Raw genomic sequence first — 52,242 nt, 5'->3', positions numbered from 1 at the left:
GCCGCCGCCACCGCCGCCACCACTGCCGTAGTTGGTGCCGTTGGTCCGGAACTCGCCCTCACCGCCCTGCCCGGCACTGCCGAAGGCCAGGGAGTCGTTGTTGGTCCACGTCGCTCCGGCGTTCGGGCCCTTGCTCGTGTGCGTCGGCCCTCCGAGCCCTCCGACGCCGTCCTGGCCGTCGGTTCCGCGGACGCTGTCCACCCCGCCACCGGCGCGGCCGCCCGATCCGCCCACCCCGTTCAGCCCGCCGCCGCCACCCTGGGCGGTCCGGACCGTGCCCGTCGTGCTGCGCCCGGACTGGCCGCCGGCCCCCGCACTGATGATCTGGCCCGAGACCGCGGTGCCGCCGTTGCCGCCCATGCCTCCGTCTCCGTCGGCATTCGCCTCGCCGCCACCGCCTCCTCCGCCGGCATCCAGGAGCAGGTTCGCGGTGGTGCAGCTGCCGTAACCGGCGATGCAGGGGGTCTGCTGCGCCAGGTCCACTCCGGAGACCAGGGTCGACGCACCCCCGCGGCCGCCCGAGGACGTGGCCCCCAGCTTGCCGTCGTAGTAGTAGAGGTTCCCGCCGAAAGTGCTTTGGAAGTCGGCGATCGTGCTGACCGTCTGGGCCTTGCCGCCGTAACCGCCGTTACCGCCGCGGTAGAGGCCGCCGCCGTTGCTCCCGTACCTTCCGGCTCCACCGAATGCCGTGACGACCATCGGCGTCGACGTGGTCAGCGAGACGGTGGTCTGCGCCTGGGCGTCGGCCAACAGCTGGGACAGGGAGTACTGCGAGGCGCCGTCGGGCAGGAGGCAGGAGACGGTCCCGCTCTCGATCTCGGCGCAGGACACGGTGGTGGTGGTCGCCGATGCGCCCGGAGCAGCGAGAGCCAGAATCGAGGTCAGGCATGCGCCCACACCCAGCATTCTCGCCCGGCCACGTGGATAGGACATGAAGCTTCCCTTCGGAAAGGTGCCACTCTGCCCACTCACTAAAGCGAAACGGGTTGGCTCGCGCCGCGCCGACGCATCCGGCGGCCTCTCCCTTGCCTCTAATTGACTATTTCTATAGGCCTATTCGCCCAACTGGGGATGCCCCCCGTTTTATAGGATTTCCGCCGGTCAACGGATTGCCTTGCTGGATTTGGGTCGATCCCGTCCCGCCTGCGAAGGAGATCCGAACACGATGCCCAGATATTCGCGATGGCTCGTCGCCCTGACGGCCGCCGCCGGGACCTTGGCCGCCACTCCCGCGTTCGCTGCCGTACCGGTTGCGGCACACGCCACGGTCATCCCCACCGTCTCGGTGAGCAGCACCGATCTCACCGTCGGAGACACGGTCTCGTTCTCCGGGACCGGCTACCTGCCGGGCGAAGAAGTGTACGTCCGCCTGATTCCCGCAGCCCCGATCTCGGTCCGCCGAGGGCCCGAGCCCACCTCCAGGCTCACCCTGGACGAGGACAACACGGACAACGACCGGCGGATCGTGGTGCTCGGCATCTTCCTCGCCGGGGCCGACGGCTCCGTGTCGGGGGATGTCTGGATCCCCGACTATCCCGGAATCGACCGTGTCCGACCCGGTGACTACCACTTCCAACTCGCGGGGCACGCCTCCCAGCTGTGGCAGTCGGTCCGGGTGTCGATCGCCGCCGGCGAAGGGTCCTCGGGCCACAAACCTCCCCAGCACGAACCGCCGAACCACGAGCGTCCGGATCAAGAACCGGCGGATCAAGAACCGGCGGATCACGAGCGCCCGGATCACGAGCGCCCGGACCAAGAACCGCCGAATCACGAGCCGCCGCACAAGCCCAGCCCCAAGCCGAAGCCTGGTCACAAGCCGCAGGGCTGACGCTGGTTCTCCGCATGCACACCGCCCTGGGCGGTGTGTTCGAGCCGTGGCGCGTGCGTGCGCGCCACGGCTCGTTCCTGGGATCCGCCCCGGTACGGACCCTCACCTGGCCGGCGGTCACCGGCCGGCGCGCCGTGCTGCGCCGTGACGCGATGGCGAAGACGGCTCGTGCGTACCGGATTCCGCGGCCCTCCCCTCCCGGAACAGGCACCACCGCAGAAAGCAGGAACTCAGATGTCCCCTGAAGCTGGGACGAAGCGTGGCCGCGGCCTCGGGCCGCTGCCCCGGCGCCGGCTCTGGCTCGCCGGAGGGGCATTCAGCTCCCTGGCCCTGATCATGAGCGCCCTCGCCTACACGGTGACCGCTGCCGCGTCACCCACCGCAGCAGCCCAGACCCGTGTCGTCGCCGAGGATCCGGAGCCGAACGGCTTCTGTCCTCCATTCATGGATTGCGGGCCGGTCGGGCCTCCGTGGCTGGACGGCCCCGGCCGTCCCCCGCGCGACGAACACGACGGACGCGACGAACACGGCAAGCACGACGGACGCCCCAAGCCGGGCACGTCGGGTCCCCCTGGACCTACCGGACCCCCTGGACCTACCGGACCCCCAGGACCCAGCGGGCCTCCCGGAGCCTCCGGTTCCCCCGGACCCTCAGGACCTGCCGGACCCTCAGGACCTCCCGGATCCTCGGGGCCGCCCGGACCGTCCGGCTCCCCCGGCCCCTCGGGGCCCCCTGGAGCCTCCGGTTCCCCCGGACCCAGCGGGCCGCCCGGCCCCTCGGGTTCGACCGGACCCAGCGGGCCCCCCGGACCCTCGGGTTCCCCCGGACCGAGCGGACCCGCCGGACCCTCGGGTTCCCCCGGCCCCAGCGGACCTGCAGGGCCCACCGTCACCTCGGAGGTCATCGGAGACCCGATCACTGTGGTTCCGGGCAAGGAGGGAACCGCGTACGCCACCTGCGACGACGGAAGCGTTCTGGTGGGCGGCTCGTACCTGATGAGCCGGCCGGTGCACGTGCTGATGAGCTCCAGGGCTTCCACACCCAACACCTGGGTGGTGACCGTCCTCAACACGCACACGGAGAACGCCACCTTCAGCGCGGTGGCGGAGTGCGCTCCCTGATGCTCCCTCAGGGACCGGTTTCAGCGGCGACCGTGTCCGGCTGACACGCGATCGCCTCCGTCACTGAAAGGAACTCATGTCCACATCCCACGGCGTTGCCAAGACGCTGGGCGCAAGCCTCTGTCTGGCATCGCTCATGGCTCTGTCCGCTCCCACGGCTTCGGCCACGACCACCACCATCTCCTGCTCGGAGATCGACACCGGTGTGGTCTCCTGCGTGCTCCCCGACGGTGTCTCCCAGTACAACACCACGGCGCTGCTCGCCGCGGCCCAGCAGTCCACCCAGACCACGCTGACGACGTCCACTCCTTTGGTGCTCACAGCGTTCGGCGGAGCGGGCCGTCAGGGTGACAACGGTGGCGGCCTCTACTCCGGAGGCAGCGGCGGACAGGGTGGACGGGCGCAGACGGTGACCTCCGTCGCCGACTTCCAGGGAACGTTCGGATCGACGCTCTACTACTACGTGGGGCAGCTGGGCGGGACCTCGGCGGGAGGCCGAGGCGGCTCCTCGACCTTGGTGTCCGGCGTTGACCTGACGACCAACCAGCCCTGCATCGCCGGCTACGCCTCCTGCACCACCACCAACCTCCTGGCCGATGGCGCAGGCGGAGGCGGCGGCGGCGAGGGCAATGCCAACGGCGACGGCGGTTACGGCGGCAACGGCGGCACCGCCGTGTCGGGCCAGATCATCTCGCTCGGTTCTCAGGGCCGGGACGGCCGGGCCGCCACCGGTACCCTCACCCGCACCGGCCAGGGCGGCTTCGGCGGCGGCAACGGCGACGGGGGCTCGGGCGGCCGCGGCGGTTCGGGTGTGTCCAGTCACGCGGGCACCGACGGCCAGGACGGGATCGGCGGCCTCGGCGGGCCCACCCACACCTCCAAGGGGCCCAACGCCGGTGTGGCATGGACGAACAACTCCTCCTTGTCCTTCGGCAGCGCCGGCCAGGGCGGCGAGGGCGAGTGGCGCGTGAACGCCACCAACTACGGCGGCGGTGGCGGCGGTGGCGGCGGCTGGGGTGGTGGCGGCGGCGGTGGCGGTGGCGGCGAGGCCGTCACCGGTGGTGGCGGCGGCGGTGGCGGAAGCTGGGCTTCCAGTGACACCGAGACCGTCCAGAACGTCCCCGTCATCAGCAACCCCGACTCCGGCGGGAACGGATCCGTGATCGCCACGTTCGTCGCGTCCACCACCTGAAGCCAGGACGGAACACGTGAGGGGCGGCCCAGCGGGGCCGCCCCTCACCCCGTTCGTTCCGGCGGCGGCGCGTGCCGGTCCTCTTCCCCTTCCCCCGGCGACCGGCACGGATCGACGGGAACCCCCTCCGGGTTTGCGACAATGGCGACCGGTGAGACCGGGAGGGGTCAACGTGCAGCAGTCGGCGGGGCAGCCGGAGGAGCGACTCGCGGACGGTCGCGCCGAGCGCAGCCGCCAGTCCCGCGTGAAGATCGCGGACGCGGTGCTGTCCCTGCTCGACGAGGGCGAGTCGCACTTCCCCGCGGACCGCGTCGCCGAGCGCGCCGGCGTCTCGCGCCGCCTGGTCTTCCACCACTACGCCGACATGTCCCAGCTGGTGGAGACCGCCATCGCGCGACGGCTGGAGCAGCTGATCGAGCAGATCAGGCCCCTGCCGACGGACGGCCCACGGGCCGTACGGGTCGCGGCGCTCACGGAACAGCGCTCCCGGATCCTGGAGTGGATCACACCCGCCCAGCTGACCCTGCTGCGCATCGAGAAGCCCGGCGACCGGATCGGCTTCGCCCGGGGCCGGCTGGCCGACATCTTCCGCGAGGAGCTCGACCGGCTGCCCGCCGAGCGCAGGACCGAGGTGCTCCACGGGCTGGACGCGGTGACAACCTGGGGCGCCTGGTACCACTGGCGCAGCAGCGGCCTGAGCGTCGAGGCGGCCGCCCGGACGATGGAGACGTCCGTACACGCCCTTCTCGCCGCCACCGACGCGGCCCGCCCCGCCGACTAGCCGGCCCGCTCGACGCACCCGCGGTGCGTCGGCCCCCCGACCGACGCACCGCTTCCCGCGCAACGGCAGATGGGCTCCCCACTCGAACGCTCACCTGCCCGGGACCGTCGACGGCGCCTGCGGCCGTCGACGGTCCCTATATTTGCACTTTAAATGCAGTTATAAATCCCCAACGAATCGGGCGTCTCGCGGGTCATCGCGGCGAAAGGCTCACACGTGCCTGGCGGTCACCCCTCGCCGTGGCGCGCCCGGTGCATCCCTACGCCGAAGGGCAGTTGGCGCGTGAGGGGCGGGTCGGCGCCATGGCGGCGTCGCTCCTGAACCCCGATGCGCTTTGCGCATTCTTTGCCTTCGCGGCTCCCGGGTCGACCGGAGAGCCCCTTTGGCCGAATGGCTCGAAATCGCCGCTGGATCGCCCTGGGTCCCGGGCTACGGTGCTCACCGCTGATCGGCCGCCGAGCGTCAACGCGGCCGGCGCGCCCCCATCCGCGCGGCCACCGACTGGAGTCACCATGCCGTTTCGCGCGTCCAGAGCGAGCAAGCGTCGTCCCTGGAGTTCACCCGCCCTCGCCGTACTCCTCGCCGCCTGGATGGCATGCGGCGCACAGCAGGCATCGGCCGCCACTCCGGGAGCCGAGGACCTGAAGCTCGACCGGATCACCCTCTCCGGCAATCACAACGCGTACGAGAAGGCCACGTACGGGCGGCTGACCGATGGGCTCGACGCCGGGTCGGGGCTCCTGGAGGTCGACGTGTACACCGACCCGGTCTCCGGGTGGGTCGTCAGCCACAGCAACCCCGTCTCCAGCGACAGCAACTGCACGCGCAAGAACATCTTCGGCAAGCAGGTCAGGAACGGCGACCTCGCCGACTGCCTCACGGACATGCGGCGCTGGAGCGAGGCGCACCCCGGCCACGACCCGGTCTACGTGAAGCTGGAGATGAAGTGGGGCTTCTACGGCCGCTCGGACATGGCCCCGGAGGATCTGGACCGGCTGATCGCGAATCGGCTCGGTTCCTCCCGGGTGTTCAAGCCCGTGGATCTGACGGGTTCCGCGTACTCCGACGTGGACGCCGCCGCCCGGGCCGGGGCCTGGCCCACCCTGGCCCAGGCGCGGGGCAAGTTCCTGTTCTACGTGTGGCCGGGCACCGTCGAGGGCAAGGTCTTCGAGGACAACGTGCCGACCGACGTGGAGTACGGCCGCCACGTTCGCGACCGCGCCGCCGCGGGCAGGTTGCCGGAGGTGATGGCCTGGCCGGCCACTCGGTCGCTGAGCACCCGCGCCGCGTACGAGACCTCGATCGCGCCGTGGTTCGTCCTCTTCAACGACTCGGCGGGCACCTGGCTGAACGGTGATCCGCTCGTGTACTGCCGCAGCCACTACCTGCTGGCCGCCACCGGCGCCCAGAGCGTGGCGCCGCCCGGCAATACGGATCCCACGCCCGGCCAACGCCTCGACTATCTCGGCGAGCGCGTGCAACCCTCCGTCATGACCCACGACTGGACGGGCGGCGCCGGGGTCTTCGCCGCCCGGGCCCGCAGCTGCTGACGGCGGGCCCGACGTACGCGACGCCGGGTTCTCGCCCCCGAGGGCGGGAACCCGGCGCGCAGTGCCTCCAGGGAATGGATCCGGTGCCGGTCGGTCGGCACTTCGGTCATTCGTCGGCCGCGAGCGTGAAGCTACAGCTGGACCATGCGGTGCAGTCGTTCTCCGACTGCTCCTGCTCCTGCTCCTGCGGAAGCAGCTCCAGGGCGTTGATCTCAGTCATTTCCTCGGCCCTTCTCGTCGGTTTTCTCGGGTCATCACGACTCGATACGAAGTAGATACCCACTCAAATCGCCCAGATGCGCCGCTTGACGAAATCTTTGCACTTTGAGTGCAAGAATGCGTTCCGGGTGTCCGTCCCCGCTCGACAGGCCGGCCGGTCGGTGCGTCCATGGGAGGGTGAGCGGCGCACATCCATCCCCGGAACCCGCTACGCCGACGGCCGACGCCGTGCTCCTGCTGGACGTGGCGCGCGCGGTTCTCGACCGCGGCGGCGGACAGCGCTGGGCGTTCCAGCCGGGCGATGCGTGGTGCTTCGTACGGCCGCCCGCAACGGTCCGGCGCGCACACGGCTGGAAGCTCCACGTGTCGGCCACGCCCCTGGCCGCGCCCGTGGTGCTGGCCCGTTCGGCCGAGGTCCTGGTCCGTCACGGGGCTTCGTTCAAGTTCGCCACCGACCTCGCCCGCGTCGCACGGCTCGGGAGCATCTGGTCCGACCGCGGCAGCGGCGGCAAGTTCATCACGGTCTACCCGCGCGACGACGATCACTTCCGGATGCTGGCCTCGGAGCTCGATGCGGCGACGGCCGGCCTGCCGGGACCGAGGATCCTCTCCGACGTGCAACTCGGGCCGGGCAGCCTCGTGTACTTCCGGTACGGCGAGTTCAGCGGAGAGCGGTTCCTCACCGATGACGGCGTGTTCGAGCACCGCATGACCGGCCCTGACGGCAGCGTGGTCAAGGACGAGCGGAAGCCCGGATTCGTCCTCCCTCCCTGGGCGGTGTACCCGTTCCCGGAGGAGCCCGCCCGGACGGCCGCGGTGCCCGCGTCCGTACTGCTGGGAGGTCGGTTCAGGGTCCTGCGTGCCATCCGCCACGCGAACAAGGGGGGCGTCTACCGGGCCGTCGACGAGCGCACCGGTTCGGAGGTCGTCGTCAAGCACGCCCGCGCCCACGTGGGCGCCCGGCTCGACGGAACCGATGTACGCGACCGGCTCCGCAACGAAGCGCGGGTGCTGGAGCGGTTGGCGCCGCTGGCGGTCTCCCCGGCGGTGCTGGACCTCTTCGACGAGCAGGGCGACCTGTTCCTCGCCGAGGAGCTGGTGCCCGGAACCCCGTTGAACCTCTGGCAGGCGGAACGGGCCCGGCAGGCGAACCTCACCCGGCCCGAGGCGGTGGCGATGGCGAGAGGGCTGGTGGTCCTGCTGCGGACCCTCCATCAGGCCGGGTTCGTCGTCTGCGACTTCAAACCGCACAACGTCGTGGTCACTCCCGGGGGAGAGGTGCGCCTGATCGACACGGAGTACGTGGCCGAGCCGGGCCAGGAGCGCATTCCGGCCTACACGGTCGGGTACGCCGCGCCCGAAGCCCGGGCCGCGGGCGGGCCCGACGCATCGCGGCCGGTCCCGGTGCCCGGACCGGCCGCGGACCGGTTCAGCCTCGGCGTGACGTTGTTCTGCCTGGTCACGGACCTCGACCCGCGGTGGGCGGCCGGCCGGCCCGATGTCGTGCGCCCCCGGGAGGATCCGGCACGGCTGTTCTCCCTGATCGCGCCCTCCCACCCGCTGCTGGAACCGTTCGGCGAACTGATCACCGGGCTGGTGCGGGGCGACCCCGAGGACCGCTGGACGCTCGGGCAGGCCGAGGAGTACCTCCTCGGCCTGAGCGGCGCGCCCGGCGCACCAAAAACGTCCGGCACGCCCGGCGCGTCCGGCGCACCCGGAACGTCCGGCACGTCCGGCAAGGCGAAGGCGGGCCCCGCCCCCACGGCCGCCGCGCCCCTGTACCGGGCGGCCGCCGTCGAGCGCCTGCTCGCCGACGGTCTCCTGCACCTGCGGCGCAGTATGACGCCGTACCGGGACACGCTGTGGCCTCGCCCCGAACGGCGCGTCCCGCAGACCGATCCGTGCAACACCTGGAACGGCGCCGGCGGCGTCCTGGCCACGCTCACCCGGGCGGCGCGGGCCGACGGCGGCGACTCCCTGCACGACACCGTGGCCGCGGCGGCGGCCTGGATCGACGAGCGCCTCTTCACGGTGCCCCGGCTCCTGCCGGGGCTGTGCTTCGGCCGCAGCGGCACGGCATGGGCCCTTTACGACGCCGCCCGCTTCCTCGGCGACACGAAGACCGCCGACCGGGCCGTCGAACTCGCGGGGCGGCTGCCGGTGCGGTGGCACAGCCCGGACTTCACCCACGGACTCGCGGGTGCCGGTACCGCACATCTGCACCTGTGGCACCTCACGGGCGACGAAGCCCTGCTCGACGCCGCGTTGGCCTGCGGGGACGCCGTACTGGCCGCCGCCGACCGCGGTGACGGGCAGTGGATTTGGCCGACCTCGCGGGCGACCGACTCCGAGCTCGCCGGTACGCGCAGCTACGGGTTCGCACACGGCACGGCGGGCGTCGGGACCTTCCTCCTGTCCGCCGCGCACGCGGCGCAGACCCGCGGACTGCCCGAGCCGGCATCGCGGTTCCGGGAAGCGGCCCTGGGCGCGGGCGCCACACTCGTCGAAACGGCCCATGCGGAGCGGGGCTGCGCGACCTGGCCGGCCCGGGCGGGGGGCGAGCCGCAGCTGCGACCGGCCACCCAGTGGTGCAACGGCCCCGCCGGGATCGGGACCTTCCTCATCCGGCTGTGGGCCGCCACCGGCGAGGAGCGCTTCGCCGAGCTGGCCGAGCAGGCCGCCGCGACCGCCATGAGCGACCCCTGGCGCGCGGGGCCGGGCGCCTGTTGCGGGAACGCCGGTACCGGCCACCTCCTCCTGGATCTCGCCGAGTTCCGCGGCGCGCGCCGCCATCGCGCCCGCGCGGAGGAGATCGCCGGGATCATCGACGCGCAGCACTCCGTTCAGGACGGGCTCCGACTGACGGCCGACCGGGCCGGAGGCTGTGAGTACGCCAACGGGGCGGCCGGAATCCTCGACTTCCTCCTGCGTCTGCGGTACGGCGGCCCGCGCCCGTGGACCGTGCCGACTCCGCTGCGCGGGTAGGGCTGCGAGCGGCCGCCTCCGCTCCGACGGTTCTCCTGACAGCCCGCTCCCCGGGCGCCTATAGTGACCACTCAATTGCACTGTGAGTGCAATTTGTACGTCAATGCTGCCCCTGATCAGGAGTGGAGACGTGATGGACGACGCCCGAGGCCCGAAGAGCAGAGCCGGATCGGACCGGCGGGAACCGGAACCCGCTCCCGCCCGCATCCCCCGCCCGCGGGGTGCCGCGGACCCCGCGGGACTCACCCGCCGGAGCCTCCTGCACGGTGGGGTGCTGGCCGCGGCCGTGGCCGGCCTGGAGCTGGTGGGAAGATCCTCCACCGTCCCGATGCGGACGGTCTCGGCCTCGTCGCCGAGCGATCCGGCCCGCCTCCCGGCCCTGCCCGACATCCAGTTCGACATCGCCGACCGCACGGCCCCCGTCACCACCGAGGACGGGGTCGAGGTGCAGTTCGGCCCGGTGCACACGCTGTTCGTCACGGCTCGTCTGCTGCGGGCCCCCACGCGCATGGACCAGGCCAAGCTGAGCGGAGCCCTGGCCGCGATCGAACGTGCCTACCCCTTCAGCCCCGCGGGTGTCTTCACGTTCGTCTCGTACGGACTGCCGTACTTCAGCCGGTTACCCGGCGGCCTGCACGGGCCGCTGGTCTCCGCGCACATGCCCCGCCTGAAGGCCGAGACGGGCCGCTACGTCCTGGAAGAGGCGGTGCCCGGCCCCACGGACGTCGGTTCCGCCAACCCCGGGATCGTCAAGCGCCGGTTCAACGTGCCGGTGTCCATCGAGGACAACGACCTCCTGCTCACTCTGCGCAGCGACCGTGCCGAGCACATCCAGGACGTGTTGCGCTGGCTCGGGGGGAGCCAGATCCTTGCCGGCCACCCCCAGCCCTCGCCGCACCTGGCCGATCTCATGACGTTCACGTCGAGCCGGGCGATGTTCACCCAGATCGGACTGCCCCGGAAGCTGGCGGACGCCGAGTCGCTCGTATACGCCTTCATGGTCAATCCGAGGTCGCCGATGTGGATGGGTTTCGCCGACCAGCAGGTCGCCGGGAGCGCTCCGGCCGCGGACGTCACCTTTCGGGCGAGCGGCCTCACGACATCGAACCCGGGGGACTACTTCGATCACGGCGCCGTCCAGCACCTCTCGCACGTCATTCTGGACCTCAAGCAGTTCTACGACGTGGACGACGCCGGGGTGCCGGGTGACGACGCCGCGTTCTCGGAACGCGTCCAGTACATGTTCCGGTCCACGCCGCCTCCTTCGGCGGGCAACGCCGACCAGATCACGGACGGCGGAGGGCCCGCGTTCCTGCCGAACACCTTCCGGGGCACGGACGACGCGGAGTCGAGCGCCCAGGGCCACGGCACCCCGAAAGGGGAACGCCGCATCGGACACCTCTCCTGCCTCCAGAGGTCCTCGCGCAAGGCCGATGGCAGCCCGCTGCACCTGCGCATGGACGGGCCGGGGTACGACTCCATGGACGTGCCCGACGGATCCGCCCAGCCCAAGCTGGAGTTCACGGCTTTCGTCCCGACCGCCGAGTTCTTCGCCCGGATGCGTACCGACCAGGCCTCGCTCGACCTGGCGTCCGAGCACGGCGTACCCGAGGACGAGAACGGCCTGGAGCGGTTCCTGACCGCCACCCGGCGCCAGAACTTCCTCACCCCGCCACGCCGGCACCGGGCTTTCCCCCTCGTCGAGCTGATCTGACGGGAAGGCCCTTGGCGGGCCGCCCTCCCGGCCGGCTCGCGACGGCCTAACGGCGGCGGGCGAGGCCGAAGAAGTCCTCGATCACCCCGGCCGAATCGAGGCTGCGGCGGTCCTGCCCCAGAAGGCTGCCGAGCGTCCTGCCCGGAGTCGGGACGGCGTGGCCACCGCCGTGGACCGTGTACAGCACGACCGGCGGGTGCGGATGCTGCCGGTACTCGGTGTACTCGACGGGGGTGTGGCGGGACCCCGTCGGGTACGCACCTCGGCCATGGGCTGCCCGGCCGGTCGTCGCCCCGACGTTCATGCCGTTGCGGCGGGCGTAGTACTCCGCCGTGTCCCGTGCCGACAGGCACCTCCCGCCGGAGTGCCGTCCGCCCAGGCTCACGCGTCCGCCTCCGTACGGTACGACCCGGTCGGCGGTCCCATGAATGATCAAGGTCGGCAGGGGGTGGAGCCGTGACACGTGCGGGGCGAAGTTCTCTGCCGCCGGCTGTGCCGCGGAGATCACCGCGGCACCGGCAAGGAGTTCGGGGATCTCGTGCAAGAGCCGGAAGACCAGGTATCCGCCGTTGGAGAAGCCCACCGCGTGGACGCGTGAGGCGTCGGCGGCGTGGCGCCGCACCAGGTGATCGACGGCGGCGGTGGTGAAGGCGATGTCGTCCACTCCCGTCGTGCGGGCCGCGAAACTCGTGTCCACGCGGGCGTCGTTCCAGTGCCATCGGTGGGTGTTGAGGTAGGCGACGATCGCCCCCGATGTGTCCGCCACGCCGTCGAGTGCCCTGCGGGTGGCCAGCCGGAATGTCGTCGCGTTCTGGTAGGCGCCGTGGAAGACGAGCACCACCGGCGCGTTCGCCCTGATGGGATCGGGTCGGACCACGGTGAAGGTGCGTCTGAGGCCGCCGATGTCCACGGTCTCCCGGCAGACCGCCGCACCGTACGGCGCCCTCACTGCCCTCGCTGCCCTCATGTGCCCTCTCCTGCCCTCGGCCGCGACCTCGGCAGACAACTTGCACTTGGAGTGTCATAACTTCGCGTGCGGCACGTCAAGGCCTTCGCCCCCTCCGTAGGGTGACCCGCCCGGGTGACACGGCCGCTTCGCGCGACCGCCGGGCGGAATGCCTGGTAGAGCTGATGCGTGACGGCGGATTCGGGGACAGAACTGCGGACCCTGCGGTCGACCGAGTGGGACACCTGGTTCGACACCCTGGAGCGGGCCTTCGGCGGGGCGCCGAAGGCCCCTGGGATCCGCGCGCTCTGGCGGACGCTGACCGAGCCCGAGCGCGCGCTCGGGGCATGGGCCGGCGACGACTGCGTCGGCACGGCAGGAGCCTTCTCCTTCGGGCTCTCGGTTCCGGGTGGGGCTCTGGTCGCGGCGGCCGGTGTCACGATGGTGAGCGTCGCGGCCACCCACCGCAGGCGGGGCCTGCTCACCGCGATGATGCGGAGCCAGCTGGACGAAGTGCACCGGCGGGGTGAACCGCTGGCCGCACTGATCGCCTCGGAGCCGGACATCTACGGCCGCTTCGGCTACGGCATGGCGGCCTATCAGCTTTCCGCCATGATCGACACGCACCGGGTCGGGCTCTCCGTACCGGACGGTACGGATACGGTTCGGATCCGGTACGCCGACCCGGTGGCGTCACTCGACGCCTGCGAGGCGGTGTACGCCCGGCAGGTGCCGCAGCGGCCCGGGATGCTGGTACGCCGGCCCGGCTGGGAGAGGCTGGCCGTCGTGGAGGCGGACGGCTCCGGACGTGCAGGCGGTGTCCCCCTGCAATGCGTCCTCGCCGAGCGCGACGGGGTGACCGTCGGCTACGCCCGCTTCCGCAACCGACCGGAATGGGACGCGGCGGGCCCCCGGGGCACCGTCGTGCTGTGCGATCTGGAGGCGCTGGACCCGGCTGCCCACGCGGCCCTGTGGAGGTTCCTCTTCGACGTCGACCTGACGTCGTGGCTCTCGCTGCCCAACCGTCCGGCGGACGATGCCTGGCAGCATCTCGTCTCCGACATCCGCCGGTGCCAGCTGCGGCTGCGCGACGCGCTCTTCGTCCGCGTGGTGGACGTGCCCGCCTCGCTGCGGGCCCGGACCTACCGCACGCCGGTCGCGACCGTCCTGCAGATCGAGGACTCCATGTGCCCCTGGAACGACGGGCGCTGGCGGCTCACCGGTGACGCCGACGGTGCGGAGTGTGCACGCACCGGCGCGGCCCCCGAGGTGGTGCTGTCCGCACGGGATCTGGGCTGTGCCTACTTGGGCGGTATCTCGCTCACCGCCCTCGCCTCGGCTGGGCGGGTCCACGAACTGAAGCCCGGAGCCCTGACGCAGGCTTCCGCGGCCTTCGCGAGCGACCTTGCCCCGTGGACGGCGCACGCCTTCTAGGGGGTGTCGCGGCGAGGCGCGGTGCCCGCCGCCCCGAGCCCGGCCTGATCGGCGAGACACCCCTAGGGGGAGGAGCCGCGGGCCCGTCGGACCTGCTGGGGCTGCGGCGAGGGCGCGGTGGCGATGACGGTGGTGCCGAGCCATTCGGCGCCGAGGAGGAGTTCGGCCGAGCGCAGTGCCCTGTGGGCGTTGCGCCGACCCATCAGGATGCACAAGGTGTACGTGGCGTCGTCGAGCTCATCGCGTACGGCCGGTTCCTCGGGCGCGGCCAGGGCCCGGCGGCGCAGGCCGCGATGACGTTTCAGCAGCTCGCCGATGGTCCGCGGGTCGGGGAGCAGCCGCGTGTACGGCGGGGTCACGGGCTCGGCGGCGGACCGGGCCTCGTCCATCGCGTCCGCCAGAGCCCTGCCCAGAGGGGGCGCGGGCTCGCCGCCGCGACCCAGTACGAGTACGGCCCTGGCCGTCTCGTGCAGTCCGGCGCCGGCGGCCCGCGCCGTGTCTCCCAGGATCTGCCGCGCGGTCTCGGCGCCGCACGGCACCACCGCCATCAGGACGGTGACGGCCTGCTCTGCGATGGCGTGCCGGGGTGGCGTCTCGCTCATCCGTCTGATTCCTCGTTCCTCCGGCTGCTGTTCCGGGCAGGGCGCGGCTGACGCTCGGCCGGCCGCACCGGACGGTTTGGATCCGCCGGAAGGCCGCTGCGGCCCGGCCGTCGGCGCCGAGCCCCCGCCCCCGCCGGCCCGGACGGGGTGCGCCGTAGGCTGGCGGCAGGCAGCCCTGCCGATCCCTCCGGAAGGACGTACGCGATGAGTGTGAAGGCCCGCAAACTGTTCGAGGCGCTCGATCTCAACCACGACGGCACCCTGACCCGGCTGGAAGTGATCACCGCCCTGCGGACGAAGGGCCCGACCCTGGCCGCCAACGGCGACCTGCCGTTCTGGGGCCTGGGGGATGCCGACGCCTCGTCCGCGCTCTTCGACGCCGCCGACAAGAACGGCGACAACGTGCTGACGTTCGAGGAGTTCGCCCGGGAGGTCGACCGCCGCTTCGGCTGGTAGCCGCTCCGCCGCCGATCGGCGTATCGGCGTATCGGCGCATCGACGACGGAGGCTAGGCCGTCCGGCTGTCGGCGTCCGGGCCGGAGGCTTCGGCCGCGGCGAGCGTCGCGGCCCGGCGGCCCAGTACGACGGTGGCCGCGGCCGCGCTGAGCGCGAAGGCCGTCGCCACCGTGGCCGGCCGGTCCAGCCGGTGCCGGGTGGCATGGTCGAGCGAGAAACGGCCGGGCCCGGCCAGGCCGATGCAGGCCGCGACGAAGCCGAGGAAGGCCGGGTACTCGAAGCCGCCGCCCTGGGCGTAGAACCCGGCGGGCGCGTGCACGGCGACGGCCCCCGCCATGGCGCCGGCCGCTGCGGCTCCGGCCGCGGGAGTCGCCAGCCCCAGCGCGAGCAGCACCCCGCCGCCCGCTTCGCCGAGCCCGGCCGCGATCGCGCTCTCCCGGCCCGGGGTGAACCCCATGTGCTCCATGCCGCGGGCCGTGCCCTCGATGCCGGCCCCGCCGAACCACCCGAAGAGCTTTTGCGACCCGTGCGCGAGCAGCACCCCGCCCGCGCCCAGGCGCAGGGCGAGCAGTCCGAGATCCTTGCGATGCGTGAGCGGCATGAGGACGGGCCCTTCCGGAGGGGTTGCGTGTCACCTGGCCTCAAGCTTCACGCGGGCGCCCGCCGCGCGCACGCGCTGTAACGCGCCCGGGTGCCGGATCAGCCGTCGTCCATGGCGGCATCGCAGGAAGGGCACACGAGGCCCTGCTCCTCCGGCGGGTACCACGGCGAGCCGGGCTCCCCGGACGGGGTCCGCGCCGCCGCTCGCATCGCGAACGTGTCCCTGCCGCACAGCGTGCGCGGGCCCGGGTCGGTGGTGGTACCCGGGGCCGCGGGGGCGGCATGCACCCGGCGTACGGCGGCCCCGGCACCCGGGGCCGGCCCGCCCGCCGCGTGGCTCGGCGCCAGCGTCTCGAGTTCGTGCACCACGATGATCCCGCTCATACCCCGACGGTAGGCGCTCCTCCGGCAGCCCGCTCCTTCACGCCGGTGCGGCCGTGTGTGGGCCGGTTGGCCCCGCCCGGAGCGGGGCCAACCGAGCGTAAGACATACAAAATGCTATGCATTTGATTGCTTTCAAGGCATTCGCGCCGTACGTTCCCCACGGATTCGAGCCTGGTTCCCTGGACAGCCGGAACGGCTGTGCACACTCCGACCGGAGGTCTGTATGCCTTGCCGCACGTCACTCACTCTGCTGGCCGCAGCCGCGTTGCTCTCCCTCGGCGCCCCGGCAACGGTCGCCCACGCGGCCGACGCCACCTGCTTCGGGCAGCCGGCGACCATCACCGGGTCCGGCACGATCAACGGGACGGAGGGCAACGACGTCATCATCGGGTCGGCGGCGGCGGACACCATCGACGGTCTCGGCGGAGACGACCTGATCTGCGGTCTGGGTGGGAACGACACGATCGCGGGCGGCCTCGGCAACGACCAGCTGGACGGCGGCGAAGGCGCGGATCTCATGCGTGGCGACCTGCTCTCGACGAGGGCTGCCGTGGACGGCGGGGGCAACGACGTCCTCTTCGGCGGGCCGGGTGACGACCGCATGGGCGGCGACAGCATGGCCTTCGGCTCCAGCGCGTCGGGCGGGGGCGACGACGTCCTGTTCGGCGAGGCGGGGAACGACGCCATGATCGGCGACAGCCGGGGCGGCATCAACGCGACCGGCGGCGGCAGGGACGTCCTGGACGGCGGGGCCGGAGACGACAGCATCACCGGCGATTCCTCCGCCGAGGGCACCGCGACCGGCAATGGCGAGGACGTACTCCTGGGCGGACCCGGCGTGGACACCATCATCGGTGACAGCAACTCGGGCCACGCCGCGCACGGCAAGGGCGAGGGCCTGACCGGCAAGCCCGCGCACCTGACCGGCAAGCCCGCGCGCCCGGCCGGCCAGGGCCGCCCGACCCCGGCGGCGAAGCCCGCGCAGGGCGTACCGGTCGCGCCCGTCGCCCCGGACGCGACGGCGGGCGGCAAGGACGTCATCGACGGGGGCGAGGACGCGAAGGACAGCTGCGACGGCTCGGGCGGAGCCGACATCGCGGTGCGCTGCGAGACCATGTCGAACGTGCCGTAACCCGCGGCGAGCGGCGTCCGCGCCGCCGCGGTCAGCGGATCGCGTAGCGCGCGGCGATGCCGTCGATGACGATCTGCAGACCCTCTTCGAAGTGCTCGTCGTACTCCTCGAAGAGGTGCGTACCGGCGGCCGCGGCGAGTGGGTAGTCGGCCAGACGCTCGCCGCGCTCGGCCACGTCGTAGCCGTCCCGGCGCTCGCCCGGGACGGGGTGGACGCCCTGTTCCTCGATCACGAACCCGAGTGTGTAGGAGAACGCGGTCGCCATGGCCCGTACGGCCTGCGGCAGTTCGAACCCGTGCGCCAGCAGGGCGCGCAGATGGGCCTCGGACTGTTCGGCGTGCTCGGTTCCGGTGAAGCGTGAGCCGGTGAACACGCGGGCGCCGTCGCGGTACGCGAGCAGGGCCCGGCGCAGCCGGCGATTGGCGCTCAGCATCCGCTCCCGCCAGGGCGCCGAGGCATCGTCCGGCCCGGTCTCCTCCGGGCTGGTGACCATGCGCCGGAACATCTCCGTGGCCATCTCGTCGATCAGCTCTTGCTTGTTCTTGAAGTGCCAGTACAGCGCCGGCGCCTTCACATCCAGTTCCTGCGCGATGGCACGGAGGGTGAGCTTGTCGAGCCCGCCCTCGTTCAGCAGCCGCAGCGCGGTCTCGGCGACGGTCGGGCGGGTCAGGGGCGGGACGCGCGGCGGAGTCCGCTGCGGCTTGGCGTTCATCGTCTGCCTCTGTCTCCCGGGGCGGTTCACTCTTCCGTGGCGTTGACAGCTTAACAGCGTTAAGGGCACTCTTGCGGGACGAGGCTCCTTAACGTCGTTAAGGAGCTGTGGCGGAGTGAGTGAACGGGGAGACCGATGAACCAGCGGCTGTACCAAGAAGACCGGACCGATGTGCTGATCGTGGGCGCCGGTCCGACCGGCCTCGTGCTGGCCTGTGACCTTGCCCGGCGCGGTGTGCACGCCTTGGTCGTCGAGCGGTCGCCGGAGCTGTTTCCCGGTTCCCGCGGCAAGGGCATCCAGCCCCGGACCCTGGAGGTCTTCGACGACCTCGGTGTCCTGGGGGAAGTGATGCGATGGGGCGGCCGGGCGCCGATCGGCATGACCTGGCAGGGCGGCGCCCGTGCCGGTGAGTACCGCATGTTCGAGGACGTCGAAGCGACCGAGGGCGCGCCCTACACCGGGCCCGCGCTGCTGCCCCAGTGGCGCACCCAGCGGATCCTGCTCGACCGGCTCCGTGACCTGGGCGGTGACGTCGTGTTCGGGGTCGAGCTGACCGGCCTCACCCAGGATGCCGAGTCCGTCACGGCCACGCTCATACCCGCGGGAGGCGGGAGCGCGATGTCCGTCCGCGCCGGATACGCCGTCGCCGCCGACGGCGGCCGGTCCACGGTCCGCCGGCTCGTCGGCATCAAGATGACCGGCGAGCGCGTCGATCCCGCCCCGATGCTGGTGGCGGACGTGGTCATACCGACGCTCGACCGGGGCAACTGGCACATCTTCCCGCCGGCCGCGGGCGGTACGGGCTTCGCGGCCCTCTGTCCCTTGCCGCATACGCGGGAGTTCCAGTTCGTGGCCCAGCCGGCGCCGGTCCGCGGAGAGGTCACGGCGGAGGAAGTCCGGGCGCTGGTCGCCGAGTTCACCCACATACCGGCCGAGGAGATCACCGAGGTCCTGTGGGCATCGGACTTCACCGTGAACGCCGCCCTCGCCGACCGCTTCCGTGACGGCAGGGTCTTCCTCGCGGGCGACGCCGCCCACATCCACTCGCCGGCGGGCGGCCAGGGGCTCAACACCAGTGTCCAGGACGCCTACAACCTGGGGTGGAAGCTCGCCGCCGCGCTCCGGGACGGAGCCCCCGCGGCGCTGCTGGACACGTACGAGGAAGAGCGCCTGCCCAATGCAGCGGCCATGCTGGGGCTGTCCACCCGCATCCACCGGGGTGAGGAGCGGCGGGGCGCCGCCACCCGCCAACTCGGCCTCGACCTAAGGGGCTCCTCGCTCACCCGAGAGATACGCACGGGATTGGCCGAGGGCGCCCTCACCGCGGGAGACCGTGCGCCCGACGGGAAGCGCGACGGCCTGCGGCTCTTCGACCTCTACCGCGGCCCCCACTTCACCCTGCTCGCGGTCGACACCCCGCTGCCGGAGCACATGCCGAAGCTCCCGGGCCTGCGGACCGCGCAGATCGGTGCGTACGAGGCCTATGGACGCGGGCTGTACCTGGTCCGCCCGGACGGGTACATAGCCTGGGCCGGGCCCGGCGGTGACGCGCTCGAAGCCTCGGCCGAGGATCTGAGGGACTGGGCATCGCGGTTCGCGCGGCCCGCATAGGCAGCCGAAGTACATCTGTGCCAGTTTGGAGCGTCCGTAGGTGCGCTTGGGCTGGTAGTCGTTCCGGGACTGGAGGTCGTCCAGGTCGAGCCGTTCGGACCTCGCCGCGAAGCTGCCCACGGTCACGATGGACCGCGTCGAGCCGTTCCACCTCCAGTGAATCCACCGTGGTTCCGAGCGACGAGAGGTCGGCGAGGTCCAGTCGTACGGCCCGCACCCGCGCGCCGGGAACCCGCGCGCGGATCGCGGCCGTGGCGGCCTCGGCCTTGGCAGGGTCCCGGCTGCCGAGTACGACGGTGGCTCCGGTCGCCGACAACTGCTCCGCGACGAAGTACCCGATGCCAGCCATCGCCATGGGAACGAAGCGGCGGGAACCCCTCCGGGTCCCACCGCATCTCCCCGACCGGCGGGGCCCTCCCGTCCCGGCGTCAGGAGCATGTCGTGCCCTTCATGAACCGATCCCGCGCGTCAGCGCTCGGCTTCGCCGTGGCCGCCGCCCTGCTTGCGGTCGTGGCCGTCAGCGTCTACCGCGGCGCGGCGCCGGGGCTGCTGCCGGAAAGCAGTTGGGGCGCCTGGCGGCAGGAGGAGGTCGCCCACTGGTCGGCGCACGTCCGCGTCAACCACTGGACTCGCTCCGCCGAAGCCGAGCTTTACATGGGCAAGGCCGAGCAGATCAGCCTCCGCGCGTATGGCGAGACGGCTCGCGCCGGCTCCGCGACGTCCGAGACCGTCTTCACCCTCACCCCCGACGGCAAGCTCACCGGCAGCCCCCGCTGAGGCCCTCGCGCCCCCGGTTACGGGCGAACGTAGGGGCGGGTCATGATCTCCATGTTGTGGCCGTCGGGGTCGGCGAAATAGGCACCGCGACCACCGAACAGGCGGTTGACCTGTCCCGGTTCGGTGTGGTGGGGGTCGGCGTAGTACGTCACCTCCACCGCCTCCAGGCGGGCGATCATGCCGTCGAACCGCTCGTCGGGGACGAGGAACGCGTAGTGCTGCGGCTGGATCGGCTCGTCGGTCATCGCGTAGTAGTCGAGCGTGACGCCGTTGCCGAGATCGACGGGCAGGAACGGCCCGAACGGAGCGCCGACCTCCAGCCCCAGGATCACGGCGAGGAACTCGGCCGACAGCCCCCGGTCCGTGGCGTGGACGACGGTGTGGTTCAGCTGGACGGCGTTCGGGTACTGCTGGGTGTTCGACATGAGTGGTGTGTCTCCGGTTTCGGGTTCCCGTGGAAAGGCGCCGCACGCGGGCGCCGGGCGCAAGAAACGCGGAGAAAGGGCGGGCTCCTGGCCCGCCTCGGGCTCACGCCGAGGCCGGGAACCCTACTCGTACATGGCCCAAGGCCGACCCGGCAGTCACCCGGCTGACCTTAGTGATCATCACCGGTCCGCGCAACGCGCATTTCCCGCCGGGTCACCGGCGCGTTCTGACCGCCGCCCGCACCCACGCGCGCTCCTGTGGGCGAAGGCCCGGCAGCGTCCCGAGCACCGGCGGACCCCATGCCACGAGCGCCGCCAACGCCGCCGTCGCCCCCGTGACGGCGGCGAACCCGTAGGACCAGGTCGCCGACGTCCCACTGGGCAGCACGATGAACAGCAGCACCAGCATCGCCAGCCGTGCCGGCGTGCTCTCCAGCAGTCGCCAGGCAACCGCCGCGAGCGGCACCATCCCCCACAGCACGTACCAGGGCTGTACGACCGGAGCGGTCACCACCAGCCCCAGGAGCGCCGTCCCGGTGGCGAACTCGGGACCCGTACGCGGCGCGCGCCACGCGCAGAATCCCACCAGGCACACGCCCATGACCATCCCCACCGACCGCGCGGCGGCGATCGCGTCGGCCGCGGTTCCCAGCCCGAACCCCTCGGACAGCAGCCCGAGCACCCGGCCCACGTCCGTGCTCGGCGAGAGCACCGTGTAGACCTGTGTGGGGCCCCGCAGCGTCGACAGCCACCCCCAGCCCTGCCCGGACACGATCACGCCCAGCACCAGGGCCACGAGACCCACCAGCGCGATCCCGGCCGCCCGCAGCCATCCCGCGCGCCGGTCCGGCCGTCCGCCCACGGACCACACGGCGGCGCACAGCAGGGCCACCGCGGCGGGAACCTTGACCAGCGCGGCCGAGACGAGCACGACGGTGCCCAGCACCCAGTGCCCCCGGCGGAAGGCCACCAGCCCCGCCACCATCAGACCGATCATCAGCGCCTCGTTGTGGGCCCCGCCCACCAGGTGCACCAGGGCGAGCGGATTGAGCACGGTCGCCCACAGCGCCCCGGCCTCCCCGCCGCCGAACGAGGAACCCCGTTCGGCACTCCACCCGGACGCGAGCCGCCCCACGCCCCAGACGATCAGCGCCAGCCCGCACAGGGCCAGCAGCCGCATGCCCAGCACCGCTGCCACCGTGTGGTGCTCGCCGGTGACGGCCACGACGGCCCGCGTCGCCGAGACGGCCAGCGGCCCGTACGGCGCCGGTGCGTCCCGCCACAGCTCCGGCACGTTCTCCGCGACGCTGCCGCCGAGGACCGACGGACCCAGCCGGTACACGTCCCAGCCCCGCACCGCCAGCGCGCCCTGCGCGACATAGCTGTAGGCGTCATTGCTGAAGATCAGCGGGCCCGGGACGAGCGGCAGGACCCAGGACCACAGCACGGAGCGCAGCCGTCTCGGCCCGACCGGCTCCCCGGCCCGCAGCAGCCCGCCCAGCCGCCACCAGGCGACCACGAGCAGTACCAGCCCGGCGTACGAGGCCGCCGCTCCCAGCACCGTGTGCGCCGGGCTCCGCTGCGCCCACAACCCGTCCGGAACGCCGAAGGGCAGCGCGCCCGCCGACCAGCTCCCGGCGGCCAGCAGCACCGACCCGAGCGTTCCGAGCAGCCGGCAACTTCGGACCGTGATCCCCACCTCAGACATGGCGGCAGCCTAGGGTGACCGAGGCTGATGATCGGCCTGCCCGAGGCATCGGGGAGGTGAACTTCGGGCGTCCTTACTCCAAGCGGCTCATGCCGACGTACTCCGAGCGGGTCATGCCGACGGGCCGAGCCGGACGGGCAGTGAACGGTGGCCGTTGCTGATGAGGGAGGTCACGGGCAGCAGCTCGTCGGCGGGCACCGCCTGCTCGATGTCGGGGAACCGGTCGAACAGAGCTTCGAGGGCGGTCGCGACCTCCAGCCGGGCGAGCGGAGCGCCGAGACAGAAGTGGACCCCGTGTCCGAACGCGAGGTGGTCCTTCGTGACCCGCGTGACGTCGAAGGCGTCGGCGTCCGGGCCGTGCCAGTCGGGGTGCCGGTTGGCCGCGGCGTACGAGGCGAGGATCGCCTCCCCCTTGGCTATGGTCCGCCCGTCGGCCAGCGGGATGTCGGCCAGCGCGAAGCGCATCGGCAGGTGCTTGACGGCCGACTCGTGCCGCAGGGTCTCCTCGACGACGTCGCTCCAGCTGCTGCGCCCGGCGCGCACGTGCTCCAGCTGGTCGGGGTGGGTGAGCAGGGCGGTGACCGCCTGGTCGATGACGTTGACGGTCGTCTCGTACCCGGCGCTGATCATCAGGATCAGGGTGTCGCTCAGCTCGGAGTCCGAGAGCGCGGAGCCGTCTCCCTCCTCGTCGCGGGCGGCGATGAGCAGCGAGGTCATGTCGTCACCGGGCACGGCGCGCTTGGCGGCGATGAGCTCCGCGAGGACCTCGTAGACCCGGACCGTGTTCGCCGCGGCCTCCTCGGGGGTGAGGGTCGTGTCGAAGACCCCGTCCACCACCGTACGGAAGTCACCGCGCTGCTCCTCGGGGAGGCCCATCAGGTGCCCGATGACCGCGATGGGCAGCGGGTAGGCGAGCCGTTCGCGCAGGTCGGCCACCTCGCCCGGCGGGAGGGCGGCGAGCTCGTCGAGGAGGCCGGTGACGATGTCCTCGACGGTGTCACGGAGCAGCGCCACCCGGCGGGCACTGAACGCGGGAGCCACCATCCGCCGCAGCCGCCGGTGGTCGGCTCCGTACGCGGTGAACATGTTGGTCACCGCGACCCAGAGGGCGAGCGGCCACGTCTGGACGGCCTGCTCGAACTCCGGCCAGTGCGCGCGGGCGTCCTTGGACACGTCCGGGCTGGTGAGCAACTCCTTGAGCAGGGCGGGGTCGGTGACGGCCCACGCCGTCACGCCGAGGATGTCGACGCGGGCCGCCTGCCCTTGGGCGCGCAGCAGCCGGTGCTCCGCGTGCCGGTCGGCGCCGGCGGGATCGAGGACCAGCGGGTCGGTGGGGGCCTGGCTCACGCGGGACTCCTTCGAGAGGTCGTCGTGTAAGAGGTGTTCGTGGCGGTGTGAGGGTTTCTCCATCTCCGGCACAACGTGCGTGGTGGGCGGGGTGTTCCGCGAACGGTCAGGGTGTTACCCGTGAGTTCAGACGGTCGCGTGAGAAGATCGCTCCGCCATAGGCGCTGGTCCCGACCGTGGAAGGTGACGATGTTCGCGATATCCCTGGGCGACGACGGAGCGGAGCTGCGCCCACTCGAACCGTGGCAGGCCGAGGAGTTCCTGGCCCACGTGGACCGGGGGCGCGAGTTCATCGGGCAGTTCAACGGACTCCCCGACGTCGTCACGGACCTCGACTCCAGCCGGGCGTTCCTCCAGGCCTACGCGGGCAAGACGGCCGCCGACGCCGGGCGGCTCTGCGGGATTTGGGCCGGCGGAAAGCTGGTCGGCGCGGTGCTCTACCGCAGGTTCGACGTCGCGCAGGGCGTCGCCGAGGCGGGCTGCTGGCTGGAGCCGTCGGCCGTGGGCCGGGGACTGGTGACCCGGGCGGTGCGCGTGATCATCGACTGGGCCGTCGAGCAGCGGGGCATCCAGCGCGTGGAGTGGGTGGTCTCGGCCGGGAACGAGCCCAGCATCGCCGTGGCCCGGCGGCTCGGGATGACCAAGGACGGCGTGCTGCGCGAGAGTTATCCGTACCGCGGCAAGCGGCACGACGAGGAGGTCTGGTCGGTCCTCGCCCCGGAATGGCGCGCGGCCCGGGCAGCCCGGGCAGCCGAGGCGTCCAGCGCAGCCCGGGCAGCCCGGGCAGCCCGCGCCGACCGCTGAACGTCCCCGGCGGGGCGAAGACCTTCGCACCGCCGGGGGAGCCCGCACCACGCCGTCCGGTCAGACGATCCGCCACCGCTGGTAGGCCGAACCGGAATCCGGCTGCTGCGTGGCGAGCGCGCCGTCCGCCCCGGACGCGGTGGTCAGCAGGAGCGCGCTCTTCTTGTTCGCCACCGAGTAGTCGCCCCCGCCGAGCGCGGTGAGCATCCAGCGCTGGCCCTCTCCGCCCGTGCAGGCGGCCTGGACGACGGCCGCGCCGGGCGCGGTGGAGCCGCCCGATACGTCCGCGCAGAGCTTCGACGATCCGTTGAGCATGGAGTAGGAGCCGTCGGAGTTGAGCGCCAGCTGCCACTGCTGGTTGGGGCCGCCGTGCGGTATCCAGGTGATCAGCTGGGTACCCGGAGCGCTCGAACTCCCCGGGTCGTCCAGGGCCTTGCCGGCCGTGCCGATGGTCCGGGTGCCGCTCAACCCGCCGCCGTACACCTCGAACTCGTACAGCGAATAGCCGTACGCCGTGCCGCGCTTGGTGCCGTACACGCGGATGTAGCGGCCCGATCCGGACAGGCCGGTGAGGTCCTGGACCCCGCCGGCGCCGGTCGTCGTGGTGTACACGGTGCGCCAGGTCGCGGCGTCGTCGGAGAGCTGGATCTGGAACGCCTTCCCGTACGCGGCCTCCCAGCGCAGCACCACGCGGCTCACGGCCTGGCCGGATCCCAGGTCGACCTGGAGCCACTGGGAGTCCGTGTACCCGCTGGACCAGCGGGTGCCGGGGTCCCCGTCGGTGGCCGACGAGGCCGGGAAGTCGGCGGTCTCGGTGCTGGAGGCGGTGGTCGGCCGGTTGCGGGCGAGGTTGCCGGGCTGGGCGAGACCCGGCCACGCGGGGTTGTGCCCGACCGCGGCCGCGATCGGGGTGAAGGCGGCGTACGTGGCCGCCGGCTTGGGGGAGCCCCAGGTCTGCTGGGCCAGGGCGCGCAGCGGGTACATGATGCCCGCGGCGATCTGCTCCTGCGTCTCGGCGGCCGGGTTGTCGCACCACACGTGGATCAGCGAGCCGGGGTTCTTCGAGGGGTCGGTGAGGGTGGCCCCGCCCTCGAAGCGGTCGGGGGTCCAGGTCTCGTACATCCACTTGGTGTCGGGTTTGGCGCCCCCGAGCACGTAATACGTCGGCGTCCAGGACTCGTTGGCGACGCTGTGGCCGGCCGCGGCCAGCTGCTGCGGGGTGAGCCCGTAGCTGTACCAGTACTCGACGAGGATCGCGGGGTGCGGGGTCAGCGTCCCGTCCCCGGCCTTGATGCCGTCGTTCCACATCCGGGTGGTCTTGCCGGCCGCCCGCACCAGGTCGTCGGCCCAGTTCACGAACCCGTAGTAGGTGTCCTTGGCGGTTGCGCCCGCCCCGTAGTGGGCGCGGGCGTAGCTGAGCAGCTGCGGGTACTTGGCGTAGTCGGTGACGTACTCGTCGGCGCCGATGTGCCAGTACGGGGCCGGGAACAGCGGCAGGTACTCGTTCACCAGGTCCTTGATCAGGGTGTACGAGGCCGGCAGCGAGAGGTCGATGAAATCGGGACTGGCCGTGCCGGAACTGTTCTTGAGCCTGAGCTCCGGGTGGGCGGCCAGGACGGCGTTCATGTGCCCCGGGGTGTCGATCTCGGGCACGATCGTGACGTGGTACTTCTGCCCGAGCGCGACGAGGTCGGCGATGTCCTGCTTGGAGTAGTGGTCGGCCGAGACGATCTCCGGGTGGGTGGAGCTTTCGAGGCGGAACCCGAAGGTGTCCGACAGGTGGAAGTGGAAGTAGTTGAGCTTGAGGTAGGCCAGCTCCTTGATGTGCTGCTTGACCCAGTCGACCGTGAAGAACTTCCGGCCCTGGTCGATCATGAGCCCGCGCTCCGCCTTGGCGGGCCAGTCGACCGCCGTACCGGCAGGCACCGTGGCCGACTGGTGCAGGAGCTGGAGCACGGTACGGGTGCCGTAGAACGCGCCGGTGTCGGTCCCGGCCCGGATCGTGACGGACCCTGCGACGGTCAGCCGGTAGCCCTCGGCGGGCAGCCCCGGGTCGCCGAGGCCCAGCGCGATGTCGCCGGGGGAGGCGCCCCCGGTGACGACGGCGACGGGACGTCCGGCCAGGGCGCCCAGGTCCTCGGCGAAGGTGGCGGCCTCGTCGGAGAGCTGGGCGGCGTAGGCGGGATCGACGACGATCCGGCTGGTCCCGGTGAAGGTGTAGGCGCCGGTAGCGGCCGTCCACTGTCGCAGCGCCGGAACGGTCTGCGGTGGCCCGGCGGCGGCCTGCGCGGGTGCGGCGACGGCGACACCGGGCAAGGAGAGCGCGGCCACCGCGCAGACGGCGGCGATCAGCAATCTGAGCAGACGCATGGAGAATCCCCAAGTCATGGGAGGGAAGGGGGAGTTCAAGAGGCAGCCAAGGTGCAGCCAAAGTGCAGCGCAGTGTCGGATGCATGTCAATACCTGCTCGAAACCCCGCTCTACCGAGCAGGATCGCGCATCCACCCGTCACGAAGCCGCGTGCGAGGACTCCGTGCCGGGCCCCGCGCCGCGCCGCCGCTGCCACCGCACCGCCGTGACCACGAGCACCAGCAGCGCGGCCGCCCCGTACGCCGTCGTGCTCACCGCCCCCCGCGAGCCGAACGCCTGGCCCGTGACGTAGACGGCGGGACCGGCGACCGCGATGCCCAGCCACTCCCAGCGCCCGTCCAGGGCCACGAGCCCGACGAGCAGCAGGGCGTACCACGAATAGCCGGGCGTGAGCAGGGCGAAGGCCCACCCCGTCACCAACAGCGCGCCGCTCCACGGCCGTCGGGGATCCCCGCGCCACAGCACGTACCCGCACACGCCCGCCATCGCGGCGAGCAGCACCGGCACCGCCCAGTCGCCCGGCAGCAGCAGCCTCAGCAGCGCGTAGCGGGACCCGGCCGAGGGGTCCTCGTACCCCTCCTCCGCCACGTACCCGCCGAGGTAGCCGAAGACGGAGCCGTGCGAGAGCAGGACGTACGGCAGGTACGCGAGCGCGGTGAACGCGGCGGCCGGCAGCAGTACGGTGACCGCGTCGCGCACCCGGCGCACGCCGGACAGGGCCCCCGGGAGGACGATCGCCGGCATCAGCTTCGTGGCGACGGCGGCGCCCAGGACCAGCCCGCCGCCCGCCCGGCGCACCGGGCTCCGCGCGGCCACGAGCCCCAGACCGGCCACGGCCAGCAGTACCCCCAGCACGTCGACGTGCGCGTTGTTCACGGCCTCGATCGGAACGGCGGGGCACCACGCCCAGTACGCGGCCCGGCGCGGGTCCGTGCCGCGCCGGCGCAGGATCAGCAGCACCGCCCCGGTCACGCCGAGGGACAGCACCCCGGCACCGATCTGGAGCGGCTTGTGCCGGGCGCCCGCGGGGGAGAGCCGGTCGACGGCCAGGAAGTACGCCTCGGCGACGGGCGGGTAGATGGTGTGCACAGCGGGCCGGTTGATGCGCGTGCAGTGCGGGGTGTCCCCGGCGTACGGGATCCTGGCCCGGTCCGGGCCGGTGCAGGCGGCGGCCCCCGTGGGGAAGAGCCACGGGTCGCGGAGCCGGCCCAGCGCCGGGTCCTGCGGGGCGTGGTCGTACGGGGAGACGCCGGCGGACTGGACCCGGCCGTCCCAGGCGTAGCGGTACGCATCCGTGCTGGTCCGGGGAGCCGCCACCAGTCCCGTCGCCGCCACCGCGACGGCCCCCGCCAGCACCAGCGGCACGACGAGCGCGGCCGGGACCCGGCGCAGCGCGAGCACTGCGACCGCGAACAGCGCCCAGCAGGCCGCGTACCGCCAGGACAGTCCGGCGGGGTCGGTGAAATTGCCGTCGTGGCGGACGGTCCACACGAGGGCGGCGACGAGGGCGGAGAGGCCGAGGGACGGAAGGGCGAGGACCGGGAGGGCAGCGGGGGCGGAAGGGCCTGGGGCGGTACGCAGGTTCACAGCCGCAGCGTTCCAGGGAACGGCGCGCGACGGGGTCCCGCGCCGCCCATGTCCGCGTTTCGTAAGGAGTCCGAACCGCCTCCGAGCGGCTTCCCGGGGGTGTCATGGGTCCATGCGCTTCCCCATCCGTCTCCCGTCCGACCCGCCCGTCACCTTCAAGGCGCGGTTGCACGACGCCCGGACCGCGACCGCCGTCGGCCGATGGCTCGGGCTCGCCTTCGCCGTCTGCTTCGCGACCGGTGTGCTCAGCCACTCCCTCCAGCACCCGCCGCACTGGCTCGCCGACCGGCTGCCGAGCCGCCCCTACTGGGGCTACCGGTTCACCCAGGGACTCCACGTGGTCTCCGGGATCGCGGCGATCCCGCTGCTCTTGGCGAAGCTGTGGGCGGTCTACCCCCGGCTGTTCGCATGGCCGCCGCTGCGGTCGGTGCGGCACGCGCTCGAACGGGCCTCCGTGGCGGTCCTGGTGGCGGCCGGCGTGTTCGAGCTGTTCACCGGCCTGCTGAACACCTTCCAGTGGTACCCCTGGCCCTTCTCCTTCGTCCCCGTGCACTTCGCGCTGTCCTGGCTGCTGCTGGGCGCGCTCATGGTGCACGTCGCCGTGAAGTGGCCCGAAATCCAAGACCATTGGACCCGCCGCTCCCCGGGCACGCTCGCACTGCCCGAGGCCGACGGCCCGGACCGGCGCGCGCTGCTGGTGGGCGTCGCCGCGGCGGTGGGGGCGGTCACGCTCACGACCGCCGGGCAGTCGGTGACCGCGCTCGGGGGGCTCGACCTGTTCGCCCCGCGCGACCCCGCCGTCGGACCGCAGGGGCTCCCGGTGAACCGTACGGCGAAGGCGGCCGGGATCACCGCGGCATCCGTACGGGACTGGCGGCTGACCGTCGCCGGACCCCGCCCGTACACCCTCACCCTCGACGAACTGCGCGCGATGCCGCAGTACGAGGTGACACTGCCCATCGCCTGCGTCGAGGGCTGGAGCAAGAACGCCCGGTGGACCGGGGTCCGCGTACGCGACCTGCTGGAACGCGCGGGCGGCGGCCCGGACGCCCGCGCCCGCGTGGAGTCCCTGGAGCCGGTCGGCGCGTACCGGGTGACGGAGATGGGCCGCGAGTACGCCCAGGACCCGCTCACCCTGCTCGCGCTGCGCCTGGGCGGCGAGGAACTCTCGCCGGACCACGGCTACCCGGCGCGGATCATCGCCCCGAACCGGCCCGGCGTGCTCCAGACCAAGTGGGTCGGCCGACTGGAGGTGGCGTGATGACGTACCGGTACGCGGTGGCCGGTGCCGGCCTGGTCCTCATGGGACTGGGCGGTGCCCTGCTGCTCCAGCAGCCCTCGCCGTGGCGGATCGCGCTGTGGCTCGCGGGTGCGGTCGTGGTGCACGACGCACTGGTCGCGCCGCTCGTGATCGCCGTCGCCGCGCTCACCGGCGCCGTCGGCCTGCGCCTGCGCGGGGTCCCGCGCGCCGCCCTGATCGTCGCGGGCTCCCTGACCGCGATCGCCCTCCCGCCGCTCCTGCGCCCGGGCGGGGCGGCCAATCCGACCGTGCTGCCGCTGGACTACCTGCGCAACTGGCTGCTGACGATGGCGGCCATCGCCGCGGCCACGGGCCTGTACCTCGCGGCGGGCGCGGCGCTGCGCGGGGCGCGCCGGCGGACCTGAGCGGCCGGACACACGAAAGCGGCTGACGCGCCCTCGCGTCAGCCGCTTTCCGTACGTCCTGGTGGGCGCTCAGCGCCGCAGCTGAACGAAGGCGCGGCCCGCCGCGTGCCAGGTCACCGCCCGGGTCCAGCCCGCGCCCGCCGCCTCCGTACGGAGCGCGCGCGTGCCGAGCCGGGCCCACGGGAAGGGCGCCCCGCGGCCGCCGTTCCCGTCCTCGACGTGCACCTCGACGCGCTCGTCGACGTCCACGGTGGCCACCTCGACCAGCAGGGTGCCGCCCGGGGCCGCGAGCCGGGCGGCCCGGCGCAGCAGCGCGCCGGGGTCGCCGCCGATGCCGATGTTCCCGTCGATGAGCAGGACCGTGCCCCAGCGGCCCTCGCTGGGCAGCGGGTCGAACACGGACCGGCACAGGGCGCTGCCGCCGGTGCGCACCGTACGGGCCACCGCCTCCGGGGTCACGTCCACGCCCAGCGCGGGCTGCCCGAGACGGGCGAGGGCGGCGACCAGGCGGCCCGGGCCGCAGCCTATGTCCAGGACCGGACCCTCGCAGCGGGCCAGGACGGTGGCGTCGGCCGCGTCGGCCTCGGCGCACCAGCGCTCCACTTCGAGCGGCAGCAGCCAGCCGTCGCTGCGGCGCAGGAAGAGGGGCCCGTGTCCGGTGCGCACGGCGTCGGAGTACGGGTCGGCCCGCCAGGCCTGGGCGGCGGGTTCCACCAGCCGCCCTGTCATCCCCGTCATCCCTGCCGTCATCTGCGCGGTCACCGTACGGCCGCGCACAGTTCGGCGTGCAGGGCGGCGAACCGGGTTCCGGGCGCCGAGGCGGCGACCTCGGCGGCGTCGTCCGGCGTGTCGACGTCGCGCAGGACCGGGAGGTCCCGTACGGCCCGCCCCGACGCGGTCAGCCGCAGGCGCTGCACCGCCCCGGTGTCCGAGACGGACATGGGCACGCCCAGCAGCAGCGCGGGATCGGGCTCGGCGAGCCCGAGGGCCCAGAACCCGCCGTCCAGGGCCGGGCCGAACCGGGCGTCCGTACCGGTGAAGTCGAGGCCCTGGGCGAGGAGCTCCGGGGTGACCTGCGGGGTGTCCATGCCGATCAGGAGCGCGGGACCCTCGTACAGGGCGAAGGCCGCGGCGAGCCGGACGTCGAGCCCGCCCGCACACTGGGGGACCACCTCGATGCCCTCGGGCAGCCAGTGCTTCGGCGCCCCGTCGAGGTAGAGGACGCGCCGCCGGGCCGGCGTGGCGAGGACGGTGTCCAGGGTGTCCTGGAGTGCGGCCCGGGCCAGGGCGGCGGCCTGCTGCGGGGTGAAGTGCGGGGTCAGCCGGGTCTTGACCCGGCCGGGGACCGGGGCCTTGGCGACGACGATCAGCGTGCCCCCGCCCTGGCCGTCGTCGGTGTGCCCGCTCGCCTGGGTGCTCATCCGCAGGCCCCGCAGGCCCCGCCGGCCGGGACGGACCGGGCGGCGGGCGTCTCGGCCAGCACCCGCCGCATGTCCCGCACCGCGTGCCAGGTGCCGCGCCAGGTCCCGGTGACCTTCGACTTGCCGGCGCGCGGCAGGTACGGGACGTCCGTCTCGGCCACCCGCCAGCCCGCGTCGGCCGCCCGTACGACCATCTGGAGCGGGTAGCCGCTGCGCCGGTCGGTCAGTCCGAGGTCCAGCAGCGCCTCGCGGCGCGCGACCCGCATCGGTCCGAGGTCGTGCAGCCGCAGCCCCGTACGGCGGCGCAGCATCCGCGCCAGCGCGAGGTTCCCGGCGCGGGCGTGGGCCGGCCAGGCGCCGCGTCCCCGCGGGCGTCGCCGGCCGAGCAGCAGATCGGCCTCGCCGGCCTGGACCCGGGCCGCCATGGGGGCGAGCAGCCCGGGGTCCAGGGAGGCGTCGCAGTCGCAGAAGCAGACGAGGTCGGCGCGCGCGGCCAGCAGCCCGGCATGGCAGGCCGCGCCGAAGCCGCGCACGGGCTCGCGCACCACGGTCGCTCCCAGGTCGCGGGCGATGTCGGCCGAGCCGTCGGTGGAACCGTTGTCGACGACGATGGCCCGCCAGCCGGCCGGCACCCGCGCCAGCACCCAGGGCAGCGCCTCCGCCTCGTCGAGACACGGCAGTACGAGGTCCGCCCGGGGCGGCACACAAGCAGAATCAGTCACGTCCACACCGTAGGAAGCGGGCGGGGACGAAAGGGGCTTGAACTCCTTACGAAACGCGGACACCGGGCCCGATCCGGGGAGGGCGACGTACACGCGGACCGCGGCGGATGACAGGCTGGGGCCATGGCAGTGAGCAATATGCAGGGTACGGACGAGGGCCGCGGGACGGCCGGGACGGCCGGGACGGGCGGGGCGGGCACACCGGACCCCGTCCTCGGCAACATCCTGGTCGTGGACGACGACCCGACCGTTTCGGAGGTCGTGGCCGGATACCTCGACAAGGCCGGCTTCACGGTGCGCCTGGCCGCCGACGGACCGGCCGCCCTGCGCGCAGCCGAGGAGCAGCGACCGGACCTGGTGGTCCTCGACCTCATGCTGCCGGGCATGGACGGACTGGAGGTCTGCCGGCGGCTGCGGGCGCGCGAGCGCGCCGCCGGCCCGCACGGCGGTCAGGGCGCGACGCCGCCTGTCCCGGTCATCATGCTCACCGCGCGCGGTGACGAGGACGACCGGATCCTGGGCCTGGAAGTCGGCGCGGACGACTACGTGACCAAGCCCTTCAGCCCGCGGGAGCTCGTCCTGCGCGTGCGGTCCGTCCTGCGCCGGGCCGCCCACGCCGCACCGGCAGCCGGCCCCCGGCTCACCGCGGCGGGCCTGAGCCTGGACCCGGCGGCCCGCCGCGTCAGCAAGGACGGCAGGGAACTCGCCCTCACCCTGCGGGAGTTCGACCTCCTGGCCTTCTTCCTCCGGCACCCCGGGCAGGTCTGCGACCGGGAGCGGCTCATGCGCGAGGTCTGGGGCTGGGACTTCGGCGACCTGTCCACCGTCACCGTCCACGTCCGCCGGCTGCGCGGCAAGATCGAGGACGACGCGGCGAACCCCCGGCTGATCCAGACCGTCTGGGGCGCCGGCTACCGCTTCGACGCCCACCCCACCCCGGCGGCCCCCGCCACGGACCCCAGAAGGGCGGACGGCCATGAACATGCCTGACCAGGACCTGCTGCTGATCGCCCTGTACGCGCTCCTCGGCGCGGGTGGCGCCGGAGCCCTGGGCGCCGTGGCCCTGCGGATACTGCGGCGGCGCAGCGTCGCCGTCTCCCTCGCCGTGGTGACCGCCGTCGCCGTGCTCGCGATGCTCGCCGGAACGCTCGCGGTGGCCTGGGCGATGTTCCTCTCCTCCCACGACCTGACCGTGGTGACGGTCGTCGTCGGGGTGGCCGCCGCCGTCTCGCTGGGCACGGCCCTGCTGCTGGGGCGCCAGGTCGTCCTGCGCTGCCGTGAACTCGTCGGCGCAGCACGGGTGTTCGGAGAGGAGGGCACCTTCACCACACCCGCCGTACCGGCCCCCGCCGAACTCACCGCGCTCAGCCGCGAACTGGCCCTGACCAGCGAACGACTGGCCGCGTCCCGGGAGCGCGAGCGGGCTCTGGAGACCTCGCGCCGGGAGCTCGTCGCCTGGATCTCGCACGATCTGCGCACCCCGCTGGCCGGGCTGCGCGCCATGTCGGAGGCGCTGGAGGACGGCATGGCCGCCGACCCCGCCCGCTACCACCGCCAGATGCGCACCGAGGTCGACCGCCTCAACTCCATGGTGGGCGACCTGTTCGAGCTCTCCCGCATCCACGCGGGCGCCCTCAGCCTCAGCCCCACCCGGCTGAACCTCTACGACCTCGTCGGCGACGCCCTGGCCGGCACCGACGCCCTCGCCCGCGAGCACGGCGTACGGCTGGTCGGCGACGGGATCAGCTCGCTCCCGGTGGAGGTGGACGGCAAGGAAATGACCCGCGTCCTGTCGAACCTGCTGGTCAACGCCATCCGCCACACCCCGGCCGACGGCACGGTCGCGATCGCCGCCGAAGCCCGCGAGGGCTCGGTGGTGCTGTCCGTCACCGACGCCTGCGGCGGCATCCCCGAGGAGGACCTCACGCGCGTCTTCGACACCGGCTGGCGCGGGACCCAGGCCCGTACGCCTCCCGGGGGCGCGGGCCTGGGCCTGGCGATCGTCCGCGGCATCGTCGAGGCGCACGACGGGCACGCGCACGTCCGCAACGTCACCGGAGGCTGCCGCTTCGAACTGACCCTCCCGGCGCCCGCGTAGCGATCAGGGCTACGTGCAGGTGACCTGCACGTTTTCACTCCGCGCGGTCATGTTGAAATCCGGCACGTGCAGGGTGACGAACGCGCTCACCGTCTTCGTGTTCGCCATCACCGACCCCTCCACCACCTTGAAGAGGGAGACGCTCGTGGTGCCGGGGGTGAACTCGGCCGTGCCCGAGGAGATCGGATCGGCGCTGGACGCGTACGTCCAGAAGTAGCGGACCTTCCCCTGCCCGGTGCCCGTGATCTTGCCGTCGAACTCCAGCTTGGGCGGCTTGGTGCAGTCGACGGTGCTCCCCGACTTGGTCAGCGTCAACACCTCGACCTTGGTGACCTGCACGCTCCCCTTGCCGCTGCCCGGCTTCTGCTCCCTGGGCGGGGTGGTGCAGGAGACGTGCTTGCCCTGCTGCGATCCGCTCTCCCGGTAACTGACGCCGTACGTGCCGTAGCGGACGCCCTGCCGGTCGAGCGAGCCGGCGCCGTCCACCGTGGTCCGGAAGGACGACTTCCCCTCGACCCGCACCGACTGGTTCGGGGCGAATCCGCTGAGGTGGAGGTCGTAGCGCAGGGAGTCGCCCGGCTTGCCGCCACCGCTGCCCGGAGTCAGCTCGCAGGAGGGTGCCACGGGCGCCCGGGCGGCGCCCGCCGCCGCGGTTCGGCCCTGGGCCGCGAAGGCGGGGGTGAGGGCGACCGAGGAGGCGAGGAGCGGGGCCGCGAGAAGCACGAGACCCCGGTACCGGTACCGGTTCGTCTGCCGATTCATCGTGCTGCCCTTCCTGAGAGGAGCCCCCGATGTCGGACCACCAGGATATCGGGCGGGGCCGAAGGCGCCGTGGCGGCCGAAAGCCGGTCAGCGGGCGTCCGCCCCGGCCGCCAGCTCCGCCATGCCGGCGGCGAACGGCACCACCGGACGCCAGTCCAGGTCCCGGCGCAGGCGCGCCGAGTCGGCGGTGATGTGCCGGACGTCGCCCAGCCGGTACTCCCCGGTGACCACCGGGTCCGGTCCCCCGCACGCGGCGGCCAGCGCCTTGGCCATGTCACCGACGGTCCGCGGATCGCCGCTGCCGACGTTGTACGCGGTGAACCCGGCGGGCCCGCCGGCCAGGGACTCCACCGCCACGGCGTTGGCCGCGGCCACGTCCCGTACGTGCACGAAGTCCCGCCGCTGGCCGCCGTCCTCGAAGACGCGCGGGGCCTCGCCCCTCGCCAGCGCGGAGCGGAACAGGGCGGCGACCCCCGCGTACGGGGTGTCGCGGGGCATCCCCGGCCCGTACACGTTGTGGTAGCGCAGGGAGATCGCGGAGCCACCGGTGGCCCGCGCCCACGAGGCGGCGAGGTGCTCCTGGGCCAGCTTGGTGGTGGCGTAGACGTTCCGCGGGTCCATCGGGGCGTCCTCCCCGACCAGTCCGGGAGCCAGATCGGCCCCGCAGTGCGGGCAGCGCGGCTCGAACCGGCCGGCCGCCAGATCGGCCTCCGCGCGCGGGCCGGGCCGCACCACGCCGTGCGCGGCGCACGCGTACCGCCCCTCGCCGTAGACGACCATCGAACCGGCGAGGAGCAGCCTGCGCACGCCCGCCCCGGCCATCTCGGCCAGCAGGACCGCCGTACCGAGACCGTTGGCCGACACGTACGCCGGTGCGTCCCCGAAGTCCTTGCCCAGGCCGACCTTCGCCGCCTGGTGGCAGACCGCGTCGATCCCGGCCAGGGCTTCGCGCACCTGGCCGGGGTCCCGTACGTCCCTTCCGTCCTCCGCGAGATCGAACACCACCGGGTCGTGGCCGCGGCCGGCCAGCTCGGAGACGATGTGCGAGCCGATGAAGCCCGCTCCTCCAGTCACAAGTACGCGCATGACCCGACGCTATGCCCCGGCCCGCCCGCGGAGGCGCTCTCCCGGCCGCACGTCACCGATCCGTAAGAGGTCCCGGGATCCATGACAGGGTGGCCCGATGACGACCCACCGAGAGCGCTCCGCCGACCCCCGTCCCGCCCCTGCCGGCCCCGCACCGTGGCCGGACGGGATCCGGGTCCACGACGATCTGCTCGCGGCGAAGTCACGTGTCTACGACCCGTGCGGATTCACCTGCTCGCAGCCGGTTCCCGAGGCCGAGGGCGCCGCGTACGCCGCGCACGAGTTCACCCTGGACGCACGCGCCGTCCGGTTCCGCGCGGCCAAGACGACACCCACCAAGGCCGGGCAGTTCGTCACCGTGTGGAAGCGGTCCCCGGGAGGGCCCATCCAGCCCTTCGACGCCGCGGATCGCGTGGACCTCTTCGTCATCAGCTGCCACGACGACGAGGGCTTCGGCCAGTTCGTCTTCCCGGTGGACGCGCTCCGCCGGTACGGCGTCGTATCGGTGGACGGTTCCGGCGGGAAGAGGGGTTTCCGCGTGTACCCGCCGTGGGTGGCCACCGCCAACCGCCAGGCCGACCGGGCGCAGGCGTGGCAGGTGGAGCACTTCCTCCACCTGCCACAGGACGGCGCCGTCGACCTGGCCCGCGCCGAGGAGCTGTACCACCGGTAGGGGTTCGGCTCAGCCGGTGGTGGCGGGCGAACGGGGCGGGGCCTCGCGCTGGTGCGGGACCGGGGGCAGCGCCGACGCCTGGAGCCCGTCCTGGTGGAGCTGGACCGTCCGGGTGGGCGCGGGGATCGAGATGCCCTCCGTCCGGAACCGCTCGTGCAGGCGCTTGATGAACTCGTGCTTGATCCGGTACTGGTCGCTGAACTCGCCGACGCCCAGGATCACCGTGAAGTTGATCCTGGAATCGGCGAAGGTGTGGAACCGGACCTTGCCCTCGTGGTCGGGGACCGCGCCGTTGATGTCGGCCATCACGCTGTCGACCACGTCGAGCGTCACCCGCTCCACGTGCTCCAGATCGCTCTCGTAGCCCACGCCCACCTGGACCAGGATCGACAACTGCTGTTCGGGCTGGGTGAAGTTGGTCATGTTCGTCCGCGCGAGGCGCCCGTTGGGGATGATCACCAGGTTGTTCGACAGGTTGCGGACCACGGTGTTGCGCCAGTTGATGTCGACGACGTACCCCTCCTCACTGCTGCTGAGGCGGATGTAGTCACCGGGCTGCACGGTCTTCGAGGCGAGGATGTGGACGCCCGCGAAGAGGTTGGCGAGGGTGTCCTGCAAGGCCAGGGCCACCGCCAGACCGCCCACCCCGAGGGCGGTGACCAGCGGTGCGATGGACACGCCCACGGTTTCGAGCGCGACGAGCACACCCATCACGAGGACGACGATCCGCGTGATGTTGACGAAGATGGACGCCGATCCGGCGACGCCCGTCCGGGCCCCCGCCACCGACTGGACCAGACCCGCGATGACCCGGGCCGCGCTGAGCGTGGCGATGAGGATGAGCACGGCGGTCAGGGACTGGTTCACGAACCCCAGGACCCGCGCGGTGAGCGGCAGGGTGGAAGCGGCCACCGCGGCGCCGGCGATGACGGCCGCCCACGGGGCGAGGGTGCGCAGCGCGTCGACGATGATGTCGTCGCCGGTCCACCGCGTCCGCTCGGCGTGCCGGCCCAGCCAGCGCAGCAGCGCGCGCAGCAGCAGCCCGGCCAGGGCGCCCGCGGCCACCGCGATCCCGGCCACCAGCCAGTCGTGCAGGAGGAGTTCCCGGTTCAACGGAGGCCCTCCGCTCGGCGCCGGACCGGGGGAGCGGCGACGGGCCCGGCGGGCCGTCGTATGAGGTGTGTCGTCACCTTGTCACCTGTCAGTTTCTCGTGCGTGGAGCCTCGTTCGGGCGCGTGTACGCATTCCGGAACGGGCTGCCATCCTGCCCCATGGCCCGAGGCCTCGCGCAGGTGGGCCGGTGTCAGGTGGCCGGGACCGTGGCCGTCGGGGTGTTCCATCCCGAGATCCGGATCCTGGGTGCTGAGCCGTGCAGGTCGGCGGTGCGGTAGGTCGCCGTCAGGGTGGCCGACTCGCCGGGCCACAGGCTGATCTGGTTGTCGGACCACCGCACGGGCAGGACGGGGGTGTCCTTGCCGTCGACCAGATGGAGGTCGGTGAGCAGGGCCGGGGTGTTCCCGGTGCCGGTGTTCCGTACGGTGACGACCGTCGTGGAGGTCGAGGGCTCTTCGGCGCTCACGCTCGTCGTCGCCGTGGCGGAGACGGCCGCCTGAGCCATCGACCGCAGCCCGGTGAGATCCGCGTAGGCCGTGGTCGGGGTGTGCCACCAGTCGCTCTCGGTGTAGTCGAGGACGTCCCGGCGCGTGGAGAGCCAGTACACGTTGCGGCTCACCTCGCGCCCGTCGGCGTCGGTCAGGACCAGCCGCGCGAGATGGGTCGTCGACAGCCCGTCCACCGACGCCGGGAGGGTCAGCGCGATGGCCTTCGCGCCGTCCCCGCCGACGGCGAGGCCCGTCACCGTCCGGTCGTACTTCCGCGTCCCGTCCGTGTTGAAGAGGGAGACCCGCGCCGTCAGCCCCGACACCGGCACCGTACGGCGGTTGACGACGGCCACCGTCCGGTCGTCGTACGCGTACTGGATGTGCAGCGGCTCGTTCGCCTTCTTCGCCCCGAAGTAGGCGCCGTTCTGATCCAGGTAGCGGTCCACGAGCTGCCAGTGCAGCGAGGTCCAGCCGCTGTTGAACATCCAGTAGATCACCCCCGTCGACGGCTTCGAGGCGTCGGTCGCGTTGCGGGCGTAGGCCTCGTACTGCGCGCGGACGTTCTCGTACTGGGCGAGCTGCGCCTTGGCGACGTAGTCCTCCAGGCTGCGCGGGGCGCCGTACCGGGCGCTCAGCGCATCGTCGTACAGCTTGAGCGTGGCGTACGTGCGAGAGGGCGAGCGGTGGTACTGCGGCGCGGCCGGGTCCTTCCAGAGGGAGGTCAGCTCGGCCGGGGACATCATGCGGCGCAGGGTGTCGAGGGTGGGGATGTCGGGGCCCGCGCTGGTCTCGGAGTTGAAGCCGGTGGCCCCGCCCTCCCGCTTGTCGTACCAGTAGCCCGGGGGCACCCAGTCGTACGGTCCCGGCATCCGCATCCCCGAAGCACCGGTGAGCGGCGCCGACTTGGCGGCAGCGGCGGGGATCACCGGGGTGGGCCAGTCGGCGGCCTTCAGCGCGTCGACGTAGCCCCGCTCGATCTCCGCGTCCGGGGCGAAATCGCTGCCGATGAGGAAGGAGATGACGCTGGGGTGATCGCGCAGGCGGGCGGCCTCGGCAGCCATGGAGGCCCTGGCGACGGGGTGGTCGGCCGCGGTCCAGCCCTCTCCGGCCTCGGTGCCGTTGACCTCGCCCTCCCATTTGGTGCAGCACTGCCAGCCGGGCAGGGTGAGGATCCCGTACCGGTCGGCGAGGTCGAAGAACTCGTCCTGTTCGAGGTGTCCCTCCAGGCGCAGGGTGTTGAGGCCGAGGTCCCGCGCGTACGCCAGCCTGTCCTCTGTATAGGCGGGGTCCCAGCGCAGCAGCTCGTCGGGGGACCAGCCGGCGCCCCGGATCAGCAGCGGCCGGCCGTTGACGGAGTACTGGCGGGCGCCGTCCTTGTTGAGCGGCGCCTGGACGCTGCGGATGCCGAAGCCGTGGCGGGCCCGGTCCGAGACGGCGGCGGAACCGGCGCCGGCGGAACCGGAACCGGCGCCGGCTCCCGATCCCGGGACCGGGACGGTGACCGCCAGATCGAGCTCGTACAGCTCCTGCGCACCCATTCCGGCCGGCCACCACACCCGCGGCCGGTCGAGGTGCAGCTGCGGGGTGTCGGCCGGGGTGAAGGCCACCGTCTTCGTCTCGTGGGCGCGCAGGGGCACCTCCCGCCGGAAGGCGATCCCCGACCCGATGCTGCCGGACACCGCGGCGGTGACGTCCTCGGCCGAGTCGTTGCGGACCTTCGCCTTCACCGTCAGGTCCGCGGAGGCCAGAGACGGCATCGCCAGACCGGTCAGCACGTGCGCGTCGCGCAGGGCGACGGGGCCGCCGCGCCGTACGAGCACGTCGCGGACGATGCCCATGTTCTGGTCCGGGGGCGGCTGCAACCAGTCGAGCCAGCCCATGGTGAGGTTCTTGCGCGGATCGTTCGGCTTGATCCGGAAGGCCACCGCGTTGGCGCCGGCCCGCACCAGTTCGGTGACGTCGAGCTCGTGGTGCGTGTACGCGCCGGCGACGGCGGACGCCGTGGCCACCTGTTTCCCGTTGACGAACACGTCCGCCGCGGAGACGACCCCGCTGAAGTCCAGGTACGTGCGCGCGGCGGTGTCGGCCACGGTGAACTCGGCGCGGAACCACCACGGCACGGTGAAATCGGCGGCCGGGATGCGCTGTTGGCTGGTCGAGTAGAACGGGTCGGGATGCGTGCCGTCCGCGACCAGGGCGGCCAGCACGGTGGAGCGGGGCCCCGCCGGGTGCCAGCCGGTCGTCCGGTAGCCCGGGGCGGAGACGAGGGCCGCCGCGTCGGAGACCTCGGCCGTCGAGCGGATGGCGTACCCGGACAGGGCCGTGGCGCTCCCCGCGGCCGCGGGGACGGCGGTCACCGCCGGTACGTGCGGAGCCCGGGGTGAGGGGGCCGCGGCCGGCGCGCCCGCGACGAGCGCGCCCAACAGGCCGAGCACGGCCAGGACCGAGGTTTCCCAACGGACGACACGGACGGGAAAGGGGAACACGATGGTCTCCGGGAGGCTCAGGCGGCGAGGGCCGAGGTGATCACGAGCGGCGGTTCGGCCCGCTCCGCCGTCCACGGATAGCGGTCCAGGAGACCCGGGTCGGCGAGGGCCAGCGCCTCGTCCACCGTGGGCCGGCGCTGGGTGACCGCACGGAAGCGGCCGCTCTCGAGGAGGACCGGCAGCCGGTCGACGGGCCAGGCGTGGTTGCGCACCTCCTGCCAGCTCCCGTCCGTGCGCCGCAACCGCAGCGGCATCTCCTCGCCCGGCCGGTACGAGGCCCCCGCGGCGCCCACGCGCAGCGAGGCGTACTCCAACTCCGTGCACATGGGGTCGGTGGACAGCAGGACGAGCGGGGCTCCGGGCCGCAGCAGGCGGCGGATCTCGGCGAACACCCCGAGCAGGGCGTCCTCGGTCGGCAGCGAGGCCAGGACGTGGTTGCACATCACCGCGTCCGCGCACCCGTCGGGCAGGCCCGTCACCCGGCCGTCCCTGACCAGGTGGAACTCCGCCACCGCCGTCGCCGTGCTGCGGGCCAGCGCCAGCATCTCGGCGGACGTGTCCACGCCCAGCACCCGCGCGCCCAGCACCCGCGCCGCCCGGTCGGCGACCCGGCCGGGTCCGCAGCCGTAGTCCACGAGCACCTCGTCCGCGCCGATCCGGCGGGACAGGGTCTCGAACACGAACGGATAGCCGAGCAGCCAGTCCGTGGCCGCCTCCACCGCCGCGAACGCCTCTGCCCCGGCAGGCCCGGCCCAGGCGCCGCCCTCTTCCTCGTGTCCGTCTTCCGCATGTCCCTCTGACGCGTTGTTCACAGCTCCCCACTATCGGCCCGGCGGGCCGGCCGGCGGTCGCGGCGCGCCCGTCCGGCACTCCGACGGCGACGGTCGGCCAATGGGGGCGAGTGCGGTGTTCCACCGGGGCGGCTGATGTTTCCGGCCCCGGGAGCCGGGCAGTGTGGTGGGCCCCGGCCCTCGGACGACACGAAAGGGACCCCATGACCTCGCCCGTCGGCAGCGAGCCGCTCCCCAACGCCCGCGAGCTGTTCGACATCCCCGACGGCATCGCCTACTTCAACACCGCCAGCGTGGCACCGACGCTGCGGACCGGCCTCGTCGCGGGCGAGGCCGCCCTGCTCAAACGCGCCCAGCCCTGGCGGCTCCTGGGCCCCGACTGGTTCAGCGGGGCCGAGGAGCGCCGCAGGCTGTTCGCGGACCTCATCGGGGGCACCGCCGATGACATCGCCCTCGTACCGGCGACCAGCTACGGCTTCGCGGTGGCCGCCGCCAACCTGACGGCGCGGGCCGGCAGCCGGGTCCTGGTCCTCGACGGCGAGTACCCGTCCGGGATCTACACCTGGTGGCGGTTCGCCGAGCGTACGGGCGCCTCGATGCTCACCGTCCGGCGCGAGCCCGGCCAGACCTGGACCGAGGCCGTACTGGACGCCCTCGACGACACCGTGGCCGTGGTCTCGGTGCCCCGGGTGCACTGGACCGACGGCGCCCTGCTCGACCTGGACCGGATCGCCGAAGCCACCCGGGCCGCCGGCGCCGCCCTGGTCATCGACGCCAGCCAGTCCGCCGGGGCGATCCCGATCGACATGCGCACGCTGCGGCCCGACTTCCTCGTCTGCGTCGGCTACAAGTGGCTGCTGGGCCCCTTCGGGCTCGGCTACCTGTACGTGGCTCCGGACCGTCAGGAGGGGCGGCCGCTGGAGGAGAACTGGATCGTGCGCAAGGACTCCGACGACTTCGGGCGGCTCGTCGAGTACCGCACCGAATACCAGCCCGGAGCCCGCCGCTTCGACGTGGGCGCGCGCACCGCCTTCGAACTCACCCCCATGGCGCTCGCCGCCCTGGAGCAGCTGTCGGCCTGGACCGTCCCCCGGGTCGCCGTCACCCTGGCGGCCACCACGGCCCGTATCGCCTCGGCGGCGCGGGAGCGGGGGCTGCCCGTCCCGGCGCCGCGCGGCCCGCACATGCTCGGCATCACGGTCCCCGACGGGCTCCAGCGGCGCGTGGTGGCGGCGCTGGAGGAGGCGGACGTGTTCGTCGGGGCCCGCGGCTCGGCCATCCGCATCAGCCCCCACCTCCACACCACCGGCGCCGACATCGAACAGCTGCTGACCGCGCTGGACGCCGCCCTGAACCGGCCCTGAACGGCCGCGCACCACGGCGGGGTGCGCGTCGCGCGGGAACGCCCTCTGCGCCGTTCTGGTGGAAACGCACACCTGTGCGTAGGATTCCGGCGTCCGTGTCCCATCGCACCTTGAACGCAGCTTTCCACCAAGCGAGTTCGGAGGTCATGTTGAGATCGAACCAGCGTGTCCCGCGTCGATTGGCGGCCTTGGCCGTGGGCTTGGCGGCCGTGCTGGCCGCCCCGGTCGGCTCGTCGGCCGTGGCGGCCGCGCAACCGGCCGCGCCTGCGGCCACCGCGGTGGCCGCCGCCCCGGTGGTGGCCTTCCCCGGCAACCAGGTCAACTACCAGTACGACGGCGCCCGGCTGCAGATGTCCGCCACCGGCGGCACGACCCCGTATTCCTGGTCGGCGGTCAGCCTGCCGACCGGCCTCACGATCAATGCCTCGACCGGGCTGATCTCCGGCGTGCTGCGCGGTAGCGGCACCCGCACCGTGACGGTCACCGCGAAGGACGCGGTCGGCGCCACGGGCTCCACCACGTTCACCTGGCGCGTGATCCGCGACGCCTGCCCCCGCTGCTGAACCGCCGGACCCGAGCCCCGTGTCGCGGGCGGCGCCGGCGCACGCCGCGGCCGCCCGCGACACGGGGCGCACCCGGAAACCATCCGTACGCCCTGCGGCGTCCCCGCGGGGGAGGGGGTGGTGTTCATGTCAGATGCTGAGCCGCGGGTGCGGGCGCTCGCCGCGTTGGTGCCCGTCGTGGCGGCCGCGGCCCTCTACGGCTGGGCGCACTGGTGCTACGCCGGTGCCTCGGCGCCGTCCGGCACGGTCGCGCTGGCGGGCGGAGCCGTCCTGGTCGTCGGCGCCCCGGTGGTGTACTTCGCCTGCGTCGGCGGGAGCCGGAGCGTCTTCGGGGCGCTCTTTCTGGCCCTGGGGCTGCTGCTCACCGTGACGGCCACGGATCAGGCGGCGGCGCGCGCGGAGCTCGCCACGTGCGCCGTACGCGATGTCCAGGAGCAGAAGACGAGCTCCGCCGGCGAGGGCCTCCCGGGTGAGAGGATCGTGTACCGCCACGTACTGAACTGCCCCGGCGGGTATCCGGACGAGCTCACGGAGGACCGGCGCCTCGCGGCCGCGGGCGGGGAGATCCGCGTCGCCTACGACCTCCGGCACCGGGTGTCCCCGGCGCCGGAGGGCGCGAACTCGCCCTGGGCGGCCGCTCTGGGCGCCGTGGTCCTGCTGGCCCTGAGCGCGCTGCTGGCCGGCGCCGGCCGCATCCGGGATGCGTAGTCCGGGACGGCGGCCCGGCGGCCGCCCCACCGGGGCCGGTCGCTCCGCCGGAGCCGGTTGCTCCGCCTCCGGGCCATTCCGCCTCCGGGCTACTCCGCCTTCGGGGGTACGTAGAACTCGGTCGTCGCGTGCACCGACGCGGCCACGGCCGCCGCCGACTCGCCGGAGGCCGTGTGCGCCTCGCCCCAGGCCTCGCTGCTGCCCGTCATGAAGGCCCGGGCACCGTCCGACGCCATCCAGGCGACCGCCTCCGACGGGTGCACGGAACGGCCCTCCAGGTGCATCCCGAGCCCCAGCACGGTGAGGTCCCAGCCGACGCCGACCGCCCCGGGCCCGTACTGGTCCCAGAACTTCGGTTCCACCACCGCCACGTGTTCGAGCTCGAAGACGGTCCGCTCCGCGCCCTCGGGAGTGAGCCGTACCTCCACCTCGCTGAACCCGGGCGCCTGGCCCATCACCCAGCTCACCCGCAGCAGCCGCGGCGGCTCGCACCGCAGGATCTCCCCGCCCGCGTTCCCCTCCAGCTGGTAGCGCCCGCCCGGCCGCAGGTCTCCGCTGACCGGGAGGAACCAGCGCCCGAGCCGCTCCGGACTCGTACAGGCGTCCCACACGTCCTCGGCGGCGGCCGGGTACGTACGGCGCAGGAGCACGGTCCGCGCCTCCTCGCCGCCCACCTCGCGGCGGCCGACCTCGCGGTGGATGTCGTTGATCTGTCCGACGATGTCGCTCATCGCGCCTCTCCTCGTTCCTGTTCCCGCCGCTCGCGGCGGCCCCGCGCGAGCTCCGTGCCCAGCGCGTCCAACCGCTGCTCCCAGAAGCCGCGGAACCTGTCCAGCCAGTCGTCGACCTCGCGCAACGGCTCGGCCTGGACGGCGTACAACCGACGGGTCCCTTCCGCCCGTACCACGGCGAAGCCGCTCTCCCGCAGCACGCGCAGGTGCTGCGACACGGCGGGCTGGGAGATCCCGAACTCTTCCCGGATCACCTCGCTGACGGCCCCGGACGGCTGCTCGCCGGCTGCGAGCAGCTCCAATATCCGGCGCCGGACGGGGTCTCCGAGTACGTCAAAGGCGTGCACACCCGCCACTATGCCACCCCTCACTTATATAAGCAACGGCTTATAGAACTCGACCGTGGCCGACGGCCCGGCGATCGAGTGAATCCGCTTCCCGGACGGACACGCCACCGCGGTCTGCCCGGCCGGAGGGATGACGGGGCCGGTACGGTCCGGTTCGGTCGGTTCGACGCATCGAGGACGAGGAGGGCCCGACGTGCCCATCGCAACCGTCAACCCCGCGAACGGCGAGACGCTCAAGACCTTCGACGAGCTGGACGCCGAGCAGATCGAGCAGCGCCTGGCGGCCGCCCACGCGGCCTTCCGGAGCTACCGCACGACGGGGTTCTCCGAGCGCGCCCGCCTCCTCGACCGCGCGGCCGACCTGCTGGACCAGGATCAGGACGACATCGCCCGCACGATGACGATCGAGATGGGCAAGCCGCTGGCCGCCGCCCGGGCCGAGGCGGCGAAGTGCGCGAAGGCCATGCGCTGGTACGCGCGCAACGCCGAGGAACTGCTCGCCGACGAGCACCCCCCGAAGGCCGACGTTGCGGACGCCGGAGCCTCCCGCGCCCGGGTCCACTACCGGCCCCTCGGCGTGGTCCTCGCCGTGATGCCGTGGAACTTCCCCCTCTGGCAGGTGGTCCGCTTCGCGGCGCCCGCTCTGATGGCGGGCAACGCGGGGCTGCTCAAGCACGCGTCGAACGTGCCGCAGACGGCGCTCTACCTCGGCGACCTCTTCCGGCGCGCCGGCTTCCCCGGCGGGGTGTTCCAGACGCTGCTGGTCTCCTCCCGCGCCGTCGAGGGCATCCTGCGCGATCCCAGGGTCGCGGCGGCGACGCTCACCGGCAGCGAGCCGGCCGGCCGCGCCGTCGCGGCGGTCGCCGGCGACGAGGTGAAGAAGACCGTCCTGGAGCTGGGCGGCAGCGACCCGTTCGTGGTGATGCCGTCGGCCGACGTCGAACGGGCCGCGGCGGTCGCCGTCACGGCCCGGGTGCAGAACAACGGCCAGTCCTGCATCGCGGCCAAGCGGTTCCTCGTCCACGCCGACGTCCACGAGGAGTTCACCCGCGCCTTCACGGCCCGGATGGCCGCGCTGACCGTCGGAGACCCGCTGTCCGAGACCACGGACGTCGGTCCGCTCGCCACCGAACAGGGGCGCGCCGACGTCGAGGCGCTCGTCGAGGACGCCGTACGCCGCGGGGCGACGGCCCTGTGCGGCGGGCAGCGGCCGACCGGCCTGCCGGACGGCCTGGCACGGGGCTGGTTCTTCGAGCCGACCGTCCTCACCGGGATCACTCCCGAGATGCGCATCCACCGCGAGGAGGCGTTCGGCCCGGTGGCCACCGTGTACCGGGTACGGGACCTGGACGAGGCGGTGGATCTCGCCAACGACACTCCCTTCGGCCTGAGTTCGAACGTCTGGACCCGCGACGAGGCGGAACAGGACCGCTTCGTACGGGACATCGAGGCCGGCGGCGTCTTCTTCAACGGCATGACCGCCTCCCACCCTGCCCTGCCCTTCGGCGGTGTGAAGCGCTCGGGTTACGGGCGCGAGCTGTCGGGCCACGGCATCCGCGAGTTCTGCAACGCGAAGACGGTCTGGCACGCGGCCGAGCCCGGCAACGCCTAGGGTTCAGGGGCTCAGGCCCGGTGCGACATGCCCCTGTAGTAGCCGCTCAGGGCGCTGTGGTACTCGGGGTCCCCGAGGTGCTTCTCCTGGTCGAACTCAGGGGCGGACTTGATCTGCTCCTTGGTGAGGTCGACGTGGATCCTGCGCTCGTCCATGTCGATGAGGCTGACGGTGCCCGCCGGCAGCAGTACGTGCTTGCCGAAGATCCACGGGCCGGTGTCGACCACGAGGTAGGACGCGGCGGCTTCGTCCGAGTGCTTGTCGACCTTGCCGATGGAGCCGTCCCGCGCCTCGACCTTGTAACCGGTCAGGTCGGTCCCCGCCAGGCGTCCCGATGTCTCACGGTAGATCCACGGATGGGTCATGGCGTCTCGCTCCGTTCCGCTCGATCGCTTCCACGCGGGCGCCTGCCCAGCCGTCCCCGCCCCACACCTCGGCCCGGTCATGCACCGGTCAGGCAGGAGCGTCGGCCGGTCCACGACGGCTCGTGGGCGACTCATCGGCCGTGTGCCCACCGCGCTACAGGTTTCACTCCGGCACGCGGGGTAGGGGCCATGCATGAACGAGCCGATGGGATCAGGTGCCCGGACGAGGCGGCTCGGCCTGTACGGCGCCGCCACGGTGGTGGGGCGCTGCCGTGCCTTCTGCCGCAGCGCGATCGAGGACTGGGCCTGGCCCGAACCGGCACACCTCGGCGGGCTCACGGACGAGGAGCGGCACGCGGTCGTGGAGGACGTCCTGCTGCTGGTCTCCGAGGCGGTGACCAACGCGGTCAGGCACGGGGGAGGCCCCACGGAGCTCGTACTGAGACTCTGCCCCTCCGGCCCGGACGCCGCGCTCCGGCGGGTGGGAAACCTGCGGATCGAGGTCAGCGACGCCAGCCGCACGATGCCGCGGCTGCGGACCCCGACCGTGCTGGGGCTGCCCGGCGGATACGGCCTGATGGTGATGAACCTGCTGGCCAGACGCTGGGGAGTGATGCCGCGGGCCGGCGGGAAGACCGTCTGGTTCGAGGTGGCGGCCCCGGTTCCGGCCCGCGCGATGCGCTCGTCCCTCGGCGGGGCGCCGCAGGCGCGGCGGGGGCACTGGGCCTAGCCGGGGGCGGAGCCGGGGCCGGAGCCGTTCGGGAAGTACGCGAGGGTGCCCGTCAACTCGAGCAGCCGCGATACCCGGGGACTGACGTTGCGGACACTGAAGCGCGGCACGCGGTGGACGCGATCGGCGCCCGCCTCCAGCCGGGTGCGCAGGAGGACGTTCAGGCACGCGCAGTCGCAGAAGGTGACGTCGGCCAGGTCGAGCACCAGTCCTTCGGGATAGGCGCTCAGGGCGGAGACCAGAACGGCCCGGAGCTCCGAGGCGCAGTCCTGATCGATTTCTCCGGCGAGGACGACGAGTGCGCCGCCCGTGCCGTCCGGTTCCACACGGACGGTCGACCGTATGTCGTCCGGCCACCATGTCGTCGTCATCGGTTCCCGAGCTGGAGACATCTCCCGACTCCCTTGGCCCAGTCGGATCGCTGTCATCTCGATCGTGCGCCGCGCCGGGTCATGCGTCAAGGATTACTGGAAATCTATTTCGTGTCTTGTCTTACGTGTCTTGTATTACGCGCTTCGCTTCACGCGATCTGCCTTACGCGACTTGTCTCACACGAATGGACCGGCGCATGATGGACGCATGGAACGCAGCTCAGAGCGCCGCCCGTCGTGGACCTTCCTGACCAACCACGCGCGGGTCCTTGTGGCGATCTCCCGCGACCCCGGGGTCCGGCTGCGCGATGTCGCGGTCACCTGCGGACTCACCGAGCGAACGGTCCAGGCGATCGTCGCCGACCTCGAAACGGACGGCTACCTGTCCCGCTCGCGCGACGGCAGGCGCAACCGCTACGAAATCGCGGAAGGGGCGATGTTCCGGCACCCTGCGGAAGCCGGCCACGAGGTCGCGGGCCTGCTCTCCCTGCTCGCCGAGGACACGTCCTCCCTGGGACGGTAACCACGCGCGTCGTGCAAGGGAGCCGCCCGGCGCCGTGAGGGCGCTCGGGAAGCTCCCGACGGTGCCGGAGCACGTGGGCGCGCAGATGCCGGACGCGGGTCACCCGTACGAGGGAGAAGACCGCGGAGGGCCAAGGCGAACGGGCCGGAACCGGCGGGGGAGTGCGAAGTTGCCCTGGCGGTCGGCGGACACGGCCGTCGCGCCCCGTCCCGTGCCATCCCGTCCCGTCCCGGAAGTCCGAGGAGCCGGCCATGGCCCTGCGTCCCGCGCCGCACGCGACCGCGTCCGGTGGTGTCGGGCGCCGTTCACTGCTGCTGGGCACGGCTGCCTGGTGCGCCGCTGCCGCCGGTTGCGCGCGGGGTACGGGGCCGTCGGCCGCGACCCCGCCCGCCGCAGGCGTACGTACGCCCGCCGGGGCCGCGCCCGCCTCCCCATCGGCGCCCCCGGCGCGACTTCCTGCCGCGGTTCCGTGGCGGCCGGGGCCGGGCGAGATCGAGCCCGCGGCCAAACTCGCCGCCGTACGGCTCGTCGAGGCGCTCGGGACCTGGCCGGCGGGCCGGGGCGGCCCGCGCAACGCCACGGCCCGGGCCGCGGCGCTGGGCATCCCCGCGCCACTGGCCGCCAAGCTCGCGGCCGAGGCGGGGCCGCTGACGCCCGCCGCGGACCAGGCGGTCGTCCGCGTGATCGACGCCCAGTACGGCGGCCTCCTGCCCGACACGGCGAGCGTCCTGGTCCCCAGCGCCCAGTCCACCCGCACGGGCTCCGCCGTCCGCGAGGGCGGAACCACGATCGACGTACGCCTCCACCGCACCCCCGCGGGCTGGGCCGTCACCGCGCTGCACCCCGGGCGCCCGGGACCCGCGGCACCCCTCGGCGCCTCGGCGCGGGCCGTGCTCGCTCAGCCCCGGATCGACCTGCCGCCCGACTCGGCCGCCGACGTCCGCAGCGGGGCGGTGCACGAGAGCGTGCTGCGCGCGATGCTCCGGCTCGCGCAGACCTACCGGATGTCGGTCAGCGTGGTCCGGTCGGGACACCCGCTGAACGTGTTCGGCACCAGCCGGCCGAGCGACCACCCGGTCGGCCGGGCCTTCGACGTCTGGGCCGTCGACGGACATCCCGTCGTGGACCCCGCGACACCGCGGAGCCTCGTGACCGCGTTCATGCGCGCCGCAGCGGCCGCGGGCTCGTACAACGTCGGCGGCCCCGTCCGGCTTTCGGGTGGAACCCGGCCGAACCAGTTCTTCTCCGACGCCACGCACCACGACCACGTGCACATCGGTTTCGCCACCTGAAGCTCCGCCTCCTCGGCACAAGGGTGAACACGCCCGGCTTCGGGGCCGGATGCTTGTAGCATTCCTGCCCATGTCGAAGCCTGACGACCTGCTCGTCGCCATCGCTGCCGCCGTGGAGTCGCAGCAGACCAATCAGATGTCGTTGACCGTCCTGGTGCACGGCGCCGTCATCACCGGCCGCCTCGCTCCCGAGAGCGCGTGGCGCCGGCGCGTGGCCGAGGTCCTGGCGGACTCGGACCGGCTCGGTACGTTCGCGAGCCTGTTCATGGACGCCGAGGACGGCGAATCCGCGCGCAGCACACCACCGCCACCCTCCTACCTGCACTTCCACGTCGCCCGGATCCTCCAGGGCACCGTGGGGATCCCCGAGACCGGCGGGATGTACCGGATCGCGATCAAGGACGTCAGCGCCTGGACGATGGGCGACTTCAGCTACTCGGAGGCCGACTGATTCGAGGGCGTCCTCCAGGCATGAAACGCGGCGTGGATGGTACACGCAGGGTGTCCCGGTGCGCAGAGGTGCCGGGGCGCTTGGAGGTAGTCGTGATTGTCCTCGGAGTGATCCTGCTGATCCTAGGGTTCGTCTTCGGAATCTCGATTCTGTGGACGATCGGCCTGATCCTGGTCGTCATCGGCCTGATTCTTTGGGTCCTCGGCGCTGTCGGGCACGCGGTGGGAGGTCGCAAGCACTATTACTGACGGCGACCCCCACCCACCGGCGGCCAACCGCTGCGCCATACGAGCGAGCGGGCGGCACGCCGCCGGACCGGGCGCTGTCCCCCGGGGCAAGGTCGACGCAGGCTGGCCGTGACCGGCGGGCCCGAGACGTCCACCAGGGAACGGGAGTCAGCGCATGGGGCAGCGGATGAACCAGCGGACGGTGATCGCGATGGCCGCGATGGGCCTCGGCCTGGGGCTGTTGCTCCCAGGGGTGCCGGCGGCCGCCGCGCAAGCGGGCGCGGCGCACCCGGCACCGCACGCGGCCACGCTCGCCGAGGCCGCCGCCGCGCACGTGCAGGGCGTCGTCGTCAGCCGCGTGTCCCTCTACGTGCGGGCCCGGCCGACGACGTCGGCCAAGGTGCTCGGCTCGCTGGACCCGTTCGAGAAGGTGCAACTGTCCTGCCAGGCCAAGGGCTCCTCGGTGGAGGGCAACAACATCTGGTACCGGCTGCACGGCGAGCCCGGCTGGGTCTCGGCCCGCTTCGTGCACAACTACACGCCGGTCCGCTGGTGCTGACCTGACCTGACCTGACCTGACCGGAGCCGCGGCGCGGCGCCCGGCCGGCCCGCGTCCTACCGGTCCGCGGCCGAGCGGCCGCGCCACAGCCGGCTGAACCGCGGGCGCCGGGCCCGCTGTGCGCGCGAGTGCCGGTCGAGCTCCTCCACGAGCCGTTCGGAGCGCTTCTCCACGCCCAGTTCGTCCAGTACCCGGTCGGCTTCCGCGAGCAGCGCCCCGTACAACTGCCACGTCCCGGGCCTCGCCCGCGCCTCCTCCTGGAGGAGCCGCGCGGCCCGCTCGCGGCTGACGCGCGCCGCCGCGAGCTCCTGCGTCAGCCGGGCCTCCGCCTCCTCGGCGCTCGCGCTGATCTGCGCGGTGATCAGTACGGCGAAGTTCTCGACGGCGCTCGCCATGTGCGCGAACAGCTCCCGCAGCGCCTCCGCGAGGTGGTCCGGGAAGAGGGCGCCGTCCGTACGCGTCTTGGCGAGGTCGGTCAGCGTGCGGCAGCAGACGCGCAGGACCACGGCGCAGATCTCCAGGGTGTCCAGTCCCGTGCGGAGCACGAGGCGGAAGAGGAGCCCTTCCTTCACCCGGGGATTGAGCCGCAGGCTGTCCTCGGCCTGCCGCAGCGCCGCGTCCACGCCCGCGATGTCGTTGTCCAGCCGCCGGGCCTCGTGCAGCCGGGCGGCCGCCTTCTCCACCGGGGTGTGCTCCGCCAGCTCGTCGCCGAGGTGGGCCAGCAGGTCGCGCATGCGGCCGGCGAGCGAGGTGATCGCCTCGCTCGCCGGCGCCACCCATACGGGCGGTGCGAGGAAGACGTTGAACA

Annotated in this window: 51 protein-coding genes and 2 pseudogenes (1 of these 53 only partly in view); 28 read left to right on the top strand and 25 right to left on the bottom strand. The window is 72.8% G+C overall.

Going from position 1 to position 52,242, the window contains the following annotated elements:
• A pseudogene (locus ADK52_RS38135) lies at positions 1–897 on the bottom strand (hypothetical protein); the annotation flags it as partial.
• A gap of 268 nt (positions 898–1,165) precedes the next feature.
• Between ADK52_RS38135 and ADK52_RS38130 the strand changes: the two are divergent.
• The 7 genes from ADK52_RS38130 (at position 1,166) to ADK52_RS38095 (ending at position 11,391) form a co-directional block, all read left to right on the top strand.
• Positions 1,166–1,828, top strand: a complete 663-nt coding sequence (locus ADK52_RS38130) for a hypothetical protein (RefSeq protein ID WP_053694419.1) — start codon at positions 1,166–1,168, stop codon at positions 1,826–1,828.
• Positions 1,829–2,749: 921 nt separating this feature from the next.
• Positions 2,750–2,950 carry a hypothetical protein gene (locus tag ADK52_RS44300; RefSeq protein ID WP_053694418.1) on the top strand — a complete coding sequence of 67 codons (201 nt, stop codon included), beginning with the start codon at positions 2,750–2,752 and terminating at the stop codon, positions 2,948–2,950.
• A gap of 76 nt (positions 2,951–3,026) precedes the next feature.
• Positions 3,027–4,142 carry a hypothetical protein gene (locus tag ADK52_RS43230; RefSeq protein ID WP_199828613.1) on the top strand — a complete coding sequence of 372 codons (1,116 nt, stop codon included), beginning with the start codon at positions 3,027–3,029 and terminating at the stop codon, positions 4,140–4,142.
• A gap of 151 nt (positions 4,143–4,293) precedes the next feature.
• Positions 4,294–4,923, top strand: coding sequence for a TetR/AcrR family transcriptional regulator (locus ADK52_RS38110; protein WP_078988915.1), 630 nt, complete (start codon positions 4,294–4,296; stop codon positions 4,921–4,923).
• 512 nt (positions 4,924–5,435) lie between these two features.
• Positions 5,436–6,473, top strand: coding sequence for a Ca2+-dependent phosphoinositide-specific phospholipase C (locus ADK52_RS38105; RefSeq protein ID WP_063784046.1), 1,038 nt, complete (start codon positions 5,436–5,438; stop codon positions 6,471–6,473).
• A 447-nt stretch (positions 6,474–6,920) separates the two neighbouring features.
• Positions 6,921–9,677: a class IV lanthionine synthetase LanL gene (gene lanL / locus ADK52_RS38100; protein WP_053694413.1), complete on the top strand. Its 2,757-nt coding sequence runs from the start codon at positions 6,921–6,923 to the stop codon at positions 9,675–9,677.
• Positions 9,678–9,810: 133 nt separating this feature from the next.
• Entirely contained in the window at positions 9,811–11,391 is a 1,581-nt protein-coding gene (locus tag ADK52_RS38095; RefSeq protein WP_199828612.1) for a DUF7405 family protein, read from the top strand.
• A 46-nt stretch (positions 11,392–11,437) separates the two neighbouring features.
• Here ADK52_RS38095 and ADK52_RS38090 read toward each other — a convergent pair whose 3' ends face one another.
• The gene (locus ADK52_RS38090; RefSeq protein WP_063784045.1) at positions 11,438–12,358 is read right to left on the bottom strand and encodes an alpha/beta hydrolase family esterase; all 921 of its coding nucleotides are present in this window, start codon (positions 12,356–12,358) and stop codon (positions 11,438–11,440) included.
• Positions 12,359–12,526: 168 nt separating this feature from the next.
• Here ADK52_RS38090 and ADK52_RS38085 point away from each other — a divergent pair, with 168 nt between their 5' ends.
• Entirely contained in the window at positions 12,527–13,771 is a 1,245-nt protein-coding gene (locus ADK52_RS38085; RefSeq protein WP_053694411.1) for a GNAT family N-acetyltransferase, read from the top strand.
• Between the two features lie 62 nt (positions 13,772–13,833).
• On the opposite strand, the gene ADK52_RS44295 is transcribed toward ADK52_RS38085, so the two are convergent.
• Positions 13,834–14,373 carry a DUF5133 domain-containing protein gene (locus ADK52_RS44295; protein WP_053694410.1) on the bottom strand — a complete coding sequence of 180 codons (540 nt, stop codon included), beginning with the start codon at positions 14,371–14,373 and terminating at the stop codon, positions 13,834–13,836.
• Between the two features lie 204 nt (positions 14,374–14,577).
• Here ADK52_RS44295 and ADK52_RS38075 point away from each other — a divergent pair, with 204 nt between their 5' ends.
• The gene (locus tag ADK52_RS38075) at positions 14,578–14,829 is read left to right on the top strand and encodes an EF-hand domain-containing protein (RefSeq protein WP_053694409.1); all 252 of its coding nucleotides are present in this window, start codon (positions 14,578–14,580) and stop codon (positions 14,827–14,829) included.
• A 52-nt stretch (positions 14,830–14,881) separates the two neighbouring features.
• On the opposite strand, the gene ADK52_RS38070 is transcribed toward ADK52_RS38075, so the two are convergent.
• A complete protein-coding gene (locus tag ADK52_RS38070) occupies positions 14,882–15,430 on the bottom strand; it encodes a DoxX family protein (protein WP_053694408.1) in 549 nt (182 codons plus the stop codon).
• 98 nt (positions 15,431–15,528) lie between these two features.
• The gene (locus ADK52_RS38065) at positions 15,529–15,813 is read right to left on the bottom strand and encodes a hypothetical protein (RefSeq protein WP_053694407.1); all 285 of its coding nucleotides are present in this window, start codon (positions 15,811–15,813) and stop codon (positions 15,529–15,531) included.
• A 223-nt stretch (positions 15,814–16,036) separates the two neighbouring features.
• Between ADK52_RS38065 and ADK52_RS38060 the strand changes: the two genes are divergently transcribed.
• Positions 16,037–16,945 carry a calcium-binding protein gene (locus ADK52_RS38060; RefSeq protein ID WP_053694406.1) on the top strand — a complete coding sequence of 303 codons (909 nt, stop codon included), beginning with the start codon at positions 16,037–16,039 and terminating at the stop codon, positions 16,943–16,945.
• A gap of 31 nt (positions 16,946–16,976) precedes the next feature.
• Here ADK52_RS38060 and ADK52_RS38055 read toward each other — a convergent pair whose 3' ends face one another.
• A complete protein-coding gene (locus ADK52_RS38055) occupies positions 16,977–17,657 on the bottom strand; it encodes a TetR/AcrR family transcriptional regulator (RefSeq protein WP_053694405.1) in 681 nt (226 codons plus the stop codon).
• 135 nt (positions 17,658–17,792) lie between these two features.
• On the opposite strand from ADK52_RS38055, the gene ADK52_RS38050 reads away from it, so the two are divergent.
• Positions 17,793–19,268: an FAD-dependent monooxygenase gene (locus ADK52_RS38050; protein ID WP_053694404.1), complete on the top strand. Its 1,476-nt coding sequence runs from the start codon at positions 17,793–17,795 to the stop codon at positions 19,266–19,268.
• Between the two features lie 3 nt (positions 19,269–19,271).
• Here the strand turns inward: ADK52_RS38050 and ADK52_RS40965 are convergent.
• Positions 19,272–19,614, bottom strand: a pseudogene (locus ADK52_RS40965) (SDR family NAD(P)-dependent oxidoreductase); the annotation flags it as partial.
• Between the two features lie 104 nt (positions 19,615–19,718).
• Between ADK52_RS40965 and ADK52_RS38045 the strand changes: the two are divergent.
• Positions 19,719–20,045 (top strand): hypothetical protein, encoded by a 327-nt coding sequence (locus tag ADK52_RS38045; protein ID WP_159046134.1) that lies wholly within the window; start codon positions 19,719–19,721, stop codon positions 20,043–20,045.
• Between the two features lie 17 nt (positions 20,046–20,062).
• Here the strand turns inward: ADK52_RS38045 and ADK52_RS38040 are convergent, their stop codons facing one another.
• The 3 genes from ADK52_RS38040 to ADK52_RS38030 form a co-directional block, all read right to left on the bottom strand.
• Positions 20,063–20,470, bottom strand: coding sequence for a VOC family protein (locus ADK52_RS38040; RefSeq protein WP_053694402.1), 408 nt, complete (start codon positions 20,468–20,470; stop codon positions 20,063–20,065).
• Between the two features lie 214 nt (positions 20,471–20,684).
• The gene (gene mptB / locus ADK52_RS38035; RefSeq protein WP_107090275.1) at positions 20,685–22,178 is read right to left on the bottom strand and encodes a polyprenol phosphomannose-dependent alpha 1,6 mannosyltransferase MptB; all 1,494 of its coding nucleotides are present in this window, start codon (positions 22,176–22,178) and stop codon (positions 20,685–20,687) included.
• A gap of 111 nt (positions 22,179–22,289) precedes the next feature.
• On the bottom strand, positions 22,290–23,525 hold the full coding sequence (locus ADK52_RS38030) for a cytochrome P450 family protein (protein WP_053694400.1): 1,236 nt from the start codon (positions 23,523–23,525) through the stop codon (positions 22,290–22,292).
• Positions 23,526–23,714: 189 nt separating this feature from the next.
• Between ADK52_RS38030 and ADK52_RS38025 the strand changes: the two genes are divergently transcribed.
• Complete coding sequence (locus tag ADK52_RS38025; protein WP_053694399.1) at positions 23,715–24,329, top strand: GNAT family N-acetyltransferase; 615 nt, start codon at positions 23,715–23,717, stop codon at positions 24,327–24,329.
• A gap of 60 nt (positions 24,330–24,389) precedes the next feature.
• On the opposite strand, the gene ADK52_RS38020 is transcribed toward ADK52_RS38025, so the two are convergent.
• Complete coding sequence (locus tag ADK52_RS38020) at positions 24,390–26,699, bottom strand: family 20 glycosylhydrolase (protein ID WP_053694398.1); 2,310 nt, start codon at positions 26,697–26,699, stop codon at positions 24,390–24,392.
• Between the two features lie 138 nt (positions 26,700–26,837).
• Positions 26,838–28,286 (bottom strand): glycosyltransferase 87 family protein, encoded by a 1,449-nt coding sequence (locus ADK52_RS38015; RefSeq protein ID WP_053694397.1) that lies wholly within the window; start codon positions 28,284–28,286, stop codon positions 26,838–26,840.
• A gap of 112 nt (positions 28,287–28,398) precedes the next feature.
• On the opposite strand from ADK52_RS38015, the gene ADK52_RS38010 reads away from it, so the two are divergent.
• Both ADK52_RS38010 and ADK52_RS38005 read left to right on the top strand, forming a co-directional pair.
• Positions 28,399–29,547, top strand: a complete 1,149-nt coding sequence (locus tag ADK52_RS38010; protein ID WP_053694396.1) for a molybdopterin-dependent oxidoreductase — start codon at positions 28,399–28,401, stop codon at positions 29,545–29,547.
• Entirely contained in the window at positions 29,547–29,951 is a 405-nt protein-coding gene (locus tag ADK52_RS38005) for a hypothetical protein (protein WP_053694395.1), read from the top strand. Before ADK52_RS38010 ends, ADK52_RS38005 begins: the two co-directional genes overlap by 1 nt.
• Before the next feature lie 69 nt (positions 29,952–30,020).
• Here ADK52_RS38005 and ADK52_RS38000 read toward each other — a convergent pair whose 3' ends face one another.
• The 3 genes from ADK52_RS38000 to ADK52_RS37990 are packed head-to-tail and all read right to left on the bottom strand — an operon-like array spanning position 30,021 to position 32,094.
• Positions 30,021–30,689, bottom strand: a complete 669-nt coding sequence (locus tag ADK52_RS38000) for a class I SAM-dependent methyltransferase (protein ID WP_234344426.1) — start codon at positions 30,687–30,689, stop codon at positions 30,021–30,023.
• 20 nt (positions 30,690–30,709) lie between these two features.
• Positions 30,710–31,372 (bottom strand): TIGR04282 family arsenosugar biosynthesis glycosyltransferase, encoded by a 663-nt coding sequence (locus ADK52_RS37995; protein WP_053694394.1) that lies wholly within the window; start codon positions 31,370–31,372, stop codon positions 30,710–30,712.
• A complete protein-coding gene (locus ADK52_RS37990) occupies positions 31,369–32,094 on the bottom strand; it encodes a glycosyltransferase family 2 protein (RefSeq protein WP_053694393.1) in 726 nt (241 codons plus the stop codon). The genes ADK52_RS37995 and ADK52_RS37990 overlap by 4 nt, the downstream gene beginning before the upstream one ends.
• Positions 32,095–32,316: 222 nt before the next feature.
• Between ADK52_RS37990 and ADK52_RS37985 the strand changes: the two genes are divergently transcribed.
• Both ADK52_RS37985 and ADK52_RS37980 read left to right on the top strand, forming a co-directional pair.
• Positions 32,317–33,084 carry a response regulator transcription factor gene (locus ADK52_RS37985; RefSeq protein WP_053694436.1) on the top strand — a complete coding sequence of 256 codons (768 nt, stop codon included), beginning with the start codon at positions 32,317–32,319 and terminating at the stop codon, positions 33,082–33,084.
• The gene (locus ADK52_RS37980) at positions 33,077–34,192 is read left to right on the top strand and encodes a sensor histidine kinase (RefSeq protein ID WP_053694392.1); all 1,116 of its coding nucleotides are present in this window, start codon (positions 33,077–33,079) and stop codon (positions 34,190–34,192) included. The genes ADK52_RS37985 and ADK52_RS37980 overlap by 8 nt, the downstream gene beginning before the upstream one ends.
• Positions 34,193–34,201: 9 nt before the next feature.
• On the opposite strand, the gene ADK52_RS37975 is transcribed toward ADK52_RS37980, so the two are convergent.
• Together ADK52_RS37975 and ADK52_RS37970 are read right to left on the bottom strand one after the other, a co-directional pair.
• The gene (locus tag ADK52_RS37975; protein ID WP_053694391.1) at positions 34,202–34,954 is read right to left on the bottom strand and encodes a hypothetical protein; all 753 of its coding nucleotides are present in this window, start codon (positions 34,952–34,954) and stop codon (positions 34,202–34,204) included.
• A gap of 87 nt (positions 34,955–35,041) precedes the next feature.
• On the bottom strand, positions 35,042–36,040 hold the full coding sequence (locus tag ADK52_RS37970; RefSeq protein ID WP_053694390.1) for an NAD-dependent epimerase/dehydratase family protein: 999 nt from the start codon (positions 36,038–36,040) through the stop codon (positions 35,042–35,044).
• Positions 36,041–36,137: 97 nt separating this feature from the next.
• Here ADK52_RS37970 and ADK52_RS37965 point away from each other — a divergent pair, with 97 nt between their 5' ends.
• Positions 36,138–36,713, top strand: coding sequence for a MepB family protein (locus ADK52_RS37965; RefSeq protein ID WP_078988911.1), 576 nt, complete (start codon positions 36,138–36,140; stop codon positions 36,711–36,713).
• 9 nt (positions 36,714–36,722) lie between these two features.
• Here the strand turns inward: ADK52_RS37965 and ADK52_RS37960 are convergent, their stop codons facing one another.
• The 3 genes from ADK52_RS37960 to ADK52_RS37950 all read right to left on the bottom strand — a co-directional run bounded on the left by ADK52_RS37960 (position 36,723) and on the right by ADK52_RS37950 (position 41,612).
• A complete protein-coding gene (locus ADK52_RS37960; RefSeq protein ID WP_053694389.1) occupies positions 36,723–37,826 on the bottom strand; it encodes a mechanosensitive ion channel family protein in 1,104 nt (367 codons plus the stop codon).
• Between the two features lie 190 nt (positions 37,827–38,016).
• Positions 38,017–40,800: a glycoside hydrolase family 2 protein gene (locus ADK52_RS37955; protein WP_053694388.1), complete on the bottom strand. Its 2,784-nt coding sequence runs from the start codon at positions 40,798–40,800 to the stop codon at positions 38,017–38,019.
• A gap of 17 nt (positions 40,801–40,817) precedes the next feature.
• Positions 40,818–41,612 carry a class I SAM-dependent methyltransferase gene (locus ADK52_RS37950; RefSeq protein ID WP_078988910.1) on the bottom strand — a complete coding sequence of 265 codons (795 nt, stop codon included), beginning with the start codon at positions 41,610–41,612 and terminating at the stop codon, positions 40,818–40,820.
• Positions 41,613–41,794: 182 nt separating this feature from the next.
• On the opposite strand from ADK52_RS37950, the gene ADK52_RS37945 reads away from it, so the two are divergent.
• From ADK52_RS37945 to ADK52_RS37935, 3 genes are all read left to right on the top strand, one after another.
• Positions 41,795–42,955, top strand: a complete 1,161-nt coding sequence (locus ADK52_RS37945) for an aminotransferase class V-fold PLP-dependent enzyme (RefSeq protein ID WP_053694386.1) — start codon at positions 41,795–41,797, stop codon at positions 42,953–42,955.
• A 194-nt stretch (positions 42,956–43,149) separates the two neighbouring features.
• Entirely contained in the window at positions 43,150–43,518 is a 369-nt protein-coding gene (locus tag ADK52_RS43225; RefSeq protein WP_234344428.1) for an Ig domain-containing protein, read from the top strand.
• A 126-nt stretch (positions 43,519–43,644) separates the two neighbouring features.
• Positions 43,645–44,226: a hypothetical protein gene (locus ADK52_RS37935; protein WP_159046133.1), complete on the top strand. Its 582-nt coding sequence runs from the start codon at positions 43,645–43,647 to the stop codon at positions 44,224–44,226.
• A gap of 89 nt (positions 44,227–44,315) precedes the next feature.
• Here ADK52_RS37935 and ADK52_RS37930 read toward each other — a convergent pair whose 3' ends face one another.
• Positions 44,316–44,957 (bottom strand): SRPBCC family protein, encoded by a 642-nt coding sequence (locus ADK52_RS37930; protein WP_053694383.1) that lies wholly within the window; start codon positions 44,955–44,957, stop codon positions 44,316–44,318.
• Positions 44,954–45,313 (bottom strand): ArsR/SmtB family transcription factor, encoded by a 360-nt coding sequence (locus ADK52_RS37925; RefSeq protein ID WP_107090274.1) that lies wholly within the window; start codon positions 45,311–45,313, stop codon positions 44,954–44,956. Before ADK52_RS37925 ends, ADK52_RS37930 begins: the two co-directional genes overlap by 4 nt.
• A 184-nt stretch (positions 45,314–45,497) precedes the next feature.
• Here ADK52_RS37925 and ADK52_RS37920 point away from each other — a divergent pair, with 184 nt between their 5' ends.
• The gene (locus ADK52_RS37920; protein WP_053694381.1) at positions 45,498–46,916 is read left to right on the top strand and encodes an NADP-dependent succinic semialdehyde dehydrogenase; all 1,419 of its coding nucleotides are present in this window, start codon (positions 45,498–45,500) and stop codon (positions 46,914–46,916) included.
• An 11-nt stretch (positions 46,917–46,927) separates the two neighbouring features.
• On the opposite strand, the gene ADK52_RS37915 is transcribed toward ADK52_RS37920, so the two are convergent.
• Positions 46,928–47,281: a PRC-barrel domain-containing protein gene (locus ADK52_RS37915; protein ID WP_053694380.1), complete on the bottom strand. Its 354-nt coding sequence runs from the start codon at positions 47,279–47,281 to the stop codon at positions 46,928–46,930.
• Positions 47,282–47,474: 193 nt separating this feature from the next.
• On the opposite strand from ADK52_RS37915, the gene ADK52_RS37910 reads away from it, so the two are divergent.
• A complete protein-coding gene (locus tag ADK52_RS37910; protein WP_053694379.1) occupies positions 47,475–48,011 on the top strand; it encodes an ATP-binding protein in 537 nt (178 codons plus the stop codon).
• Here the strand turns inward: ADK52_RS37910 and ADK52_RS37905 are convergent.
• The gene (locus ADK52_RS37905) at positions 48,008–48,382 is read right to left on the bottom strand and encodes an STAS domain-containing protein (RefSeq protein ID WP_053694378.1); all 375 of its coding nucleotides are present in this window, start codon (positions 48,380–48,382) and stop codon (positions 48,008–48,010) included. The genes ADK52_RS37910 and ADK52_RS37905 overlap by 4 nt on opposite strands.
• Before the next feature lie 208 nt (positions 48,383–48,590).
• On the opposite strand from ADK52_RS37905, the gene ADK52_RS37900 reads away from it, so the two are divergent.
• The 5 genes from ADK52_RS37900 (at position 48,591) to ADK52_RS37880 (ending at position 51,434) form a co-directional block, all read left to right on the top strand.
• On the top strand, positions 48,591–48,905 hold the full coding sequence (locus ADK52_RS37900; protein WP_053694377.1) for a helix-turn-helix transcriptional regulator: 315 nt from the start codon (positions 48,591–48,593) through the stop codon (positions 48,903–48,905).
• Between the two features lie 251 nt (positions 48,906–49,156).
• A complete protein-coding gene (locus ADK52_RS37895) occupies positions 49,157–50,197 on the top strand; it encodes a hypothetical protein (protein ID WP_053694376.1) in 1,041 nt (346 codons plus the stop codon).
• Between the two features lie 70 nt (positions 50,198–50,267).
• On the top strand, positions 50,268–50,648 hold the full coding sequence (locus ADK52_RS37890; RefSeq protein ID WP_053694375.1) for a hypothetical protein: 381 nt from the start codon (positions 50,268–50,270) through the stop codon (positions 50,646–50,648).
• Positions 50,649–50,740: 92 nt separating this feature from the next.
• Entirely contained in the window at positions 50,741–50,896 is a 156-nt protein-coding gene (locus tag ADK52_RS43220; RefSeq protein WP_220461305.1) for a DUF6131 family protein, read from the top strand.
• Positions 50,897–51,050: 154 nt separating this feature from the next.
• Positions 51,051–51,434, top strand: coding sequence for an SH3 domain-containing protein (locus tag ADK52_RS37880; protein ID WP_053694373.1), 384 nt, complete (start codon positions 51,051–51,053; stop codon positions 51,432–51,434).
• Between the two features lie 56 nt (positions 51,435–51,490).
• Here ADK52_RS37880 and ADK52_RS37875 read toward each other — a convergent pair whose 3' ends face one another.
• A protein-coding gene (locus tag ADK52_RS37875) for an FUSC family protein (RefSeq protein ID WP_053694372.1) crosses the window boundary here: on the bottom strand, positions 51,491–52,242 show its 3' portion. 454 nt of this gene lie beyond the right edge of the window; only the last 752 of its 1,206 coding nucleotides appear in the window; its start codon lies off the right edge, out of view — the gene reads right to left on this strand; it ends in the stop codon at positions 51,491–51,493.

This window comes from Streptomyces sp. WM6372 (assembly GCF_001279655.1).
Classification (GTDB): Bacteria; Actinomycetota; Actinomycetes; order Streptomycetales; family Streptomycetaceae; genus Streptomyces.
This window is presented reverse-complemented; position numbering and strand designations above follow the sequence as displayed.

What these genes read in the sequence shown, in the direction of transcription:
- ADK52_RS38020 (WP_053694398.1), bottom strand. Translation starts at nt 26,699, where the DNA reads ATGCGTCTGCTCAGATTGCTGATCGCCGCCGTCTGCGCGGTGGCCGCG.
- ADK52_RS38040 (WP_053694402.1), bottom strand. Translation starts at nt 20,470, where the DNA reads ATGTCGAACACCCAGCAGTACCCGAACGCCGTCCAGCTGAACCACACC.
- ADK52_RS37890 (WP_053694375.1), top strand. Translation starts at nt 50,268, where the DNA reads ATGTCGAAGCCTGACGACCTGCTCGTCGCCATCGCTGCCGCCGTGGAG.
- ADK52_RS37915 (WP_053694380.1), bottom strand. Translation starts at nt 47,281, where the DNA reads ATGACCCATCCGTGGATCTACCGTGAGACATCGGGACGCCTGGCGGGG.
- ADK52_RS38095 (WP_199828612.1), top strand. Translation starts at nt 9,811, where the DNA reads ATGGACGACGCCCGAGGCCCGAAGAGCAGAGCCGGATCGGACCGGCGG.
- ADK52_RS38010 (WP_053694396.1), top strand. Translation starts at nt 28,399, where the DNA reads ATGCGCTTCCCCATCCGTCTCCCGTCCGACCCGCCCGTCACCTTCAAG.
- ADK52_RS37895 (WP_053694376.1), top strand. Translation starts at nt 49,157, where the DNA reads ATGGCCCTGCGTCCCGCGCCGCACGCGACCGCGTCCGGTGGTGTCGGG.
- ADK52_RS37905 (WP_053694378.1), bottom strand. Translation starts at nt 48,382, where the DNA reads ATGACGACGACATGGTGGCCGGACGACATACGGTCGACCGTCCGTGTG.
- ADK52_RS38075 (WP_053694409.1), top strand. Translation starts at nt 14,578, where the DNA reads ATGAGTGTGAAGGCCCGCAAACTGTTCGAGGCGCTCGATCTCAACCAC.
- ADK52_RS38025 (WP_053694399.1), top strand. Translation starts at nt 23,715, where the DNA reads ATGTTCGCGATATCCCTGGGCGACGACGGAGCGGAGCTGCGCCCACTC.
- mptB (WP_107090275.1), bottom strand. Translation starts at nt 22,178, where the DNA reads ATGTCTGAGGTGGGGATCACGGTCCGAAGTTGCCGGCTGCTCGGAACG.
- ADK52_RS37995 (WP_053694394.1), bottom strand. Translation starts at nt 31,372, where the DNA reads ATGAGCACCCAGGCGAGCGGGCACACCGACGACGGCCAGGGCGGGGGC.
- ADK52_RS38060 (WP_053694406.1), top strand. Translation starts at nt 16,037, where the DNA reads ATGCCTTGCCGCACGTCACTCACTCTGCTGGCCGCAGCCGCGTTGCTC.
- ADK52_RS38005 (WP_053694395.1), top strand. Translation starts at nt 29,547, where the DNA reads ATGACGTACCGGTACGCGGTGGCCGGTGCCGGCCTGGTCCTCATGGGA.
- ADK52_RS37945 (WP_053694386.1), top strand. Translation starts at nt 41,795, where the DNA reads ATGACCTCGCCCGTCGGCAGCGAGCCGCTCCCCAACGCCCGCGAGCTG.
- ADK52_RS38090 (WP_063784045.1), bottom strand. Translation starts at nt 12,358, where the DNA reads ATGAGGGCAGCGAGGGCAGTGAGGGCGCCGTACGGTGCGGCGGTCTGC.
- ADK52_RS44295 (WP_053694410.1), bottom strand. Translation starts at nt 14,373, where the DNA reads ATGAGCGAGACGCCACCCCGGCACGCCATCGCAGAGCAGGCCGTCACC.
- ADK52_RS38045 (WP_159046134.1), top strand. Translation starts at nt 19,719, where the DNA reads ATGAACCGATCCCGCGCGTCAGCGCTCGGCTTCGCCGTGGCCGCCGCC.
- ADK52_RS37935 (WP_159046133.1), top strand. Translation starts at nt 43,645, where the DNA reads ATGTCAGATGCTGAGCCGCGGGTGCGGGCGCTCGCCGCGTTGGTGCCC.
- ADK52_RS37980 (WP_053694392.1), top strand. Translation starts at nt 33,077, where the DNA reads ATGCCTGACCAGGACCTGCTGCTGATCGCCCTGTACGCGCTCCTCGGC.
- ADK52_RS37975 (WP_053694391.1), bottom strand. Translation starts at nt 34,954, where the DNA reads ATGAATCGGCAGACGAACCGGTACCGGTACCGGGGTCTCGTGCTTCTC.
- ADK52_RS38105 (WP_063784046.1), top strand. Translation starts at nt 5,436, where the DNA reads ATGCCGTTTCGCGCGTCCAGAGCGAGCAAGCGTCGTCCCTGGAGTTCA.
- ADK52_RS38000 (WP_234344426.1), bottom strand. Translation starts at nt 30,689, where the DNA reads ATGACGGGGATGACAGGGCGGCTGGTGGAACCCGCCGCCCAGGCCTGG.
- ADK52_RS37965 (WP_078988911.1), top strand. Translation starts at nt 36,138, where the DNA reads ATGACGACCCACCGAGAGCGCTCCGCCGACCCCCGTCCCGCCCCTGCC.
- ADK52_RS43230 (WP_199828613.1), top strand. Translation starts at nt 3,027, where the DNA reads ATGTCCACATCCCACGGCGTTGCCAAGACGCTGGGCGCAAGCCTCTGT.
- ADK52_RS38070 (WP_053694408.1), bottom strand. Translation starts at nt 15,430, where the DNA reads ATGCCGCTCACGCATCGCAAGGATCTCGGACTGCTCGCCCTGCGCCTG.
- ADK52_RS38130 (WP_053694419.1), top strand. Translation starts at nt 1,166, where the DNA reads ATGCCCAGATATTCGCGATGGCTCGTCGCCCTGACGGCCGCCGCCGGG.
- ADK52_RS37970 (WP_053694390.1), bottom strand. Translation starts at nt 36,040, where the DNA reads ATGCGCGTACTTGTGACTGGAGGAGCGGGCTTCATCGGCTCGCACATC.
- ADK52_RS38055 (WP_053694405.1), bottom strand. Translation starts at nt 17,657, where the DNA reads ATGAACGCCAAGCCGCAGCGGACTCCGCCGCGCGTCCCGCCCCTGACC.
- ADK52_RS37910 (WP_053694379.1), top strand. Translation starts at nt 47,475, where the DNA reads ATGAACGAGCCGATGGGATCAGGTGCCCGGACGAGGCGGCTCGGCCTG.
- ADK52_RS37930 (WP_053694383.1), bottom strand. Translation starts at nt 44,957, where the DNA reads ATGAGCGACATCGTCGGACAGATCAACGACATCCACCGCGAGGTCGGC.
- ADK52_RS37880 (WP_053694373.1), top strand. Translation starts at nt 51,051, where the DNA reads ATGGGGCAGCGGATGAACCAGCGGACGGTGATCGCGATGGCCGCGATG.
- ADK52_RS38065 (WP_053694407.1), bottom strand. Translation starts at nt 15,813, where the DNA reads ATGAGCGGGATCATCGTGGTGCACGAACTCGAGACGCTGGCGCCGAGC.
- ADK52_RS37900 (WP_053694377.1), top strand. Translation starts at nt 48,591, where the DNA reads ATGGAACGCAGCTCAGAGCGCCGCCCGTCGTGGACCTTCCTGACCAAC.
- ADK52_RS38050 (WP_053694404.1), top strand. Translation starts at nt 17,793, where the DNA reads ATGAACCAGCGGCTGTACCAAGAAGACCGGACCGATGTGCTGATCGTG.